General features: G+C 71.0%; 46 protein-coding genes, 3 tRNA genes and 1 pseudogene (2 of these 50 running past the window's edge). 20 read left to right on the top strand and 30 right to left on the bottom strand.

Features of this window, described 5'->3' with window-relative positions:
* The 11 genes and pseudogenes from H295_RS43275 to H295_RS0115945 form a co-directional block, all read right to left on the bottom strand.
* Window positions 1–248 carry the 5' portion of an aldehyde dehydrogenase family protein gene (locus H295_RS43275; RefSeq protein WP_020136340.1) on the bottom strand. Its footprint begins 1,165 nt before the window's first position, so the window shows 248 of its 1,413 coding nt (coding positions 1–248); its start codon is at window positions 246–248; its stop codon lies beyond the left edge, outside the window.
* Window positions 245–1,123: an SDR family NAD(P)-dependent oxidoreductase gene (locus tag H295_RS0115990; RefSeq protein WP_020136339.1), complete on the bottom strand. Its 879-nt coding sequence runs from the start codon at window positions 1,121–1,123 to the stop codon at window positions 245–247. Before H295_RS0115990 ends, H295_RS43275 begins: the two co-directional genes overlap by 4 nt.
* A complete protein-coding gene (locus tag H295_RS0115985; protein WP_020136338.1) occupies window positions 1,120–2,469 on the bottom strand; it encodes a flavin-containing monooxygenase in 1,350 nt (449 codons plus the stop codon). Before H295_RS0115985 ends, H295_RS0115990 begins: the two co-directional genes overlap by 4 nt.
* Window positions 2,470–2,885: 416 nt before the next feature.
* Window positions 2,886–3,293, bottom strand: coding sequence for a PIN domain nuclease (locus tag H295_RS0115980; protein WP_020136337.1), 408 nt, complete (start codon window positions 3,291–3,293; stop codon window positions 2,886–2,888).
* Entirely contained in the window at window positions 3,290–3,523 is a 234-nt protein-coding gene (locus H295_RS0115975; RefSeq protein ID WP_020136336.1) for a type II toxin-antitoxin system VapB family antitoxin, read from the bottom strand. The genes H295_RS0115980 and H295_RS0115975 overlap by 4 nt, the downstream gene beginning before the upstream one ends.
* 285 nt (window positions 3,524–3,808) lie before the next feature.
* A pseudogene (locus tag H295_RS0115970) lies at window positions 3,809–3,982 on the bottom strand (site-specific integrase); the annotation flags it as partial.
* Window positions 3,983–4,549: 567 nt separating this feature from the next.
* Complete coding sequence (locus H295_RS0115965; RefSeq protein ID WP_020136334.1) at window positions 4,550–4,948, bottom strand: PIN domain-containing protein; 399 nt, start codon at window positions 4,946–4,948, stop codon at window positions 4,550–4,552.
* Complete coding sequence (locus tag H295_RS0115960) at window positions 4,936–5,187, bottom strand: type II toxin-antitoxin system Phd/YefM family antitoxin (protein WP_028809409.1); 252 nt, start codon at window positions 5,185–5,187, stop codon at window positions 4,936–4,938. The genes H295_RS0115965 and H295_RS0115960 overlap by 13 nt, the downstream gene beginning before the upstream one ends.
* Window positions 5,188–5,736: 549 nt before the next feature.
* Window positions 5,737–5,810 (bottom strand) — tRNA-Ile (locus H295_RS0115955).
* Between the two features lie 188 nt (window positions 5,811–5,998).
* A tRNA-Asn gene (locus H295_RS0115950) sits at window positions 5,999–6,071 on the bottom strand.
* 6 nt (window positions 6,072–6,077) lie between these two features.
* A tRNA-Asn gene (locus H295_RS0115945) sits at window positions 6,078–6,150 on the bottom strand.
* 157 nt (window positions 6,151–6,307) lie between these two features.
* Between H295_RS0115945 and H295_RS0115940 the strand changes: the two genes are divergently transcribed.
* The 4 genes from H295_RS0115940 to H295_RS0115925 all read left to right on the top strand — a co-directional run bounded on the left by H295_RS0115940 (window position 6,308) and on the right by H295_RS0115925 (window position 12,095).
* The gene (locus H295_RS0115940; protein ID WP_020136332.1) at window positions 6,308–6,613 is read left to right on the top strand and encodes a hypothetical protein; all 306 of its coding nucleotides are present in this window, start codon (window positions 6,308–6,310) and stop codon (window positions 6,611–6,613) included.
* A 172-nt stretch (window positions 6,614–6,785) separates the two neighbouring features.
* Window positions 6,786–8,222, top strand: coding sequence for an FGGY family carbohydrate kinase (locus tag H295_RS0115935; protein WP_028809408.1), 1,437 nt, complete (start codon window positions 6,786–6,788; stop codon window positions 8,220–8,222).
* A gap of 211 nt (window positions 8,223–8,433) precedes the next feature.
* On the top strand, window positions 8,434–10,167 hold the full coding sequence (locus H295_RS0115930; RefSeq protein WP_020136330.1) for an ABC transporter ATP-binding protein: 1,734 nt from the start codon (window positions 8,434–8,436) through the stop codon (window positions 10,165–10,167).
* Entirely contained in the window at window positions 10,167–12,095 is a 1,929-nt protein-coding gene (locus H295_RS0115925) for an ABC transporter ATP-binding protein (protein WP_020136329.1), read from the top strand. The genes H295_RS0115930 and H295_RS0115925 overlap by 1 nt, the downstream gene beginning before the upstream one ends.
* A gap of 32 nt (window positions 12,096–12,127) precedes the next feature.
* Here H295_RS0115925 and H295_RS0115920 read toward each other — a convergent pair whose 3' ends face one another.
* The 5 genes from H295_RS0115920 to H295_RS0115900 all read right to left on the bottom strand — a co-directional run bounded on the left by H295_RS0115920 (window position 12,128) and on the right by H295_RS0115900 (window position 18,993).
* The gene (locus H295_RS0115920) at window positions 12,128–13,420 is read right to left on the bottom strand and encodes an RNA polymerase sigma factor (protein WP_028809407.1); all 1,293 of its coding nucleotides are present in this window, start codon (window positions 13,418–13,420) and stop codon (window positions 12,128–12,130) included.
* A gap of 100 nt (window positions 13,421–13,520) precedes the next feature.
* Complete coding sequence (dnaG, locus tag H295_RS0115915) at window positions 13,521–15,428, bottom strand: DNA primase (protein ID WP_020136327.1); 1,908 nt, start codon at window positions 15,426–15,428, stop codon at window positions 13,521–13,523.
* A gap of 29 nt (window positions 15,429–15,457) precedes the next feature.
* Window positions 15,458–16,723, bottom strand: coding sequence for an NAD(P)/FAD-dependent oxidoreductase (locus H295_RS0115910; protein ID WP_020136326.1), 1,266 nt, complete (start codon window positions 16,721–16,723; stop codon window positions 15,458–15,460).
* A gap of 135 nt (window positions 16,724–16,858) precedes the next feature.
* On the bottom strand, window positions 16,859–18,100 hold the full coding sequence (locus tag H295_RS0115905) for a deoxyguanosinetriphosphate triphosphohydrolase (protein WP_020136325.1): 1,242 nt from the start codon (window positions 18,098–18,100) through the stop codon (window positions 16,859–16,861).
* A gap of 56 nt (window positions 18,101–18,156) precedes the next feature.
* Complete coding sequence (locus tag H295_RS0115900; protein ID WP_020136324.1) at window positions 18,157–18,993, bottom strand: sirohydrochlorin chelatase; 837 nt, start codon at window positions 18,991–18,993, stop codon at window positions 18,157–18,159.
* A 210-nt stretch (window positions 18,994–19,203) separates the two neighbouring features.
* On the opposite strand from H295_RS0115900, the gene H295_RS0115895 reads away from it, so the two are divergent.
* Window positions 19,204–19,890 carry a SanA/YdcF family protein gene (locus H295_RS0115895; RefSeq protein WP_020136323.1) on the top strand — a complete coding sequence of 229 codons (687 nt, stop codon included), beginning with the start codon at window positions 19,204–19,206 and terminating at the stop codon, window positions 19,888–19,890.
* A 79-nt stretch (window positions 19,891–19,969) separates the two neighbouring features.
* On the opposite strand, the gene H295_RS0115890 is transcribed toward H295_RS0115895, so the two are convergent.
* Genes H295_RS0115890 through H295_RS43270 form a run of 3 tightly spaced genes read right to left on the bottom strand, consistent with a single transcriptional unit; the run spans window position 19,970 to window position 23,523 of the window.
* Window positions 19,970–20,737, bottom strand: coding sequence for an enoyl-CoA hydratase-related protein (locus H295_RS0115890; RefSeq protein ID WP_020136322.1), 768 nt, complete (start codon window positions 20,735–20,737; stop codon window positions 19,970–19,972).
* A 12-nt stretch (window positions 20,738–20,749) separates the two neighbouring features.
* On the bottom strand, window positions 20,750–21,997 hold the full coding sequence (locus H295_RS0115885; protein WP_020136321.1) for a membrane protein: 1,248 nt from the start codon (window positions 21,995–21,997) through the stop codon (window positions 20,750–20,752).
* Window positions 21,994–23,523, bottom strand: a complete 1,530-nt coding sequence (locus H295_RS43270; protein ID WP_020136320.1) for an amino acid adenylation domain-containing protein — start codon at window positions 23,521–23,523, stop codon at window positions 21,994–21,996. The genes H295_RS0115885 and H295_RS43270 overlap by 4 nt, the downstream gene beginning before the upstream one ends.
* A 302-nt stretch (window positions 23,524–23,825) precedes the next feature.
* Here H295_RS43270 and H295_RS0115875 point away from each other — a divergent pair, with 302 nt between their 5' ends.
* Complete coding sequence (locus H295_RS0115875) at window positions 23,826–26,027, top strand: molybdopterin oxidoreductase family protein (RefSeq protein ID WP_020136319.1); 2,202 nt, start codon at window positions 23,826–23,828, stop codon at window positions 26,025–26,027.
* Here H295_RS0115875 and H295_RS43265 read toward each other — a convergent pair.
* Entirely contained in the window at window positions 25,987–26,451 is a 465-nt protein-coding gene (locus H295_RS43265; RefSeq protein ID WP_020136318.1) for a gamma-glutamylcyclotransferase family protein, read from the bottom strand. The two genes, H295_RS0115875 and H295_RS43265, sit on opposite strands and share 41 nt — an antisense overlap.
* Before the next feature lie 130 nt (window positions 26,452–26,581).
* On the opposite strand from H295_RS43265, the gene H295_RS0115865 reads away from it, so the two are divergent.
* The 3 genes from H295_RS0115865 (at window position 26,582) to H295_RS0115855 (ending at window position 29,658) form a co-directional block, all read left to right on the top strand.
* On the top strand, window positions 26,582–28,237 hold the full coding sequence (locus H295_RS0115865) for a M4 family metallopeptidase (protein ID WP_020136317.1): 1,656 nt from the start codon (window positions 26,582–26,584) through the stop codon (window positions 28,235–28,237).
* A gap of 79 nt (window positions 28,238–28,316) precedes the next feature.
* A complete protein-coding gene (locus tag H295_RS0115860; RefSeq protein ID WP_020136316.1) occupies window positions 28,317–28,664 on the top strand; it encodes a hypothetical protein in 348 nt (115 codons plus the stop codon).
* A 94-nt stretch (window positions 28,665–28,758) separates the two neighbouring features.
* Window positions 28,759–29,658: an aminoglycoside phosphotransferase family protein gene (locus H295_RS0115855; RefSeq protein ID WP_020136315.1), complete on the top strand. Its 900-nt coding sequence runs from the start codon at window positions 28,759–28,761 to the stop codon at window positions 29,656–29,658.
* A gap of 27 nt (window positions 29,659–29,685) precedes the next feature.
* Here the strand turns inward: H295_RS0115855 and H295_RS0115850 are convergent, their stop codons facing one another.
* Window positions 29,686–30,300 carry an NADPH-dependent FMN reductase gene (locus H295_RS0115850; protein ID WP_020136314.1) on the bottom strand — a complete coding sequence of 205 codons (615 nt, stop codon included), beginning with the start codon at window positions 30,298–30,300 and terminating at the stop codon, window positions 29,686–29,688.
* Between the two features lie 279 nt (window positions 30,301–30,579).
* On the opposite strand from H295_RS0115850, the gene H295_RS0115845 reads away from it, so the two are divergent.
* Together H295_RS0115845 and H295_RS0115840 are read left to right on the top strand one after the other, a co-directional pair.
* Window positions 30,580–31,101 (top strand): hypothetical protein, encoded by a 522-nt coding sequence (locus H295_RS0115845; RefSeq protein WP_020136313.1) that lies wholly within the window; start codon window positions 30,580–30,582, stop codon window positions 31,099–31,101.
* Window positions 31,102–31,212: 111 nt separating this feature from the next.
* Window positions 31,213–31,845 (top strand): class F sortase, encoded by a 633-nt coding sequence (locus H295_RS0115840; RefSeq protein WP_020136312.1) that lies wholly within the window; start codon window positions 31,213–31,215, stop codon window positions 31,843–31,845.
* 42 nt (window positions 31,846–31,887) lie between these two features.
* Here the strand turns inward: H295_RS0115840 and cpt are convergent, their stop codons facing one another.
* Both cpt and H295_RS0115830 read right to left on the bottom strand, forming a co-directional pair.
* Complete coding sequence (gene cpt, locus H295_RS0115835; protein ID WP_020136311.1) at window positions 31,888–32,433, bottom strand: chloramphenicol phosphotransferase CPT; 546 nt, start codon at window positions 32,431–32,433, stop codon at window positions 31,888–31,890.
* A gap of 15 nt (window positions 32,434–32,448) precedes the next feature.
* Window positions 32,449–33,231, bottom strand: a complete 783-nt coding sequence (locus H295_RS0115830; protein ID WP_028809405.1) for a sulfite exporter TauE/SafE family protein — start codon at window positions 33,229–33,231, stop codon at window positions 32,449–32,451.
* 219 nt (window positions 33,232–33,450) lie between these two features.
* Here H295_RS0115830 and H295_RS0115825 point away from each other — a divergent pair, with 219 nt between their 5' ends.
* The 3 genes from H295_RS0115825 to nirD are packed head-to-tail and all read left to right on the top strand — an operon-like array spanning window position 33,451 to window position 37,612.
* Entirely contained in the window at window positions 33,451–34,662 is a 1,212-nt protein-coding gene (locus H295_RS0115825) for an NAD(P)/FAD-dependent oxidoreductase (protein WP_043217518.1), read from the top strand.
* Window positions 34,662–37,265, top strand: coding sequence for a nitrite reductase large subunit NirB (gene nirB, locus H295_RS0115820; protein WP_020136308.1), 2,604 nt, complete (start codon window positions 34,662–34,664; stop codon window positions 37,263–37,265). The genes H295_RS0115825 and nirB overlap by 1 nt, the downstream gene beginning before the upstream one ends.
* Complete coding sequence (gene nirD, locus H295_RS0115815) at window positions 37,262–37,612, top strand: nitrite reductase small subunit NirD (RefSeq protein WP_020136307.1); 351 nt, start codon at window positions 37,262–37,264, stop codon at window positions 37,610–37,612. Before nirB ends, nirD begins: the two co-directional genes overlap by 4 nt.
* A gap of 85 nt (window positions 37,613–37,697) precedes the next feature.
* Here nirD and H295_RS0115810 read toward each other — a convergent pair whose 3' ends face one another.
* Complete coding sequence (locus tag H295_RS0115810; RefSeq protein WP_020136306.1) at window positions 37,698–38,624, bottom strand: oxidoreductase; 927 nt, start codon at window positions 38,622–38,624, stop codon at window positions 37,698–37,700.
* A gap of 276 nt (window positions 38,625–38,900) precedes the next feature.
* Between H295_RS0115810 and H295_RS0115805 the strand changes: the two genes are divergently transcribed.
* Window positions 38,901–39,293 carry an excalibur calcium-binding domain-containing protein gene (locus H295_RS0115805; RefSeq protein WP_020136305.1) on the top strand — a complete coding sequence of 131 codons (393 nt, stop codon included), beginning with the start codon at window positions 38,901–38,903 and terminating at the stop codon, window positions 39,291–39,293.
* 21 nt (window positions 39,294–39,314) lie between these two features.
* On the opposite strand, the gene H295_RS0115800 is transcribed toward H295_RS0115805, so the two are convergent.
* The 3 genes from H295_RS0115800 to H295_RS0115790 form a co-directional block, all read right to left on the bottom strand.
* On the bottom strand, window positions 39,315–39,713 hold the full coding sequence (locus H295_RS0115800; RefSeq protein WP_020136304.1) for a DUF4440 domain-containing protein: 399 nt from the start codon (window positions 39,711–39,713) through the stop codon (window positions 39,315–39,317).
* A gap of 178 nt (window positions 39,714–39,891) precedes the next feature.
* A complete protein-coding gene (gene ppdK, locus H295_RS0115795; protein WP_020136303.1) occupies window positions 39,892–42,612 on the bottom strand; it encodes a pyruvate, phosphate dikinase in 2,721 nt (906 codons plus the stop codon).
* Between the two features lie 407 nt (window positions 42,613–43,019).
* Window positions 43,020–44,222, bottom strand: coding sequence for an ROK family protein (locus H295_RS0115790; protein ID WP_020136302.1), 1,203 nt, complete (start codon window positions 44,220–44,222; stop codon window positions 43,020–43,022).
* Between the two features lie 120 nt (window positions 44,223–44,342).
* On the opposite strand from H295_RS0115790, the gene H295_RS0115785 reads away from it, so the two are divergent.
* The 3 genes from H295_RS0115785 to H295_RS0115775 all read left to right on the top strand — a co-directional run bounded on the left by H295_RS0115785 (window position 44,343) and on the right by H295_RS0115775 (window position 49,789).
* Window positions 44,343–45,959 carry an MGH1-like glycoside hydrolase domain-containing protein gene (locus tag H295_RS0115785; protein WP_020136301.1) on the top strand — a complete coding sequence of 539 codons (1,617 nt, stop codon included), beginning with the start codon at window positions 44,343–44,345 and terminating at the stop codon, window positions 45,957–45,959.
* Window positions 45,956–47,893, top strand: a complete 1,938-nt coding sequence (locus tag H295_RS0115780; protein WP_020136300.1) for a glycogen debranching N-terminal domain-containing protein — start codon at window positions 45,956–45,958, stop codon at window positions 47,891–47,893. The genes H295_RS0115785 and H295_RS0115780 overlap by 4 nt, the downstream gene beginning before the upstream one ends.
* Window positions 47,894–48,061: 168 nt before the next feature.
* The gene (locus H295_RS0115775) at window positions 48,062–49,789 is read left to right on the top strand and encodes a hypothetical protein (protein WP_020136299.1); all 1,728 of its coding nucleotides are present in this window, start codon (window positions 48,062–48,064) and stop codon (window positions 49,787–49,789) included.
* A 73-nt stretch (window positions 49,790–49,862) separates the two neighbouring features.
* Here the strand turns inward: H295_RS0115775 and H295_RS0115770 are convergent, their stop codons facing one another.
* Complete coding sequence (locus tag H295_RS0115770) at window positions 49,863–52,553, bottom strand: RICIN domain-containing protein (RefSeq protein ID WP_020136298.1); 2,691 nt, start codon at window positions 52,551–52,553, stop codon at window positions 49,863–49,865.
* 290 nt (window positions 52,554–52,843) lie between these two features.
* Window positions 52,844–53,983 carry a tRNA dihydrouridine synthase DusB gene (gene dusB, locus H295_RS0115765; protein ID WP_020136297.1) on the bottom strand — a complete coding sequence of 380 codons (1,140 nt, stop codon included), beginning with the start codon at window positions 53,981–53,983 and terminating at the stop codon, window positions 52,844–52,846.
* A gap of 96 nt (window positions 53,984–54,079) precedes the next feature.
* On the opposite strand from dusB, the gene H295_RS0115760 reads away from it, so the two are divergent.
* On the top strand, window positions 54,080–55,525 hold the full coding sequence (locus tag H295_RS0115760) for an MFS transporter (RefSeq protein ID WP_028809404.1): 1,446 nt from the start codon (window positions 54,080–54,082) through the stop codon (window positions 55,523–55,525).
* 145 nt (window positions 55,526–55,670) lie between these two features.
* Here the strand turns inward: H295_RS0115760 and H295_RS0115755 are convergent, their stop codons facing one another.
* Window positions 55,671–56,567, bottom strand: coding sequence for a helix-turn-helix domain-containing protein (locus H295_RS0115755; protein ID WP_020136295.1), 897 nt, complete (start codon window positions 56,565–56,567; stop codon window positions 55,671–55,673).
* Between the two features lie 101 nt (window positions 56,568–56,668).
* Here H295_RS0115755 and H295_RS0115750 point away from each other — a divergent pair, with 101 nt between their 5' ends.
* On the top strand, window positions 56,669–57,671 hold the 5' portion of the coding sequence (locus H295_RS0115750) for an MFS transporter (protein WP_028809403.1). Its footprint extends 425 nt past the window's final position; the window shows 1,003 of its 1,428 coding nt (coding positions 1–1,003); its start codon is at window positions 56,669–56,671; the stop codon falls past the right edge of the window.

The following is a 57,671-nucleotide window of genomic DNA, read 5'->3' as shown; positions in this document are numbered from 1 at the left end:
ATCGGCTTGCCCGCGTCCTCACTGTCCAGACGGGCGAGGATCTCGGCGTCGCGTTCCATCAGGCCGGCCAGCCGCACCAGCACGGCACTGCGTTCGCGGGCCGGCAGCCGCGCCCACACCCCCGCGTCCCGGACCTGCCGGGCCCGCTCGGCGGCCTTGGCGACGTCGTCGGCGCTCGCGGCGGGCAGGGTGGTGACCGGCTCCCCGGTGGCGGGGTTGACGACATGCAGCATCCCGTTCGTGGTCATGCCTCCTCCACCAGCTCCCAGCGGCCGTCGGTCCGGCGGGCCAGTCCGCGGCTGCGGAGTTCCTCCAGATAGCGGGCCATGCCGCGATCACCGCGCTTGCGGAACAGCGGGAAGACCTTGGGCAGCAGGTTCGGTGCGAGCATCGCGAACCGCACCAGACGGGACTCACCGGTCCGGGGATAGGCCTCCAGGCGGGGCTTGTCCAGCAGGCTCACCACGGCCGCCACGACGTCGGCGGGCTGCTGCGGGGGATCCTGGAACTGCATGGAGTTCCCGCCGTCCACGGCCTCCTGACGCAGCATCCGGGTGTCGGTCGCCGACGGCAGCACCGAGCCGGCCAGGATGCCCTTGCTGCTGAGGTCGAGCCCGATGGCGAGCATCGCGCCGCGCAGCCCGAACTTGGAAGCCGTGTAGATCGGAGTCTCGCCGAGGGGGAAGATCCCGCCCAGGGAGACGGTGGTGACCACCCGGGCGTCCGGCGAGGCCTGCAGCAGGGGGATCGCGATCCTGGTCGTGATCAGCGGGGAGGTCAGGTTGAGGGTGATCTCCCGCTCGATGCTCTCGACGCTGCGGACGTCGAAGCGTTCGGCGCTGGTCATACCGACGTTGTTGACGAGGACATCGAGGCACCCGTAGTCATCGGCGACCAGCTCGAACAGCCGCTCCACCTGGGCGCGGTCCATCAGGTCACAGCCGATCCCCCGGTGTCCGGCACCCGGAAGCCCGGCGGCGACCTTCTCGGCCCGGGTCTCGTCGATGTCGACGACGACGACCCGGGCGCCGCCGACGGCGAAGCGGCGGCACATTTCACTGCCGATACCACCCGCGCCGCCGGTGACCAGCATGACCTTGTCGGTGAAGTCGAACCCGCTCATGCCCTCGCCTCCGCGCGTCGCGGGGACCGTGTCGTCGACGGCGCCCGGCCCTCGGTGCGCCAGCCCATCTCCCCCGCGACCTTGGCCAGGTACTTCACGAAGGCCCCGCTCTCGACGTAGCCGGTGTGGCGGGGCGATGCGACGAACTTCAGCCCGCCGGACAGATCCGGGCGGTCGGCGCGGATCATGCGGGCGAACCGCTCCGCGTTCGGCGGCCGGTGCCGCACGTCGTGGAGGTATGCGGCGATCATCTGCGCCTGGGCGTCGAAGAGCTGGTACGCACCGGAGTTGGTCTCCACGAAGCCGACGCCGAACAGGCCCTGGTGCTCGCGCGAGAACGACGACAGGTAGAGGTCCGGGTGCTGCTCGTCGCCGAAGTACTGCTGCGCGACCGGCACTTTGTGGACGTACCCGGTGGCCAGCAGGACGAGATCGAAGTCGTCGCTCGTGCCGTCGGTGAAGTGCACGGTCCGGCCCTCGGTACGGGCGATCCCGGGCTTGGCCGTGATGTCCCCGTGCTGGAGGTGGTGGATCAGCATCGAGTTGATGGCCGGATGGGTCTCGAACAGCTTGTGGTCCGGCTTCTGCAGCCCCAGCCGCGTCGGATCGCCGTTGAGGACCCGCAGAAGGGCGCCGAAGACCCGCTGCGCCAGCCACATCGGCAGGTGCGGCCCGCTGTCGGCGATGGTGTCCACCGGCCGGCCGAACAGGTGCTTGGGGATGAACCAGTACCCGCGCCGCATGCTGATCACCGCGTGGTCCGCGGTCCGTGCCGCATCGCACGCGATGTCACATCCGGAGTTCCCCGCCCCCACGACCAGGACCCGCTTGCCCCTCAGCTCCTCCGCGCTGCGATAGCCGACGGTGTGCCGGACCTCCCCGCTGAACTCCCCCGGCAGCTCGGGGACGTTGGGGTGCCACTGCGAGCCCGTGCACACCACGACCTGCCCGTGCACGCTCTCCCGGCCGTCGGACCGGGTGACCGTCCAGGTGCCGTCCGCGTTCTTCTCGACGCGTCCGACCTCGACGCCGAACTCGATGCGGTCCGTCAGCCCGTAGGCATCGGCGAAGGACCGCAGGTACGAGAGGATCTGCCGGTGCGGCGGGTAGTCCGCGAAGTGGCCGGGCATCGGGAAGCCGCCGAATCCCGACAGGGTCCTGCTGGAGATGAAGTGGGCCGACTCGTACATCGGGCTTCCGGGATTGTCGATGTCCCAGATACCGCCGGGCCCGGTGTGCCGCTCGAGATGCGTGTACGGCAGCCCTCGCTCCGCCAGAGCCCGCGCGACCGCCAGCCCGGCAGGTCCCGCCCCGATCACACACGTGTCCAACTGGCTTTCCTTCACGGGCCCGCCTCCTCGTTCGTCCCGCTTCACGGTGCGGGTGCTGGAGGAAAACGTATGCAGCCACCGTTCGACGAACACTGACTCGGGCGGCCACGAACCGGACCTCAGCGGCCGCGCCACCAGGGCATCCGTGTGCACGAGGGCTGACCTGTACGGCGCCGGCCGCCAGATCCGACGTCGAGCCGACGACGGGACGTGCTCCTGCTGGAAGAGGGGGACGCCGCGGGTGACGAGGCCGTCCCGTTCCAGGCAGCGCACCGGACACCTCGCGCACGGCTTCCGGCTCGCATGGGCACAGCTCGCCGACGCCGATTCCGATCGTCAGAGCGTAGAGGTCGGCCCGGCGCACGCGGGGATCACTCGGAGAGAGCCCCGTGCGGTGTTCCACCAACCGCCGACCTCGGGCACGCAGGTGATCAGACTCGCGCGTCTCGCTGTTGAACTTCCTTGAGGACGCCGGCCACTGTCACGAAGTCATTGTCCACATGGAGAACAGTGTGCCCATGGTGCACAGCTGTCGCGCACACCAACAGGTCGATCGGTCCCGCCGCCCGATGCCGGCCTTGCTGAGTCAGCTTGTACTGGGCGGTGTCGACCCAACGCCAGGCATTCTTCGGAACGGGCGAGAGCGCGCACAGCGCGTCCAACTCTTCCGCGAGCTCGTCCCGGTGGGCAGGGCTGGTTGCCGAGTAGAGAAATTCGGCACGTGTCGGCTCGCAGAGGTGGAACACCCCGGCGGCAATGTGTCCCTCCCAGGGACACAGCGCACCTGGGGTGCGAAACAGGTGCCACAGAGCCGAGGTGTCCACCAGATACGTGATCACTCGAAGGCCTCGCGTCGCGCACGCTTCTCCGCGTCGTGCGCCGCCGCGGCCTGCTCGAACTCACCACGCGCACCCCGCGCGGCCAACTTCTCCGCAGCCTCCAGCCGCTTGATCCGCGCCACGTAGTCCCGAAGGGCCGCGTTGACGGTCTCCTTCTTCGTCGTGGCACCCATGAGCCGCATGGCTTCGGCCAGCGCCTCGTCGTCGAGATCAATCTGCGTGACGGACATCGGACACCTCCAACATCCACAATGTATGCACCCAAGATACATCACCAACATTGACGCGGCCATCGACCACAAACGGGCCACCCGAGGGAAGCGCCCCCGCGACGCGACGAGCCAGCGGGGCCCCGCCCGACCTCAGCATGAACTACCCCATAGGTGGCATGACCGAAGAGTCGCCAGACCCCTCACACCGTCGCCGTAACCAGCAATACTGCTGGTCAGAGGCTTTTCCCCGCGTAGCCAGTGGTGGGGCGGGTGGGACTCGAACCCACGGCCGACGGATCATGAGCCCTTTGAGGATCTTGGCGACCCTTGTCGATCATTGCCCGTATTGACCGCGGCGGTGCCCCACAGCAGTTCCAGGGCCTTGCCGATCTCGTCGTCCGCGACCGACGCCAGCGGCTGGGCCTCGCCGATCCGCTCGGCGGTCTTGCCGACGCCGGTCGCGTAGCTGCGGACCATGTGAGGCTTGCCGAGCAAGTCGAGGAAGGCGCCGGCATCGCTATCCCCTGCCGCGGGCAACAGGGCCGCTTCACGTACGACCCGGAGAACGTCACCGCAGGTGACGAACCAAGCTTCCGCAGGGCGCTATCCGTGGAACGACTTCAAACAGGTCCGGCAACCGACGGCCCGTCAGCCGCCTACCGGGCCCGACGGGCCCAGTGTCTGTTTACGCTCCGATGTTCCTCAACCCCCGGTTCCTGTCGGAGGACGATCGTCACAGCTGACCTCCCGCTCCAAAACCGCCTGCACGGGCGGTTCGACGACGGACGGTCCTGCCAGGCGTAGTACCGGGACTCGGCGACGTGCAGCACGCGGCGGGCCAGTTGCACCGGCAGGTGCTCACCGGCCATCACGCGGATGGCTGCGGCCTTCCTCCCCGATTCGACAAGATCGATAGCCCCGCGGCGGAACTCGGGCGGACAACTGCGGGGCAGCACGGCCTCCGAAGGCTGCTGGATCGTCAAGTGTCCGGCAACCCGACTCCATCAGAACCGGGGCAGACCACTCCATCAGACCCGGAGCGGTTCACAACTGACGTACCCGAACACCGGGAAGGTCGTCGAAGCGGGCCCGCTTGTCATGGGTGACCACCGTGCGCGCGGTGGCCAGCGCGGTGGCCGCGATGATCAGGTCATGGGCGCCTCGGGGCTGGCCGGCTCTGCGGACGTGGGCGAGCAGCCGCGCGTGCGCGCGGGCCACGTCCACGGTGTACTCCTCGACCGGGATGGTGGCGAGGACGGTGTCGACGAAGGACTGGCGGGCGACCCGGTTGGTGTCGTGCGCCAGTTCCACGCCCTGGAGCAGTTCCGCCGCCGTGATGGCGGCGATCGCCGGATCGTCGTCGTCGGCCAGCGCCTGGTTGGGGGAGACCTTCCGGCGCTCGATCGCGATCAGCACGCCGGTGTCCAGGATCAGTCGCTCCACGGATCGTCCAGCGTCACCAGGTCACGGGTGGCTGTCACGTCGTCCTCGAAGGCATCATCAAGCGTGCCGACATGACGCAGGAGAGCGTCCTTCACAGCCCGCCCCGTGGCCTTGGGCGCGGGAGCGAGCACGGCCAGACGCTTGCCTCCGCGGGTGATCACGATGGTTTCCCCGCGTTCCGCGCTGTCCAGCACGGAGGCGAAGTTCCGTGATGCTTCGGTAGCGGTCATCGTCCTCATGACCTTATCTTCTCAGAGAATCTGATACCCGACAAGACATGCTTCCGTCCCGGCTCGCCGCATCCTTAGTCACTACATCACCACAGGTCACAGCACTTGAGGCAACCCAGCTTCACGAGCCTTCAGAAGTGAAGAGAAGGGGTTTCTTCTCACGCAGGGAGTGGCGAGGCGGGCTGGAGGCAAGGGCACGCTGGGCCGTTGCCAGTACGGGCCGTCATCCGGGCACATACCCCGGCCACAGCCCCCTCTCGCGAACCGCCGCACCCACGCACCGTCCCCGACAGAGGCCCGACTCGAAGATCACCAGTCGGCACTTGCGATTCCTCGCGTCCAGCCGGCGTCCGGAATCGTGCGTCCAGTCCCTCGAATACGTCGGCTACCGAAGCGCGCCCAACACCCAAGCCATCACATCGGAGCAGGCCAGAGCGATTCGAACTAACGTCTACGACCACAGACTTGAAGTCACGAGCAGCGGATTCTGCCTCGTTGCACCAAAGCCCTGAATCCGCGCGCCCCATGAGACGATTCCGCAGCTCGGAGGCTGCACAGTGGGGCGGGTGGGACTCGAACCCACGGCCGACGGATTATGAGTCCGCTGCTCTAACCGGCTGAGCTACCGCCCCATAGCGGCGTGTCGCGTACATGTGTGCGCGCCGTCTGCCGCAGCATAGCCGCTCATACGATCTCCTGCTCCGCAGGGGCGACTTCGCATGCCCTTCAGGACTCCGCCGTGACCTGCACGGTTCCCCCGCACATGAAAAAGGACCCCGTCGGGGTCCTCCTTCGTCCTGCCTCAATTCCTGCTTCCCTGCTCTCCCGACTGGACTCGAACCAGTAACCTGCCGGTTAACAGCCGGCTGCTCTGCCAATTGAGCTACGGAAGATCGAAGCTCCCCCGACTGGACTCGAACCAGTAACCTGCCGGTTAACAGCCGGCTGCTCTGCCAATTGAGCTACGGAGGATCGCCTCGGTGCATCGAACGTACCTCCCTGGGTATTCGCCAGGGGGCGGGCGCTCGCTGCGACACATACATTAGCGCAAGCAGGGGGGTGCTCCGCCAATCGGTTCCCCCGGCACCGACGTCGCACCGGAGACCACGCGAGAGAGAGGGCGGCCACCATGCGCTACAAGCTCACGTTCGTTGTCGGACTGACACTGGGGTACGTGCTGGGTACCCGTGCCGGACGCGAGCGCTACGAACAGCTGAAGAAGTCCGCACGCCAGGTCGCCCAGAACCCCGCGGTCCGCAACACCGCCGAGACCGCAGCCCAGCAGGGCCGCCAGTTCGCCGGCAAGGCCTACCACGTGGTCAGCGACAAGGTGGGCGACCGGGTCCCGGAGTCGGTGACCCAGCGGGTGCGTTCCCTGCGGGACCGCAACCACAACGGCGCCCCGGAGGACGACTGGGGCACCAGCAACACCTGAACGACGGAGCACCGGAGCACGTGAACGGCGGACCACGGGGCACCGGCAGCACGTGAACGACAGGGTGACGAAAACAACCCCGGAGCGCGGCGTACGGCGCGACCTGCCAGGACGATTCCGCGGCCGCCGTCGCCGCGCACCGGCCGCGACGCTACGCCCATAGAATTCGGCCATGGGGATAGTCGCCGGGTTGGACAGCTCGCCCGAATTCACTCGCATCGTGGTCTGCGACGCGGACACGGGAGCCGTGCTCAAACAGGGGTACGCGCCGCACCCGGTCGAGGGCCGGCCGTCCGACGTCGACCCCCAGGCCTGGCTGCTCTCCCTCGGTGAGGCCGCCGGCGGGGGTCTCCTCGAAGGTGTCCAGGCCATCGGTGTGTCGGCCCAGCAGAACGCCGTGGTGCCCCTCGACGCCCAGGGCAACACCGTCCGCCCGGCCCTGGTCGGCGGCGACAAGCGCGCCCAGGTCGCCGCGGCCGACCTCGTCGACGCGCTCGGCGGGCGCGAGGCGTGGGCCCAGGCGGTGGGGTGTGTCCCGCAGGCCGCCCAGCCCGTCACCAAGCTGCGCTGGCTGAACAAGACCGAACCCGACGCCGCCCTGCGCACCGCCGTCCTGCTCCAGGCGCACGACTGGCTGGTCTGGCAGTTGCTCGGCAGGCCGGTCAGGAGAACCACCGACCGCGGGGGCGCCTCCGGCACCGGCTACTGGTCCGCCGCCACCGGCTCCTACCGTGCCGACCTGGTCGAGCTGGCTCTCGGCCACCAGGTGATGCTCCCCGAGGTGATCGGCCCGGCGGAGGCGGCCGGTACGACCCCGGAGGGGCTGCTGATCTCCGCCGGGACCGGCGAGACCATGGCCGCCGCCTTCGGGCTCGGGATCGGGCTCGGGGACGCCGTCGTCTCGCTGGGCGCTTCCGGGTCCGTGATGGCCGTGCACCCCGAGGCCCTCGTCGACAACACCGGGATGATCACCTCCCTGGCCGACGCGACCGGCATGCACCTGCCCGTCGTCACCACCCTGAACGCCGTACGGACCCTGCGCGGTGCCGTCGAGATGCTCGGGCTGAGCGACCTGGAGAGCCTGTCCGACCTGGCGATGAAGTCGACGCCCGGCTCCCACGGACTCGTCCTGCTGCCCTATCTGGAAGGTGAGCGGACGCCGAACCTGCCGCACACGGCGGGGACGCTGAGCGGCCTCCGGCGGGAGTCGATGAAGCCGGAGCACCTGGCGCGGGCCGCGTTCGAGGGCATGCTGTGCGGGCTCGCCGACGCGCTCGACGTGCTGCGCGGCCGGGGTGTCGAGGTGCGGCGGGTCTTCCTGCTGGGGGCCGCCGCCGAACTGTCCGCCGTACAGGCCGCCGCGCCCGCGCTGTTCGGGGCGCAGGTCGTGGTGCCGCAGCCGGCGGACTACGCGGCGACCGGTGCCGCCCGCCAGGCGGCCTGGGCCCTCGGCGTCTCCCAGGGCACCCTCGACCCGCGCACCCCGCCGATGTGGCAGGGGCCGGCCGCGCAGGTGCTGGAGCCGGGTGAGGAACTGGCGGTGGGGCAGGCGGTGCGGCAGCAGTTCGTGGCGGTACGGGAGCAGATGTATCCCGGGGCCTTCCGCTAGACCCCGGAGGCCCGCAGACGTGCCCGGGGGCGTTCCGCCAGGCAAGTCGCGGAAGGTAAGAGTCCGGTAGGAGTCCGGCGCGCGAGAGGACCCGTAAGGCCGCAAGAAGCACTGCTGTCGGCTTAATCGGTTGAGGTAACGCGGGTGGAGTGTCCGACGATAGGGGCCAGGGGCAACCAACCGCCCCGTCGCCGACTCCGAGAGACGTAGCGTGCTCATACGACTTCTACGGACCTATCTCAGGCCCTACAAGAAACCCATCAGCATCCTGGTGCTGCTCCAGTTCCTCCAGACCTGCGCCACCCTCTACCTGCCCACGCTCAACGCCGACATCATCGACAACGGCGTGGTGAACGGGGACACCGGCTACATCCTCGGCTACGGCGCCCTCATGATCGGCATCTCGCTGGCGCAGGTGGTGTGCAACATCGGGGCCGTGTTCTACGGCGCCCGGACCGCGGCCGCGCTCGGCCGGGACCTGCGGGCGTCGGTGTTCGACCGGGTGCAGTCGTTCTCGGCGCGCGAGGTGGGCCACTTCGGTGCGCCCACGCTGATCACCCGTACGACCAACGACGTGCAGCAGGTCCAGATGCTGGCCCTGATGACGTTCACCCTGCTGGTGTCGGCGCCCATCATGTGCGTGGGCGGCATCGTGCTGGCGCTCGGCCTGGACGTGCCGCTGTCCGCCGTGCTGGTGGCCGTGGTGCCGACGCTGGGCATCTGCGTGACGTTGATCGTACGGCGGCTGCGGCCGCTGTTCCGGTCCATGCAGGTGCGCCTCGACACCGTCAACCGGGTGCTGCGCGAGCAGATCACCGGCAACCGGGTCATCCGGGCCTTCGTGCGGGACACCTACGAGGAGGAGCGCTTCCGGAAGGCGAACACCGACCTGACGGAGATCTCCCTCAAGACCGGCAACCTGCTCGCGCTGATGTTCCCCGTGGTGATGACGACGGTGAACCTGTCATCGATCGCGGTGGTCTGGTTCGGTGCCCACCGGATCGACAGCGGCGGGATGCAGATCGGTGACCTGACCGCGTTCCTGGCCTATCTGATGCAGATCGTCATGTCCGTGATGATGGCCACCTTCATGTTCATGATGGTGCCGCGCGCCGAGGTGTGCGCCGAGCGCATCCAGGAGGTCCTGGACACCTCGTCGAGCGTGGTCCCGCCGACGGCGCCCGTCACCGAGCTGCGACGGCACGGGCATCTGGAGATCCGGGCGGCGGGCTTCCGCTATCCGGGTGCCGAGGAGCCGGTGCTCAGGGCGATCGACCTGGTGGCCCGGCCCGGCGAGGTGACCGCGGTGATCGGGTCGACGGGCAGCGGCAAGTCCACGCTGCTGGGCCTGGTCCCCCGGCTGTTCGACGCGACCGACGGCGAGGTCCTCGTCGACGGCACCGACGTGTCGACCATCGACCCGAAGCTGCTCGCCAGGACCGTCGGGCTCGTGCCGCAGAAGCCGTACCTCTTCGCGGGCACGGTCGCCACCAACCTGCGCTACGGCAATCCGGACGCCACCGACGAGGAGTTGTGGCACGCGCTGGAGGTGGCGCAGGCCAAGGACTTCGTCGAGCGGCTGGAGAACGGGCTCGACTCCCCCGTCGCGCAGGGCGGCACCAATGTCTCCGGCGGTCAGCGGCAGCGGCTCGCGATCGCGCGCACGCTGGTGCAGCGGCCGGAGATCTACCTCTTCGACGACTCCTTCTCCGCCCTCGACTACGCGACGGACGCGGCCCTCAGGGCGGCGCTCGCCGAGGAGACCTCGGAGGCGACCGTCGTGATCGTGGCCCAGCGGGTGGCGACCATCCGCGACGCCGACCGGATCGTCGTCCTCGACGAGGGGCGGGTCGTCGGCACCGGCACCCATCGCGAGCTGATGGCGGACAACGAGACCTACCGGGAGATCGTGCTCTCCCAGCTCACGGAAGCGGAGGCTGCCTGATGGCCGGGCCCATGGGGCGCATGATGGCCGGCGGCGGCCCCGAGAACCGCTCGCTGGACTTCAAGGTGTCCGGCAGGCGGCTGCTCGCCCAGTTCAAGCCGGAGCGGCTGACCCTCTACGCCATGCTGGCCTGCGTGGTGGTCAGCGTCGGCCTGAACGTGGTCGGGCCGAAGATCCTCGGCCAGGCCACCGACCTGGTCTTCGCGGGCATCATCGGACGGCAGATGCCGGCCGGGGCGAGCAAGGAGGAAGTCCTCGCGGGGATGCGGCAGCGCGGCGAGGGCCAGGTCGCCGACATGCTCCGCGGCACCGACTTCACCCCCGGCAAGGGCATCGACTTCACCGCCGTGGGGCACGTCCTGCTGCTCGCGGTCGGGGTGTTCCTGATCGCCGGGCTGCTGATGGCGGTGGCGACGCGGCTGGTCAACCGGACCGTCAACCGCACGATGTTCCGGATGCGCGAGGACGTCCAGACGAAGCTGTCGCGGCTGCCGCTGTCGTACTTCGACAAGCGCCAGCGCGGCGAGGTGCTGTCCCGGGCCACCAACGACATCGACAACATCGGGCAGACCCTCCAGCAGTCGATGGGCCAGCTCATCAACTCGCTGCTCACCATCATCGGTGTGCTCGCGATGATGTTCTGGGTGTCCTGGCTGCTGGCGCTGGTCGCGCTGGTCACCGTGCCGCTGTCGTTCGTCGTCGCCACGCGCGTGGGCAAGCGCTCGCAGCCGCACTTCGTGCAGCAGTGGCGCACCACCGGCAAGCTCAACGCCCACATCGAGGAGATGTACACCGGGCACACCCTGGTGAAGGTGTTCGGCCGCCAGGACGAGTCGGCGGCGCAGTTCGCCGAGCAGAACGAGGCGCTGTACGAGGCGGGGTTCAAGGCGCAGTTCAACAGCGGGGTCATGCAGCCGCTGATGATGTTCGTGTCGAACATCAACTACGTGCTGGTGGCGGTCGTGGGCGGGCTGCGGGTCGCCTCCGGTGCGCTGTCCATCGGTGACGTGCAGGCCTTCATCCAGTACTCCCGCCAGTTCTCGATGCCGCTGACGCAGGTCGCGTCGATGGCGAACCTCGTGCAGTCGGGCGTCGCCTCCGCCGAGCGGGTCTTCGAACTCCTGGACGCGGAGGAGCAGGAGGCGGATCCCGAGGCCGCCGAGAAGCCGGAGGAGCTGCGCGGGCGGGTCGCCCTGGAGCACGTCTCCTTCCGCTACGACCCCGAGAAGCCGCTCATCGAGGACCTCTCCCTGAAGGTCGAACCCGGGCACACCGTCGCGATCGTCGGCCCGACCGGCGCCGGCAAGACGACCCTGGTCAACCTGCTGATGCGGTTCTACGACGTCTCGGGCGGCCGGATCACCCTGGACGGCGTGGACATCGCGCGGATGACCCGCGACGAACTGCGCGCCGGGATCGGCATGGTGCTCCAGGACACCTGGCTGTTCGGCGGCACGATCGCGGAGAACATCGCGTACGGCGCCTCGCGCGAGGTGACCCGGGGCGAGATCGAGGAGGCGGCCAGGGCGGCGCACGCGGACCGGTTCATCCGCACGCTCCCCGACGGCTACGACACCGTGATCGACGACGAGGGCAGCGGGGTGAGCGCGGGCGAGAAGCAGCTCATCACCATCGCCCGCGCGTTCCTGTCGGACCCGGTGATCCTGGTCCTCGACGAGGCGACCAGCTCGGTCGACACCCGCACCGAGGTCCTGATCCAGAAGGCGATGGCCAAACTGGCCCACGGGCGCACGTCGTTCGTGATCGCCCACCGCCTCTCCACGATCCGGGACGCGGACACCATCCTGGTGATGGAGAACGGCTCGATCGTCGAACAGGGCACCCACACGGACCTGTTGGAGGCGGCGGGGGCGTACGCGCGCCTGTACAGGGCCCAGTTCGCGCAGGCGGTGGCAGAGGTCGACTAGCGGAAAGGGGTCGTTGCGAGACGACCCCTTTCTCAGTCCAGATAACCCCGAAGCTGATCCGCAAAAGCGTGGTCACGCAGCTTGTTGAGCGTCTTGGACTCGATCTGGCGGATCCGCTCCCGGGTCACCCCGAAGATCCGCCCGATCTCCTCCAGCGTGCGGGGACGGCCGTCGGCCAGCCCGTACCGCAGCTGCACGACCTTCCGCTCCCGCTCCCCGAGCGTCGACAGCACAGCCTCCAGGTGCTCCCTGAGCAGCAGGAACGCAGCCGACTCGACAGGGGAGGCCGCGTCCCCGTCCTCGATGAGGTCACCGAGGGCGACATCGTCCTCCTCGCCCACCGGAGCGTGCAGCGACACCGGTTCCTGGGCGAGCCGGAGGACCTCACTGACCCTTTCCGGGGCGAGATCCAGATGCGCGGCCACTTCCTCCGGCGTCGGCTCGTACCCGCGTTCCTGGAGCATCCGCCGCTGCACCCGGACGACCCGGTTGATCAGCTCGACGACATGGACCGGGACCCGGATCGTGCGGGCCTGGTCGGCGAGGGCCCGGGACATGGCCTGGCGGATCCACCAGGTGGCGTAGGTCGAGAACTTGTAGCCGCGGGCGTAGTCGAACTTCTCGACCGCGCGGATGAGGCCGAGGTTGCCCTCCTGGACCAGGTCGAGCATGGTCAGGCCGCGGCCGACGTACCGTTTGGCGACCGAGACGACCAGGCGCAGGTTGGCCTCGATGAGGCGGCGCTTGGCCATCCGGCCCATCACCACCAGCCGGTCCAGGTCGAGCGCCAACTGGCTGTCCAGGGAAGGGGTGTTGCTCAGCTTCTCCTCGGCGAACAGGCCGGCCTCGACCCGGCGGGCGAGTTCGACCTCCTCGGCCGCGGTGAGCAGCGGGATACGGCCGATCTCGCGCAGGTACTGGCGGAACAGGTCCGAGGAGGGGCCGCCGGTGTCGGTGGTGCGGCCGCGGGGTGGTTCGGGCGGCTCGACGGTTTCGGTCTCCACGGCGTCGAGCGCTTCGGCGGGCGGGGCGTCCGGCTCCGCCTCGGGGTGGTGCACGACACGGCTCTGCGGGGGCACCGCGACGAGCACCTCGGTCTCGGCGTCCGGTTCTGCCGTGTCGTCCGCACTGTTCTCGGTCTGTGTGAGGGTCTGGGTCTGCACGGGGGCGACCTCCAGGATGATCGCTGCCAAGGAGTACGGCAGCGGCGCTTCGGGGGCGGAGTCGGCGGCCTCGCCGCTGTCCGTCCCGTACGCGATGAGCGGAACCGCGGGGGTGTGGGACCCGTTGGGGACGGATCGGCCGCGCTCCGAGGACTCAGGCACCGGACCCAGTGTGGAGTACGACACATCGCCGCCACGAGGGGCGTGCGGTGACTTTTTGCAATCGGCCCGTGACCCCGTGGTTACCCCGCCGTAGGGTTTGTCAGAGGGCGGAGGCCCCGTGCTCGCGGAGTGCCTGGCCGTACTGCTGGAGGACCCACAGTTCGTTCTGCACGGCGGCCAGGTGGGCGGGGTCGCCGCCGGTGCCCAGGCGGATCAGGGTGCCCTGGACCTCCTGGATGCGGCGGTCGACGGCACGGCGGCGGACCCAGACCAGCTGTTCGCCGGCGTAGTTCTCGTCGACGATCCGCCGCATGATCGCCTCCACGGCCAGCTCGGTGACCATGGCGCGGACCGCGTCGTCGGGGGCGGCCTCGCGGACCCGGACCAGGTAGTCCTGGGAGTCCTGGACGCCGTACTCGGCGCCGCCCGCGTCCATGATGGCCTGGCGTACGGCGGCGTAGGGCGGGGCGGTGAACTCGTCGACGCCGTACGCGTCGAAGGCCGGGGAGACCAGCTCGGGGCGCTGGAGGGCGAGCTTGAGCAGCTCGCGCTCGGTGGCGTAGACGGGGTTGCGCAGGGTGAGGGCGGGGCCGGAGACGGCGGGACGGTGGGCTCCGTCGTACGACGGTTGTTGCGGGCCGCGTCCCTGCGGGGCCGGGCCCTTGCCGCCGCGGTCGCGGGCCCAACGGGCCAGCTGGGCCACCCGCTTGACGACGAACTGGGTGTCGAGGATGCCGAGCATGCCGGCGAGCTGGACGGCGACCTCGTGCTGGGCGCCGCTGTTCTTGATGCGGGCCACGATGGGGGCCGCTTCGTCGAGGGCGGCGGCCCGGCCCGCCGGGGTGTCGAGGTCGTAGCGGACGACGATCTGGCGCAGCGCGAACTCGAAGAGCGGGGTGCGGGGTTCGACGAGGTCGGCGACCGCGTCGTCGCCCTTGGCGAGGCGCAGGTCGCAGGGGTCCATGCCGTCGGGGGCGATGGCGATGTACGTCTCGGCGGCGAACTTCTGGTCGTCCTCGAAGGCGCGCAGGGCCGCCTTCTGGCCGGCCGCGTCGCCGTCGAAGGTGAAGATCACACGGGCCGAGCCGTTGTCCATCAGCAGGCGGCGGAGGATCTTGATGTGGTCGCCGCCGAAGGCGGTGCCGCAGGTCGCGATGGCGGTCGTCACACCGGCGAGGTGGCAGGCCATGACGTCGGTGTAGCCCTCGACGACGACCGCGCGGGACGCCTTGGCGATGTCCTTCTTGGCGAGGTCGATGCCGTAGAGGACCTGGGACTTCTTGTAGATCGCGGTGTCGGGCGTGTTGAGGTACTTCGGGCCGTTGTCCGCCTCGTAGAGCTTGCGCGCGCCGAAGCCGACGACGTCTCCGCCGATGTCGCGGATGGGCCACATCAGGCGGCCCCGGAAGCGGTCGATGGGACCGCGGCGGCCCTCCTGGGCGAGACCGGAGAGCAGGATCTCCTTGTCGCTGAAGCCCTTGCCGCGCAGGAAGCGGGTGAGGTGGTCCCAGCCCTGCGGGCTGTAGCCGACGGAGAAGTGCGCGGCGGCGGCCTGGTCGAAGCCGCGCTCGGCGAGGAACTGGCGGCCGGTGTCGGCCTCCGGACTGGTGGCGAGCTGCTCCATGTACCAGTCGGCGGCGATCTTGTGGGCCTCGACCAGGCGGATGCGCTCGCCGCGCTGGTGGGCGGGGTTGTAGCCGCCCTCCTCGTAGCGCAGGGTGATGCCGGCCTGGGCGGCGAGGCGCTCGACCGACTCCGAGAAGGTGAGGTGGTCGACCTTCATCACGAACGTGATGGTGTCGCCGCCCTCCTGGCAGCCGAAGCAGTGGAAGAGTCCCTTGCTCGGACTGACCTGGAAGGACGGCGACTTCTCGTCATGGAAGGGGCACAGCCCCTTGAGGTTGCCGCCACCCGCGTTGCGCAGCTGGAGGTACTCGGACACCACGGCGTCGATCGGGACCGCGTCCCGTACCGCCTTCACGTCCTCGTCGTTGATCCGTCCTGCCACGCGTGAAGTCTACGGGGACGGACTGACACCTACGGGACGAGGCTTTCGAGCGGAACGTGCGGGTCCGCCAGCGCCTCGGTGTCCACCCGGGTCCCGGACCGGATCAGTCCCTGGATCGGCTCCGTGACGTCCCACACGTTGACGTTCATCCCGGCCAGCACACGGCCCTGCTTCACCCAGAACGCGATGAACTCGCGCTTGCCGGCGTCTCCCCGGATCACCACTTCGTCGTAGGAGCCCGGGGGTGCCCAGCCGCTGTACTCCATGCCCAGGTCGTACTGGTCGGAGAAGAAATAGGGCACCCGGTCGTACGTCACCTGGCGGCCCAGCATCGCGCGGGCCGCCGCCGGGCCGCCGTTGAGGGCGTTGGCCCAGTGCTCGACCCGCAGCCGGGTGTCGAAGAGGGCGTGGTGGAAGGAGGCCACGTCACCGGCCGCGTAGATGTCCGGGTCGGAGGTGCGCAGTTGTTCGTCCACCGCGATGCCGCCGCCGTGCGCCCGGTCCACCAGCTCGAGACCCGCCTGCTCCGCGAGGGCGACCCGCGGGGCCGCGCCGACCGCCGCGAGGACGTCGTGCGCCGGGTGCTCCTCGCCGTCGTCGGTGCGGGCGGCGAGGACCATGCCGTCCTGTCCGACGATCTCGGTCAGTCTCGCCCCGAAGTGGAAGCGGACGCCGTGCTCGCGGTGCAGCTCCGCGAAGACGTTGCCGAGCTCGGGGCCGAGCACCGAGTACAGCGGGGTGGACGAGGAGGCGACGACGGTGACCTCGGCGCCGTACTCCCGGGCCGCCGCCGCGACCTCCAGGCCGATCCAGCCGGCACCGGCGATCACGAGGTGGCCGTTGTCCCGGCCGAGCGCCGCCAGGACGCCCTTGAGGCGCTCGGCGTGGGCGAGGCGCCGCAGGTGGTGGACGCCGGCCAGGTCGGTGCCGGGAATGTCCAGCCGGCGGGGTTCGGCGCCGGTGGCCAGAAGCAGCTTGTCGTAGTGGACGACGGTGCCGTCCTCGCCGAAGCGGACCGTCTTCGCCGTACGGTCGATGGCGTCGACGGTCTCGCCCAGGTGCAGCTCGATGTCGTTGCGCGCGTACCAGGCGGGTTCGTGGACGAAGACGCTGTCGCGCTCCTCCTTGCCGAGGAGGTAGCCCTTGGAGAGCGGCGGGCGCTCGTAGGGGTGGTCGCGTTCGTCGCAGATCAGTATCACGCGGCCGGTGAAGCCCTCCGTGCGGAGCGTCTCGGCCGCCTTCGCCCCGGCGAGACCTCCTCCCACGATGACAAAAGTCTGATCCGCGTCGACCACTTGATGCCTCCTCGTAAGGGTGCCGCCACCTTGGAGCCTCCCGCACGGAGCGTGAGGGGGGAAGAGGGAGTGGCCCGATCAGGCCACGGAGGGTCACCTTCGGGCTCGTTTCCCGTCACTCCTGTCGCGTGCTTTCTACACGTGCCCCATGAGACGCGCATGAAGCGAGCGCGCCGACGCGTCGGTGAGGGACGCGATCTGGTCGACGATCACCCGCTTGCGGGCACGGTCGTCGGACGCCTGGTCGAACAGTGCCCGGAACTGCGGGTCGAGCCCGTCCGGGGCGCGGACGGTGAGCGCCTCGGCGAGTTCCGCGACCACGATGCGCTGGTCGGCCCGCAGCCGCTCCTGCTCGGCGCGCTGCATGACGTACCGGTCGGCGACGGCCTTGAGGACCGCACACTCAAGCCGGGTCTCGTGCGGTACGACGAGCTCGGCGCCGTATCTGGTGAGCCGCCCGGTGCCGTACCGCTCGCGGGTGGCGGCCTCGGCGGACAGGCAGAAGCGGCCGATGAGCTGGCTGGTGGCGTCCTTGAGGCGGGCCTGGGCGACGGCGGAGCCGTCGTAGCCGTGCGGCCACCACTCCTGGTCCTGGAGCCGGTCGAGGGCCGCCGCGAGCTCCGCCGGGTCGGTGTCGGCGGGGACGTACCGGCCGAGGGCCACCTCGAAGACGGCCGCGCGTTCCGGTTCGGCGTGCAGGCTGCCGGGGTCGATGTGGCCGGCGTGCAGCCCGTCCTCGACGTCGTGCACGGAGTACGCCACGTCGTCGGACCAGTCCATGACCTGGGCCTCGAAGGTGGTGCGGGTGTCGGGGGCGTCCTTGCGGATCCAGTCGAAGACGGGACGGTCGTCCTCGTACACGCCGAACTTCCGGGTGCCGTGCGCGCCGCGCGCCCAGGGGTACTTGGTGGCCGCGTCGAGGGTGGCCCGCGTGAGGTTCAGGCCCACCGAGCCCTCCTCGGTGAAGCGTTTGGGCTCGATGCGGGTGAGGAGCCGCAGGGACTGGGCGTTGCCCTCGAAGCCGCCGCAGTCGTCGGCGAACTCGTTCAGCGCCTGTTCGCCGTTGTGACCGAACGGGGGGTGGCCGAGGTCGTGGGCGAGACAGGCGGCCTCCACGAGGTCCGGGTCGCAGCCGAGGGCCGCGCCGAGCTCACGGCCGACCTGGGCGCATTCCAGGGAGTGGGTGAGGCGGGTGCGGGGGCTGGCGTCCCAGACCTGGCTGAGGGAGCCCGGTGTGACGACCTGCGTCTTGCCGGCGAGCCTTCTGAGTGCGGCGGAGTGGAGGATGCGGGCGCGGTCGCGTTGGAAGGCGGTGCGGCCGGGGCGCTTGTCGGGTTCGGGGGCCCAGCGTTCGGTGGACTGCGGGTCGTACGGCATGTCTTGACAGTACGGGCAGGTACCGACAATTCGCCGGTGCGGCTGCCGGGTTCCGGTTATATGGCGAGTGCGGGCAGTTTGTGGCTGGTCGCGCCCCGCGGCGGAGCCGCAAGTTGACACAGCCCCGTGCCCCTCAGGTCGGTGACCTGGTCGTAGCGGTGCAGGATCAGGTCCGTCATTGCGGGGTGCGTGCCCAGGGGCGCTGATGCGATCCACGGGGCCTTCTCCGCGCACTGCCTCGCGAACAGGCCCGGAGCTGTGAAGTACGAGGCGACCGCGACCCTGTGGCGGCCCCTTGCCGTCAGCGCCCTGATCGCCGTCTCGACCGTCGGGGTCGCCGCCGAGGCGTACGCCGGGACCACCGGGACGCCCAGGCGGTCGGACAGGAGCTGGGCCGTGCGGCGGGTGTCCGCGGCCGACTCCGGGTCCCGGGAACCTGCCGACGCCAGGACGACCGCGCTCTCGCGTCGGGTCTCCTCGTCCGTCCCGGTGTGCCAGCCCGCTTCCACCAGACGGGCGTGCAGGGTGTCCACCAGAAGGGGATGCGGGCCCAGTGGAGCGGCCACGCGCGTGCGTGCCCGGGAGGCGGCCGCCATCTCGGGGATGTCGCGCTTCACGTGGTAGCCGCGGGAGAGGAGCAGCGGGACCAGGACCGCCTCCGCCGTACCCAGGGAGGCCAGCGTGTCCGGCAGGAGGGGTTCGTTGAGCTCGATGTGGCCCAGGTGGACCGGCAGGCCGGGGCGCCGGTCGCGGACCTGGTCGAGGAGGTCGTGAACCGTGGCGAGGGTGCGCGGGTCGCGGCTGCCGTGGGCCACCAGGACGAGGGCGGGCGGCTCGGGGCGGCGCCTGTCGTCGAGGGAGACGAGGCCGGGCTGGCTGCTGATCCGGTTCATGCAGTGATGGTGGCGGTTGGAGGTTGCCTCCCCGTTTCACGGCAATAACGTGGCCTTTCAGGGGCTTCACGGTCCGCGGGGGCGCCGTGTGAGGTCGTGTGACCTGCGTTTTCGCGGTGGTGAGTGAGTCTGGTCACGTCGGGGTGGGCGAACCGGACCGTCCGGCGGGACGTCCTGGTTGTCGGAAAGACGACCGGGAGGGACCGTCCGATGCGACTGCCGAAGGTGCGCCGCCCGCGTCTGCCCCGCACGCGTGCCGGGCGGCGCAGGCTGGTGCAGGCCGTGATGGCGGGGTGTGTGCTCGCGTTGCTGCCGTCGACGTGGCTGTACGTCTCGACGCAGGGCCGGCTGGGGACGGCGGCCGACGCGCCCCGTACCGACGTGGCCGTCGTGTTCGGGGCCGGGCTGTGGGACGGCGAGCCGTCGCCGTACCTCGCCCACCGGCTCGACGCGGCGGCGACGCTGTACCGGGACGGGCGGATCAGGGCCGTCCTCGTCACCGGGGACAACAGCCGCGAGGACTACGACGAGCCCGACGCCATGCGCGCCTACCTGACCCGGCACGGCGTCCCGGACACCCGGATCGTCAGCGACTACGCGGGCTTCGACACCTGGGACTCGTGCGTCCGGGCCCGGAAGATCTTCGGCGTGGACAGGGCGGTGCTGATCAGTCAGGGCTTCCACATCCGGCGCGCGGTCGCGCTCTGCGAGGCGGCGGGGATCTCCTCGTACGGCGTCAGCGTGTCCGCCAAGCACGACGTCACCTGGTACTACGGCGGCACCCGGGAGATCTTCGCGGCGGGCAAGGCGGCTCTGGACGCGGTGTTCCGTCCGGACCCACGGTTCCTCGGCCCGAAGGAGCCGGGCGTGACGAACGCGCTGGCCTCCGCGCGCTGAGCGTCGGAGGTGCACCTCGTGCCACAGGGCGGACGGGACCCGGGTGCGGGCGTGACACGTCCCGCACCCGGGTCCGCCGTCACCGGCCGGTGAAGCGTGGGGCGCGTTTCTCCAGGAACGCGGTCATGCCCTCCTTCTGGTCCGCGGTCGCGAACAGGGCGTGGAAGACCCGGCGTTCGAAGCGGATGCCGTCCCGCAGGCCCGTCTCCAGGGACTGGTTCACGCACTCACGGGCCGCCCGGACCGCCGTGCGCCCGTACGAGGCGATGGTGGCCGCCGCCTCCAGGGCCTCCGGCAGGACCCGGTCGTCCGGTACGACCCGGGAGACGAGGCCGCAGCGCCCCGCCTCCCGCGCGTCCATCGTGCGCCCGGTGAGGACCAGGTCCATCGCCGTGGCCCTGCCGACCAGCCGGGTCAGGCGCTGGGTGCCGCCGATGCCGGGGATCACGCCCAGCTTGATCTCGGGTTGCCCGAAGACCGCGGACTCCCCCGCAATGACGAGGTCGCACATCATCGCCAGTTCGCAACCGCCGCCCAGCGCGGGGCCGTTGACGGCGGCGATCTTCGGGGTGCGCAGGTCGGCGAACTCCTCCCAGTCGGCGAAGTAATCCTCCTCCGCCATCTCCACGGCCGACTTCCCGGCCATCTCCCTGATGTCGGCGCCCGCCGCGAAGACCCGCTCCGAGCCGGTGACGACGAAGCAGCCCACCTCCGGATCGGTGTCCAACGGGCGCAGGGTGTCAAGGAGTTCGGCCAGCAGCGCGGAACTGAGCGCGTTGCGCACATGCGGACGGTGCAGGCGTACGGTCACGACCGCGCCGTGCCGTTCGAGCTTCAGGTGGTTCATCGTCGTCCCTCTCTACGAGTCCCAGATCGCGCCGTACGCCGGGATGCCCCGCCGTTCCAGGCCGTGCACCACCTGCCAGGTGAGCTTCTTGTTGGAGATGCAGATGACGGCCTCGGCCCCGAAGTCCCGGTAGGCCTCGTAGGCGAGGCGCACCATGTCGGGTTTGCCGTGCCGGGAGGTGTCCCAGACCAGGGCGTGCGGCTGGACGGCGAGGATCTCGTCGACCAGGGCGTCGCCGTAGGTGGTGCGGGGGTCGCGGGTGGCCCAGACCAGGCGGGAGGGCACCTCGGCGGCGAGGAGGTGGGGCAGACAGGGGCCGATGCCGCTGCCGGTCGCCACGTACACCACCTTCGTGAACAGGGTCTCGATGTTGGCGACCCCGGCGGTGGTGATGCCCTTGACCCAGACTTTCGGCGGCAGGTCGTCGATGAAGGCGCCGGTCCAGTCGCCGGCCCGGGAGATGGTGAGCCGGAAGCCGGGCTCGCCGGGGGCGGGGACGTTGGCGAAGGAGTGCCACTCCCTCAGTGGACTGCGGCTGATCGCGGTGGAGGAGCCGGCGAAGGGGGTCTCGCCGTGGTCGAAGCGGGCCAGCACCACGTGCGGGGACGGTCGTTCGAGGCGTATGGCGACCTTGCGCAGCCGCAGCCAGGGCAGGGCCACGCTGAAGGTGACGACCGCGAGGACGGTCACCTCGAAGGGGCCGTGGGCGGCGAGGAGCGTGTGCGTCCAGAAGAGGACCAGGGCGGTCCAGCCGCCGAAGCGGTGGATCTTCTCGAAGTGGTCGTGGTGACGGGAGCGGAAAGGCGGCAGGGCGGTGGCGACGACGAGCGCCAGGAGGGCGATCAGTGTCCAACCGACCGTCATGAGGGGGCCGTCGGGGGTGGCGATCGTCAGGGCAAGGAACCAGGCCGTGCCTGCCAGTGCTCCGCCCACGTGCAGTCCGCCGAAGTGGTACACCTTCCCGAGCGTCCAGCGGATCCGCAGCGGCCAGCTCGTCGGGGGCCGAGTGGCCAGCCTGAAGAAGAGGTTGACGACGTACTGCTGGCGGACGAGCACGGCCAGGGCCAGGTTGACGAGGGCCGCGCGGCCCATGGTCGCCGGAGTGGGCGCCCAACCGGCGTACAGGAAGCCGAGGTTCGCGGCGACCACCAGGGCGGCCAGCCGGTTGTAGTGCATCAGGCGCGGGTGCTTGAGCAGTCGCCGGACGCCGGGGAGCAGCGGGGGGAGGTCGACCGTGTCCCGGTCGAGGGACGTGGTCATCGGACCGCCCCCTGAAGGGACTCGCCGTGCAGGGCCAGCCGCAGCAGGGCCGCCTTGTCGATCTTGCCGCGGTCCGTCTCCGGCAGGAATGGCAGGGGCATGACATTTTCGGGGACGCAGTAGTACGGCAGCGCGTCCGCGACCGCCCGCCGGGCCCGGTCGGGGTCGACGTCCGCCGGGCAGACGAAGGAGACCAGGGTGCGGGCGTCCTGCCTGAGGGTGACCGCTCGGGCGCAGCCCTCGACGGACTCCAGGACAGAGGAGACGGAGTCGAGTTCGATACGGAAGCCGCGGACCTTGACCTGGTCGTCGGTGCGGCCGAGGTGTTCGAGCTGCCCGTCGGCGGTCCAGCGGCCGAGGTCCCGGGTGCGGAACATGCGGTGATCGCCGCCGAGGAAGGGATCGGGGGCGTAGCGCTCGGCGTTCAGCGCCGGGTTGTCCAGATAGCCCGCCGAGACGCAGGCGCCACCCGCCCACATCTCGCCGACCGCCCCGATGGGCAGCGGACGCCGGTCGGCGTCGAGGACGTAGACCGTGTTGTTGGGGGTCGGGCGGCCGATGGTCAGCAGCGGAGCCTTCGGGTCGTGGCGGCTCATGGTGTTGACGATGGTCGTCTCGGTGGGGCCGCAGCAGTTGTGGAAGGCGGCCCGCGCGGCCCAGCGGTCGGCGAGCGGGCGCGGGCAGGGCTCCCCGGCGACGGCGACCGTGCGGACGCGCGGGCAGGCGGCCGGGTCGATCCCGGACAGCACGGTCGGGGTGGCGATCAGGACGTCGGCGGTCCTGGCCGTGGCCGTGAGGTCCCGGCCGCGGATGACGAGGGTGCCGCCGTGGGTGAGGCAGCCGAGGATCTCCCAGGCCGCCATGTCGAAGGCCACGTTCAGGAGCTGGGCCACCCGGTCGCCGGGGCGGATGCCGAGGCCGCCCGGTTCGGTGAGGAGGAGGTTGGCCACGTTGCGGTGGGTCACCATCACGCCGTTGGGGCGGCCGGTGGTGCCCGAGGTGAACAGGACGTAGCAGCCGTCGTCCGGGCGGACGGCCCGTGCGGGTGCGCCGGCCGGCTCGTACGGCAGCGGTTCGTCGAGGGTGATCACGTGCGGGCCCCGGGGGACGCGGGCCGCGTGCTCGGCGACGGTGAGGACGATCCGGGTGCCGGCCGCGCCGATCACATGGGCGAGCTGGGGCGCGGGGGTGAGGCCGATGTCCTGGGGGACGTAGGCGGCGCCCGCCTTCAGGATGCCGAGCAGGCCGACGAGCATCGGGACGGAACGGCGTACGAAGAGTCCGACGTGGTCGCCGGGCCGTACGCCCTCACGGATCAGGCGGGCGGCGAGCGCGTCGGCGTACCGGTCGAGCTCGCCGTAGGTGATCGTCGCTCCCGCGTGTTCCGCCGCCACGGCGTGCGGGGCCGCTGCGGCCCGGCGTTCGACGGCGCGGTGGACGAGCGGGTCGGGTACAGGGACGGCGGGACCGTGGCCGTAGGCCCGGAAGAGGTGGTGGTCGCGGGGGGTCAGCGGGCGCAGAGACATGCCGGGGGAACCTCCTGGCTGGCTTCTCGCATGACGGGGTGCCTGGCGCCAAGCTGGATCCGCGCTCGACTGTAGTAGCGGTTTTTCAACTCTCAACAAGGCGTGACCGGCCAACTACGCGAGAAAACGCGCCACATGTGGTGTCTTTCACATCGCAGGCACCTTCCGTACCGTCCGGCGGCGACCACCGGGCGGACGAGTCCGTGCCTCACGGCTTCCCGGCGCCGGAGAGGAGGTCGCCGTCTTGGGTGCGTAACACGGGGCCGTCCCCGGCGTAACACGGCCGAAGCACGCTGAGAGACATGCCGAACTCCCCGACGCCCACGCACTGCCCGTACTGCGCCCTCCAGTGCGGGATGAACCTGACCCCCGCCCCGGACGGGACCGTCGAGGTCGGTGAGCGCGCGGACTTCCCGGTGAACCGGGGCGCACTGTGCGGCAAGGGCCGTACGGCGCCCGCGGTGCTGTCCTCCCGGGTGCGCCTGACCTCCCCGTTGGTGCGCTCCGGCGGCACACTCGTGCCCGCGACCTGGGACGAGGCACTGGACCGGATCGCCGGGGGGCTGGCCCGCACGCGCTCGGAACATGGCCCGGACGCGTGCGGGGTCTTCGGCGGGGGCGGCCTCACCAACGAGAAGGCGTACACGCTCGGCAAGTTCGCCCGGGTCGTCCTCGGCACCTCGCAGATCGACTACAACGGCCGCTTCTGCATGTCGTCCGCGGCGGCCGGCGGCATGAAGGCCTTCGGCCTGGACCGCGGGCTGCCCTTCCCGTTGGAGGACATCCCGAAGTCCGGCTGTGTGATCCTCGTCGGCTCCAACCTCGCCGAGACCATGCCGCCCGCCCTGCGGTTCTTCACCGAGCTGAAGGAGAGCGGCGGCACCCTGATCGTCATCGACCCGCGCCGGACCAGGACCGCCGAGCAGGCCGACCTGCATCTGATGCCGCGGCCCGGCACCGACCTCGCCCTCGCGCTGGGTCTGCTGCACCTGGTGGTGGCGGAGGGCCGGGTCGACGAGGAGTACGTCCGTGAGCGCACGGTCGGCTGGGAGGACGCGCGGGCTGCCGCGATGGCCCACTGGCCGGAGTACGTCGAACGGATCACCGGTGTGCCGGTTCCCCAACTCCGTGAGACGGTACGGCTGTTCTGCGAGCCGGAGGCCGCGATGGTGCTCACCGCGCGCGGGCCTGAGCAGCAGTCCAAGGGCACCGACACCGTGAGCGCCTGGATCAACCTGTGCCTGGCGACCGGGCGCGCGGGACGGCCGTCCAGCGGATACGGCTGTCTGACCGGGCAGGGCAACGGACAGGGCGGGCGTGAACACGGCCAGAAGGCCGACCAGTTGCCCGGCTACCGCAAGCTGGACGACCCGGCGGCGCGGGCCCATGTCGCCGAGGTGTGGGGCGTGGACCCCGACTCGCTGCCCGGACCGGGGCGCAGCGCCTACGAGTTGCTCGACGCGCTCGGCACGGACATCAGGTCACTGCTGCTGATGGGGTCCAACCCGGTGGTGTCGGCGCCGCGTGCCGCGCACATCGAGGAGCGCATCAAGTCCCTTGATTTCCTTGCCGTCTGTGACGTGGTGCTGTCGGAGACGGCCGCCCTCGCGGACGTGGTGCTGCCCGTGACGCAGTGGGCCGAGGAGACGGGCACGACGACCAACCTGGAGGGGCGGGTGCTGCTGCGCCGCAAGGCGATCACGCCCCCGGACGGCATCCGCAGCGACCTGGAGGTCCTGCACGAACTCGCCGACCGGCTCGGGGTGGAGAAGGGCTTCCCGACCGACCCCGAGGAGGTCTTCGAGGAGCTGCGGCGGGCGAGCGCGGGCGGTCCGGCGGACTACTCCGGGATCACGTACCGGCGGCTCGCCGAGGAGAACGGGGTGTTCTGGCCCTGCCCGACGGAGGACACTGCGACGGGGGCCGGCCCGAGCGAAGACACGGCGGCGGGGCCCGGCCCGACCAGGAACACCACAGCGGAGCCCTCCCCGACCGGGAACACCACAGCAGGGCCCTCCCCGGCGGAGGGCACCGCTGCGCACCCCGGCACCCCGCGGCTCTTCCTGGACCGTTTCGCCCACCCCGACGGCCGGGCCCGCTTCGTCCCGGTCTCGCACCGGGCGGCCGCGGAGGAGCCCGACGCGGAGTACCCGGTGCTGCTGACGACCGGGAGGGTCGTGGCGCAGTACCAGTCCGGCGCGCAGACCCGGCGGGTGGACGAGCTGAACGCCGCCGCGCCGGGGCCGTTCGTGGAGCTGCACCCGCGGCTCGCGGAGCGGCTCGGGGCCGGCGAGGGCGATCCGGTGGCCGTGGTCTCGCGGCGCGGGCGGGCCGTGGCCCCGGCCCGCATCACGCCCGGCATCCGCCCCGACACCGTCTTCATGCCCTTCCACTGGTACGGCGAGGGCCGCGCCAACACCCTCACCAACCCGGCGCTGGACCCGACGTCACGGATGCCGGAGTTCAAGGCGTGCGCGGTGCGGTTGGAGGCGGTGCGAGGGTAGGGCGCCGGGTGAGCCAGTCGCCGCTCCCGATCAGACTTCCCCGCGCCCGCAGGCGTACGGCGACGGCGGGCGCGGCCACGTACACCCACGCGCGCACGGGCGTCCCGTCGGCGACGCGCACGACCTCGCGTGCGACCCGTTCGTAGAGGTTGCGCGGGTCTCCCGGGCGGTACTCCTCCAACTCGTCGAGAGCGGTGAGCAGTTCGTCGTACTCCCCGGGGTCCGCGGTGACGAGCTCCCCGCACACCGGTCCGCCCTGCGGCTCCTCGACGACGTACGGGTACCCGGGGCCGTCGTAGAGCAGGGCTCCGGGCAGCCGGCCCGGTTCCTCGGAGCGGACGCGGCCGCGCAGGAAGAGGTCGTGGTTGACCTCGCCGGGGCGAAGGGTGCCGTAGACGAAGAACGGGAGTCGTGCAGGGGTCACAGAAACGATTCTCTCCCCTCACACACCTGCACGTGACGCGGTATGGACACGGCTTGTCATGGCCTCTTAAATCTTCGTCAACGTCCGCGCCACCCCCACGCGCCCCACTGGCGCCGTTCTGAGGAGACCGATGAGTCGGATACGGCCGTACGTCCGAGGTGCCCGTTCCCGCCGGCTCGCCACCGCCGGAGTGGCCGCCACCGCAGCCACCCTGCTGGCCGCCGCCCTCTCCCCCGCCGCAGGAGCCGCCGAGCGGCCCACCAGGGCCACCGCGCTCGACAACGCGGCGTCCGTCCTGGCCGACCAGGCCTCGGCACTGGGCCTCACCTCCGCACAGCGCACCAAGGTCCGTGACGTGATCGTCGACCCCGACGGCACCCAGCACGTCCGCTACGACCGCACCTACCGTCAACTGCCCGTTCTGGGCGGTGACTTCGTCGTCCACCTGGCACCCGACGGGGCGTACAGGAGCTCCTCCCGCGCCACGAGATCCGCCATCTCCCTGTCGAGCGTCACCCCCGCCCTGTCCGCCCCCAAGGCCGCCGACCTCGCGGCGAACGCGCTCAAGGCGGCCAACCTCGGCGAGACGCTGAAGAAGCTCACCGCCAAGCCGCAGCTGGTCGTCGACGCCCTGCACGGGGCGCCGAAGCTGGCCTGGCGGACGAACGCGGCCGCCCAGGACTCGCTCGGCAACCCGGTCGCCCGGACCGTCCTCACCGACGCCCGCACGGGGGCCCAGATCGACGCCTGGGACAGCATCGAACAGGCCGCCGGAGACGGGAAGTCGCTGTACAGCGGCACGGTCGCGCTGAACACGACCCAGTCCGGATCGACGTACCAGCTCAAGGACGCGACGCGCGGGAACACCTACACCGGGGACGCCGCCAACAAGACGGACCTGTGCTTCCTGAACATCTGCTTCAGCCGGGCCCCCGCGACCCTGTTCACCGACGCCGACAACCACTGGGGCACGGGGGCGACTTCGGACCGGGCCACGGCGGCGGTGGACGCGCAGTACGGGACCGACGTCACCTGGGACTACTACAAGAACGTCCACGGGCGGAACGGCATCGGCGGCGACGGCAAGGGCTCCTACAACCGCGTCCACTACGGCAACGCCTACAACAACGCCTTCTGGGACGACAGTTGCTTCTGCATGACGTACGGCGACGGTGACGGGACGCAGCTCGGCCCGCTCGTGTCGCTGGACGTGGCGGGGCACGAGATGTCGCACGGCGTGACGTCGAAGACGGCGGCGCTGACGTACTCCGGCGAGTCCGGCGGGCTCAACGAGGCGACCTCCGACATCTTCGGCAGCCTGGTGGAGTTCTACGCGGGCAACTCCTCGGACGCCGGTGACTACCTGATCGGCGAGAAGATCGTCCGCTCCGGGTTCGGCCGGGACGCCCTGCGCTACATGGACAAGCCCTCCAAGGACGGCAACTCCGAGGACGCGTGGAGCAGTTCGGTGGGCAACCTCGACGTCCACTACTCCTCCGGGGTCGCCAACCACTTCGCGTACCTGCTCGCGGAGGGCAGCGGCCCCAAGACCATCAACGGCGTCAGCTACAACTCCCCCACCTCCAACGGCTCCACGGTCACCGGCATCGGCCGGGACAAGCTGGGCGCGATCTGGTACCGGGCGCTGACGGTCTACATGACGTCCTCGACGAACTACGCGGGGGCGCGCACGGCCACCCTGAACGCGGCGAAGGACCTGTACGGCACGGGCAGCGCCGAGTACAACGCGGTGGCGGCGGCCTGGAGCGCGGTGAACGTGAACTGACGTTCCGTCGTCCCACGACGTGTGACGCGGCCGCCCCGGAGTCCGGGGCGGCCGTCCCCGTGACGGAAGGAGGCGGAAGGTGGGCGTGGACGATCCGCACATCCATGTCGAGGCGAAGGTGGTGCGCGGCGAGGCGGCCGTCCGCACCATGCTCGCGGCCACGTTCGGGATCGCCGGGGACCTGCCGAGCGTCGTCGGCACCGGGTGCGGGCTGAAGGTGCCGTACGCCATGACCTCGCCGCGGCCGGACCGGGTGACGTGTCTGGCCTGCCGGGAGCACGCCCGCGCCGAGCACGTGCGCTTCGCCGACGAGATCGAGCGCATCGGCACCCTGCCGGGGTCTGCGGTCACGTCCGCCGAGGCCAGGCAGGCGGCGGCGCGACACCGGGCCCTCGCGGAGCGGTTCTCGTCCGGCGGCGCGGGCTGAACCACGTGCCGGGGCCGGGAAAAAGCGATGGCCGCGGGTTCCGCCCCGTGGATACGCTCCACCGCCGATGCCCGCCCCCTCCCCCCGGAGCCCCATGTCGTCCCCCACGAAGATGCACGCCGACGAGCTCGACATCGACACGGAGCTGGTGCGCGGGCTGATCGCCGACCAGTTTCCGCGCTGGGGCCAACTCCCCGTCTCCCGCGTCGAGTCGGCCGGGACGGACAACGCGATGTTCCGGCTCGGGGACGACATGGTCGTACGGCTGCCGCGGTTGCCCGGCGGCGGGCACCAGGTGGAGTTCGAGCACCGGTGGCTGCCCCTGCTGGCACCCCGGCTTCCGCTCGCGGTGCCGGAGCCGCTGGCCAAGGGGGAGCCCGGCCGGGGGTACGCACTGCCCTGGGGCGTGTACCGGTGGCTGGACGGGGACAACGCCCACGACTCACCTCTCACCGAACTCACCGACGCCGCGGTGGAGTTGGGGCGGTTCGTCACCGCCTTGCGGACGGTCGACGCGACCGGCGGGCCGGCCTCCTACCGCCCCGGGCCCCTGCACCTCTTCGACGACGGCACCCGGCAGGCGATCCAGGACCTCGGCGCCGCCGGCCTTCTGGACGTGGACCGTGCGACCGCCCTCGCGGACGAGGCCGGCCGGCTGCCCGGGTGGGACGGCGCGCCGGTCTGGCTGCACGCCGACCTGCTCCCCGGCAACCTGCTCACCGTGGACGGCCGTCTCACCGCCGTCATCGACTTCGGCTGCCTCGGCATCGGGGAGCCCACCGCGGACACCCTGCCGGCCTGGACCGTGTTCACCGGCGAGAGCCGCCGGCTGTTCCGGGAGGCGGCGGAGTTCGACGACGCCACCTGGGAACGGGGACGCGCGTGGGCCCTGTGCTGGGGCGTGGGCGCGGTGCACTACTACCGGGGCGGGAAGAACCCGGTCCTGGCGGAGACGGGACAGCGGGCGATCGACGAGGCGCTCGCCGGTCACTGACCGACGTCGAGGGCGTCCGGCCGGGCCTCACCGGGCGTAGGGCGTCGCCGCCCTCCCCTCCCTCAGCACCCTGCCCCACCACACCAGCTGGTCCAGCATCGTCTTCGCCGCCGCGTCCGGTCCCGAGGGGTCCTTCGGGCGGCCGTCCTCGAACGACGAACCGGCGTTGTGGAAGCTCACCGTGTCCCGCACCGTCACCGCGTGCAGCTCGGCGAAGACCTGGCGCAGGTGTTCCACGGCCCGGAGCCCGCCCGAGACGCCGCCGTAGGAGACGAGGGCCACCGGCTTGGCCTGCCACTCGGTGACGTGCCAGTCGACGAGGTTCTTCAGGCCCGCCGGGAAGGAGTGGTTGTACTCGGGGGTGAGGACCACGAACGCGTCGGCCGACGCGAGTTTCGGGGTGACGGCGGAGGGCGCCGGAGGGGAGGCGAACGACATGGGCAGGTCGGCCTCGGCCACGTCCACGACCTCGGCGACCAGGTCGTCACGGTCGCGCAGGTGGCCGAGAAGCCAGTCGGCGACGACCGGGCCGAAGCGGCCGTGCCGGTTGCTGCCGATGACGAGGGCGACGCGAAGCGGAGCGGTGCCTGTGTGAGCGGTGTCCGTGTGAGCGGTGTCCGTGTGAGCGGTGTCTGTCTGCATGGAGGACAGCCTGATACCTCGACCAAAGTTGAGGTCAAGCGAGCGCGGCGCCGGGAGCGTCACCCGTTCACACGCGCGTGCCGCACCCTTCCGGTTCTCGACCGCGACCCCTCCGCCGTACGGCGGTGACCTGCTGAAACTCCGGCCACCCCACCGAGCCGCGCGCGGATCTGACACCCGTTCACCGTATTTCTGACGTCCCCTCAGGAAGCGGTCCGGGCTCACTGCCACTTACCTCGAAGGCACAGGGATCCCCACCCGAGAGCTCGAGGGAGCACCATGCGCACCACCGTCCGCCTGCTCACCGGCAGCGCGCTCGCCGTCGCCGCTGCGGGACTCGTCTGCGCGCCGGCCCACGCCGAGGACGCGGGGGGACTGGGGGTCCTCCCGTCCTCGGTGGTGCCGGGCGGGCAGGTCACCGTGACCACGGCGGCGTGCGGCGACGACGGTGCGGCGGCCGGTGACGCCAGCGCGGTGGGCGCGGGCCCGTTCACGCTGGCGCCCAGCACGCACGGCGGCGACACGACCGGAGGGTTCCGGGTGCCGCCGAGCGCGCAGCCGGGAACGTACGAGATCGTCGCGACCTGCGCGCAGAGCGGGCGGCGGGTGACCGGTGACCTGGTGGTGACGCTGACCTCGCAGCGGCAGCCGGTGCATCCCCGGGGAAGTGTGAAGACGGGGGTCGGTGGCGCGCTCGGCCCCGACCCCGTGCAGACCGCGGGCGGCGTGGCGGCTCTCGCCGTCGCCGCCGCGGGCGGTACCTGGCTCCTGCATCGCCGGGCGAGAGGCGACGGGATGTGACGGACACCCTCCGCTGTCCGTCCGCCGGTACCGCATGTCCCCTCCCCCTCCGGGTCCGACGCCCCTCGCGGCCCGGAGGGGGACGGGCAGGCCGGCCGTAGAGGAGGTCCTGTGCGCAACCGAGGACTCGGGAACACCGCGATAGCCGGGGTGACCGTGATGGCCCTGTGCAGCGGCGCGTGGCTGCTGCACAGCGGCAACGAGACGCACGCCCCGCCGCAGCCGTCGGCCGCCCAGGCGCGGTCCGCCCGGGGCGGTGGCGCCGGGCGGGACGCGGCGCCCGCGCTGCCGCCGTCCCCGCCGGACCGCATCCGCGTCCCCTCGATCCGGGTGGACGCGCCCCTGATGGGCCTCGCCCTCACCCGCACCGGCAGTCTCGACGTCCCGCCGGCCGCGAAGAAGAACCTGGCCGGCTGGTACGAGGCCGGCACCACTCCCGGCGAGAAGGGCACCGCGATCGTCGCCGGGCACGTGGACAACGCCGAGGGGCCCGCCGTCTTCTACGACCTCGGCGCCCTCCGCAAGGGCAGTGCGATCGAGGTGGACCGGCGCGACGGCAGCGTGGCGGTGTTCACGGTGGACGCGGTCGAGGTGTACGACGCCAAGGGCTTCCCCGACGAGAAGGTGTACGGGGCGGCGGCCCGGCCCGAACTGCGGGTGATCACCTGCGGCGGCGGCTACTCACGCGCGACCGGCTACCGGGGGAACGTGGTGGTGTTCGCGCATCTGACGGGGAGCCGCTGACGGACGCTCGCGCGGTGCCGCTCACGGCTCAGGGTGCCCCGCTCACGGGGTGCCGCCCGCGACCGCCTCCGCGATGGTTCGCGCACACACCAGGGCCTCGGTGCGGGTGGTGTCCACCTCCAGGTCGTAGCTCACGCCCTGGTGGACGAGCTCCGCCTGCTTCTCGGCCATCCCCCGCGCCCGGTCGCCCCGCACGATCTCCCGGCCCGCGGCGACCTCGGCGTCGCAGCGCACGCCGACCCACAGCACGTCCAGGCCGTCGAGGCTCTTGCGCCACCGCTCCTGGGAGTGCGCACCGCCCAGGAACACGTCGTCGACGATCACCCGGGCACCCGCCCATGCCGTGGCGGCGACCCCGGCCCGCCAGGCCGCCTCCAGCCGTGCGAACTCCTCGCCGACGCTCACCCCGCCGTCCGCCGTGACGTCGATGCCCTCGTCCGAGGACTGGAGCGCGGCCGGCATCGAGTCCACGAACCCGTCGATCCCGAAGGCCAGCCAGGGCTCGGGCAGGACCGCCTGGAGACAGCGGGCGATGCCCGACTTGCCGGAGCTGGAGCCGCCGTTGAGCACGATCACCTGAGTCGTCACGGCGTCACCGTAACGTCAGGCGAGCCACTGTTCGTACGCAATATTCGCGACCAGCGCGAAGACGACGGCGAGCAGCACGACCCGGACGAACCCGCTGCCCTTCTTCAGCGCGGTGTGCGCGCCGAGGGTGCCGCCGGCGAGGTTGAACACGGCCATGAGCGCGGCGAGCTGCCACAGGACGGCCCCCTGCCAGGCGAACATCGCGAGTGCTCCCGCGTTGGTGCAGCAGTTGACGATCTTCGCGGTGGCGGAGGCGGTGACGAGGTCCAGGTGGAGGACCGCGGTGAGGGTGAGGACGAGGAAGGTGCCGGTGCCGGGGCCGATCAGACCGTCGTAGAACCCGATGCCGAGGCCGGCCAGGCCGATCGCGGCGAGGACCTGGCGGCGGTTGGCCGGGCCGGTCGCGGGGGCGGTGCCGAAGGCGGGGCGCAGGATCACGAAGGCGGCGACGCCCAGCAGCACGACCAAGATCAGCGGCTTGAGCACCTCCGTGCTCATCCCGGCCGCGAAGAACGCGCCCGCCGATGAGCCGGCGAGGGCCGCGATCCCGATGCGGACGGCGAGCCGTACGTCGACCCGTGTCCGGCGGGCGTACGTCACCGCGGCCCCCGAGGTGCCGACGATGGCGACCGCCTTGTTGGTGCCGAGCGCGTGCGCGGCCGGGGTGTGCGCGGGCAGACCGAGCAGCAGGACCGGCAGCAGCAGGAGGCCCCCGCCGCCGACCACGGCGTCGATCCAGCCCGCCGCGAGAGCCGCGAGGCACAGGAGAACGACCGTGGTCAGCGATATGTCCGGCATGATCGTGACCCTACGGGACGCCATTCGTGGGTCCTGCACCTACCTGGGCTCGGGGACCCCTCACCGCCGCATCCACCTGCGCGCGGGCGTCCTCACAGCGCTCCCCCGGCGTCCCTGCCGAACCCTCACAGCCGGCGCCGACCGCAGCTGAGGGCAGCGTTCCTCACGGGAAACAGATGCGATGCGGTCGGGTAACACCCGCACCGCAGGCTCGACATCATGACCTCGAATACGCGTGTGGTGGTGATCGGCGCCGGGCTCGCGGGCGTCCGGCTCGCCCGGCGGCTCGGAGAGCTCGGCACGCCCGTGACGCTCGTCGGCGAGGAGGAGCACCGCCCGTACAACCGGGTGCTCCTGGCCGAGGTGCTGGCCGGGCGGTACACCCCCGACGTGATCGCGCTTCCGGCGCCGGCCGCGCTGACCCGTGCCCGGGTCACCGGCATCGACCGCGGGGCCCGGACCGTCGCCTGCGCCGACGGTTCGAAGATCGCATACGACACGCTGGTCCTGGCCACCGGCTCCAACCCGGTGCTGCCGCCGCTGCGCGGTCTGTTCACCGCGGACCACGAACTGCCCAAGGGCGTGCACGCGTTCCGCACCATGGACGACTGCCTGGGGCTTTCCGAAGCGGTCCGGCCGGGGGTGAAGGCCGTCGTGATCGGCGGCGGGCTCCTCGGCGTCTCCGCGGCCCGCGCGCTCGCCCAGCGCGGGGCCCAGGTGATCCTGGCCCAGCAGTCCGAGCGGCTGATGGAGCGCCAGCTCGACCCGAGCGCGTCCCGGCTGGTCCGGCGCCACCTCGGGGATCTCGGAGTCGAGGTCCACACCGACCTGCGGGTGCGGGACGTGCGCTGTGTCGGGGGCGCGGTCCGCTCGGTCGAGATGGCCGACGGATACGCCCTGGACGCCGAGATCGTGGTCCTGGCCTGCGGGGTCCACCCCCGTGTCGGCCTCGCGCAGACCGCCGGTCTGGACGTGCGCAAGGGCATCGTCGTGGACGACGAACTGCGCACCTCCGACCCGCACATCCACGCCATCGGGGACTGCGCCCAGCACGACGGCACCGTCTACGGGCTCGCCACCCCGGCCCTCGAACAGGCTGATGCCCTCGCCGAGTTGCTGGCGGGACGCGCGAACGCACGCTACACCGGCACCCGTTCGCTGACCCGGCTCACGCTCACCGGACAGACCGCCTTCGACCTGGCCGCGTTCGGCGAGACCGAGGCACTCCCGGGCGACGACGTCGTCCAGCTCGCGGACGCCACCCGCGGCACCTACCGCAAGGTCGTCGTCCGCGACGACCGCCTGGTCGGCGGGGTCCTCGTCGGCGAACTCGGCACCGTCGGCGCGCTCGCCCGCGCCTGGGAGGGAGCCGAACCGCTCCCCGCAGGCGGCCCGCTGCTCCACCTGCTCACCAACGATGGAGGCTCCTGATGACCGCCACCCCGGAGGCCACGGAGGCCACCCCCACGATCGTCCTCGTCGGCCACGGCATGGTCGGCCAGCGCTTCCTCGAAGCCCTCGCCACGCGCGGCCTGACCGCGACCCACCGCGTGGTCGTGCTCTGCGAGGAGCCGCGCCCCGCGTACGACCGCGTCGCGCTCACCTCGTACTTCTCGGGCAGGACGCCCGAGGAACTCTCCATGACGGACATGGAGTTCATCGACACGCACGGCATCGAGCTGTACGTCGGCGACCCGGCCGTCATGGTGGACCGCTCCGCGAAGAAGGTCACGGCCAGGTCCGGGCAGGTCTTCGACTACGACGTCCTCGTCCTCGCCACCGGCTCGTACCCGTTCGTGCCGCCGGTCCCGAACAAGGACGCCCGGGGCTGTTTCGTCTACCGCACGATCGAGGACCTGCTCGCCATCGAGGAGTACGCGAAGACCCGCACCACCGGTGCCGTGGTCGGCGGCGGCCTGCTCGGCCTGGAGGCGGCCGGTGCGCTCAAGGGTCTCGGACTCACCTCCCACATCGTGGAGTTCGCGCCGCGGCTGATGCCGGTGCAGGTCGACGAGGGCGGTGGCGCGGCGCTGCTGCGCACCATCGAGGGGATGGGCCTGACCGTCCACACCGGGGTCGGCACGCAGGAGATCGTGGTCGACGAGGACGGCGCCGTCACCGGCATGAAACTGTCCGACGGCTCCGAACTCGCCACCGACCTGGTGGTGTTCAGCGCCGGTGTCCGCCCCCGCGACCAGCTGGCCCGCGACTGCGGTCTGACCGTCGGCGAGCGCGGCGGCATCACCGTCGACGAGCAGTGCCGTACGGTCGCCGACCCGCACGTGTTCGCGATCGGCGAGTGCGCGCTGGCCGCCGACGGCCGGGTGTACGGCCTGGTGGCCCCCGGTTACGAGCAGGCCGAGACCGCGGCGGCGACCATCGCCTCCGACGAGGCCGCCTTCCTGGGCGCCGACCTGTCGACCAAGCTGAAGCTGCTCGGCGTGGACGTGGCCTCCTTCGGCGACGCGCACGGCGCGACCGCGGACTGCCTGGACGTCGTGTACTCCGACTCCCGCGCCGGCCTGTACAAGAAGCTGGTCATCGGCCGGGACGGCACGCTGCTCGGCGGCATCCTGGTCGGCGACGCGGAGGCGTACGGCACGCTGAAGGCGTTCACCGGTTCGGTCCCGCCGGTCAAGCCCGAGTCGCTGGTGCTGCCGGCCGGTGCCGGGGAGTCGGTGCAGCTCGGCCCGACCGCGCTGCCCGACGACGCGATCATCTGCTCCTGCAACAACGTCCGCAAGGGCACGATCCGCGGGGCGGTCACCGAGCACAACTGCACGACTGTGCCCGAGGTGAAGAAGTGCACCAAGGCCGGTACCACGTGCGGCAGTTGCGTCAAGGTGCTCGGCCAGCTGGTCACCGCCGAGCTGGAGGCGTCCGGCGTCGAGGTCGACAAGGGCCTGTGCGGCTGCTTCGCGCAGACCCGCGAGGAGCTCTACGAGATCGTCCTCGCCCTGCGCATCAACACCTACCAGGACCTCCTGGACCGTTACGGCCGCGACGGCGCCCGGGGCGGTGACGGCTGCGAGATCTGCAAGCCGGCCGTCGGCTCGATCATCGCCTCCCTCGCCCCGACCATCGGTGCGAGCGGCTACGTCCTGGACGGCGAGCAGGCGGCGCTCCAGGACTCCAACGACCACTTCCTCGCCAACATCCAGAAGAACGGCTCCTACTCGGTCGTACCGCGCATCCCCGGCGGTGAGATCACCCCCGAGGGGCTCATCACGATCGGCGAGATCGCCCGCGACTTCGGCCTCTACACGAAGATCACGGGCGGCCAGCGGATCGACATGTTCGGCGCGCGGGTGGAGCAACTCCCGCTGATCTGGACGCGGTTGGTGGACGCCGGCTTCGAGTCGGGCCACGCCTACGGCAAGTCCCTCCGTACCGTGAAGTCCTGCGTGGGCCAGACCTGGTGCCGCTACGGCGTCCAGGACTCGGTCCGCATGGCGATCGACCTGGAGCTGCGCTACCGGGGGCTCAGGTCGCCCCACAAGCTCAAGTCGGCCGTCTCCGGCTGCGCCCGCGAGTGCGCCGAGGCCCAGTCGAAGGACTTCGGCGTGATCGCCACCTCCAGCGGCTGGAACCTCTACGTCGGCGGCAACGGCGGCGCGACCCCGCGCCACGCGGACCTGCTGGCCCAGGACCTCACCGACGCCGAACTGGTCAGGCTGATCGACCGGTTCCTGATGTTCTACATCCGCACCGCGGACCGTCTGGAGCGCACCTCGACCTGGCTGGAGCGCATCCCCGGCGGCCTGGACCACGTCCGTGACGTGGTCGTGGAGGACTCCCTCGGCATCTGCGAGGAACTGGAGTCCCTGATGACGGCCCACGTGGCGCACTACGCCGACGAGTGGGCGACCACCATCAACGACCCCGAGAAGCTCGCCCGGTTCGTGTCCTTCGTGAACGCCCCTGACACCCCCGACCCGGTCGTCGGCTTCGTCCCCGAGCGCGAGCAGATCAAGCCCGACCTGCCGCTGCTGACCATCGGCCACCGTCCCCTGGAAGGAAGCGCCCAGCGATGACCCTGGCACCCGAGACCACCGACCTGAAGGTCCAACTCCAGCTGGACGGAGACTGGTTCGCGGTCTGCGACCTGACCCGGCTGCTGCCCGGCCGCGGCGTGGCGGCCCTGCTGCCCGACGGCCGCCAGGCGGCCCTGTTCCGCGACCGCGCGGGCCGGCTGTACGCCGTCGACAACCGCGACCCCTTCGGCGGCGCGGCGGTCCTCTCCCGCGGCCTGACCGGCACCCACCAGGGCCGCCCGTTCGTGGCCTCACCCCTGCTCAAGCAGCGCTTCGACCTGGAGACCGGGCAGTGCCTGGACGACGAGTCGGTACGGATCGCCACGTACGAGGTGCGGGCGGCGTAGAAGCGCACGGGCAGCGCAGAACTGCGCGGGCGGGGGCGGCCACGATCCGGTGACCGCCCCTGCCGCGTACCCTGCGGCGACCCGGTCAGCCCTTCAGGGCGTCGTACGTCACCCCTGTCAGCTGCTCCGAGGCGGACCAAAGGCGTTGGGCGGCCTCGTCGTTGCGGGTCCAGGAGGCCCGCCAGGAGGGGGCCGGGGCGCCGCGCCAGCCGGCGAGGGAAGGGCCGGTGAAGGAGTCCGGGGAGACGTCGGGGGCCGTGGCCGCGTAGAGGGTGGGCAGGGCACCGGCCTCGGCGGACTGGGCGAAGAAGCGGTTGCCGATCCGCATGAACCGTTCCGCCGCCGTGCGGCCCGCCATCTGCGCCCCCGCGGTCTGGAGGTTGGTGGCCGCGTACCCGGGGTGCGCCGCCGCGGCGATCACGTCCGAGCCGTGCGCCGCCAGCCGGCGGGCCAGCTCGTGGACGAAGAGCAGGTTGGCGGTCTTGGAGCGGGCGTAGGCGATCCAACGGCGGTAGCGGCGCTCGCTGTTGAGGTCGTGGATGTCGATGTTGGCCACCGCGTGCATCCCGCTGGAGACCGTCACGACCCGTGCGCCGGGTGTCGCGAGGATCGAGGGCAGCAGCAGGCCGGTCAGGGCGAAGTGGCCCAGGTGGTTGGTGCCGAACTGGGTCTCGAAGCCGTCCGCGGTCGTGCCGTACGGCAGCGCCATCACGCCCGCGTTGTTGATCAGCAGGTCGAGGCGGTCGTACCGGAACGAGGTCGCGAACTCCCGCACGGAGGCCAGGTCCCCGAGGTCCAGTCGGGCCAACTCCGCCTCCGCGTCCGGCACTTCGCCCAGCAGCCGGTCCCGGGCCTCGCCGCCCCGCCGCTCACTGCGGCAGGCGAGCACCACCCGGGCACCCTTGCGCGCCAGTTCCCGCGCGGCGGCGTACCCGATCCCGCTGTTGGCCCCGGTGACCACGGCCACGCGTCCGCTCTGATCGGGGACGGCCTTCTCGTTCCATCCGGTCATGACGGGGTCCCTCCCTCGACGACTGCGGCCCAGCCTAGGAGGGACGGGCGCGGTGAGCAGTCCGCGGGGGGCGGGGAGGGGCCCGTTCCGCAGGGGACCACCATGACCAACCCGTACGCCACGCAGCTGCAGCCGCAGCCGCAGTGAGTCGACGGCGCGCTCGCGGAGAGCTACCTTCCGGTCACGTCACGTTCGCATCACGGGTTTCTCATGTCGCCGACACGGCACCCGCGTCTCACTAGGTTCGTCCCTCTCACGAACCCGGAAGGACCTGTTGTGAAACTGCTCCGCAAGCCCGGCGCCATCGTCGTCGCCGCGCTGGCCCTGGCCGTGCTGCCGGGTGCCGCCTCGGCCCATGACGGCGACCACCCGTTCGCGAACTGCGGCGAGGCCTACGCCGCCGGGTACGCGAACCTCCCCAGGGGCGACGAGCACTACGGCAGCCATCTCGACCGGGACGGCGACGGCATCGGCTGCGACCAGCCGCCCGCGGACTTCCGGGCCCACGACGACACGGTGAGCGCCGAGGACCCCGGCAGCCGGCACCGGGACCTGGCGGAGACCGGTGGCGGCGACACCGCGGTGTACCTGGCCGCCGTCGGCTCGACGGTCCTGCTCACCGGCGGCGCCCTGGTGGCGTCGGCCCGCAGGCGCCGGGCGATGCGCTGACACCGTCCACGTCGACGCCGGTCAGGCGTGGTCGTACCAGGCCAGTGCCGCGATGCGCCAGCCCTGCGGGGTGCGGACGAACTGGAGCGTCTTGGTCCCGCCGCCGTCGAACGGCTCCCCGTCCAGGATCCCGGACTTGCGGTACGTACCGATCCGCGAGGCGATGTCCCCCGCGATGTCGGTGCGTTCGGAGGTCTCCCACTCGGAGAACTCGACCAGCCGGCCCTCGGTCAGCAGCCGCAGACGGGGCTCGATGAACTGCTCCACGGTGTGGACGGTGTACTCGGGACCGGTCTTGACGATCACGCCCTCGGGGAGGACCAGCCGCCGCACGCGTCCGACATCGGCGGTCCTGCCGCCCCGGTTGTCGAAGGCCCCGAAGAACTCGGCGGTCACCGCGTCGATCTCGCTCTTGGACATCGCGTGACGGTAGCAGCGCCCGCACGGGAGCGCACGAGAAGGGCGTACGAGCGGGACGTACGAGAGGGCGGCACCCCCGCACAAGGGTGCCGCCCTCTCTCGTGATCCGGAACCGCCGCCCATCGGTTGAGGGTCGGGGACGGGCGTCGGCTCCGGGGATCAGTGGCCCGGTGAGGGCCTACCGGTGGTCGCTGCCGTTCGCCGTGATCGCCGCGCGCCCGGCCTCCAGGCGGGCCACCGGGATGCGGAACGGGGAGCAGGAGACGTAGTCCAGGCCGACCTGGTGGAAGAAGTGGACCGACTCCGGGTCACCGCCGTGCTCACCGCAGACGCCGAGCTTGAGGTCGGGGCGGGTACGCCGGCCGGCCTCCGCGGCCAGCTGCACCAGGGAGCCGACGCCGTCCTTGTCGATCGTCTCGAAGGGGGAGACTCCGAAGATGCCCTTCTCCAGGTACGCCGTGAAGAAGCTCGCCTCCACGTCGTCCCGGCTGAAGCCCCACACCGTCTGCGTGAGGTCGTTCGTGCCGAAGGAGAAGAACTCCGCCGCCTCCGCGATCTGACCCGCGGTCAGCGCGGCACGCGGCAGCTCGATCATCGTGCCGATCGACAGCTTCAGCTCCACACCGGTGGCCGCCTCGACCTCCGCGACGACCTGGTCGGCCTCCTCGCGGACGATCTCCAGCTCCTGGACGGTGCCGACGAGCGGGATCATGATCTCGGCGCGCGGGTCGCCCTTGGCGTTCTTGCGCTCGGCCGCGGCCTCGGCGATCGCGCGGACCTGCATGGTGAACAGGCCCGGGATGACCAGACCGAGGCGCACGCCGCGCAGGCCCAGCATCGGGTTCTGCTCGTGCAGCCGGTGCACGGCCTGGAGGAGCCGGAGTTCGTTCTCGTGCGGCTCCTGGCGGGACTCCGCGAGGGCCACGCGGACCGACAGCTCGGTGATGTCGGGGAGGAACTCGTGCAGCGGCGGGTCGAGGAGCCGGATCGTCACCGGCAGCCCGTCCATCGCCGAGAACAGCTCGACGAAGTCCTGCTTCTGAAGCGGGAGCAGCGCCTTCAGCGACTCCTCGCGCTCGGTCTCCGTGTCGGCCAGGATCAGCCGTTCGACCAGCTCACGCCGGTCGCCGAGGAACATGTGCTCGGTACGGCACAGTCCGATGCCCTGCGCGCCGAAGCGACGGGCGCGCAGCGCGTCCTCGGCGTTGTCGGCGTTGGCCCGGACCCGCAGCCGGCGCTTGCGGTCCGCGAACGCCATGATCCGGTGCACCGCCTCGACCAGCTCGTCGGCGTCGTTGGCGCCCGCGTGCATCCGGCCCTCGAAGTACTCCACGACGGGAGACGGGACGACCGGGACCTCGCCCAGGTAGACCTTGCCGGACGATCCGTCGATGGAGATCAGGTCGCCCTCCTCCACCACGTGCCCGCCCGGAACGGTCATCCGGCGCCGCTTGGTGTCGACCTCCAGCTCCTCGGCGCCGCAGACACAGGTCTTGCCCATGCCGCGCGCGACGACGGCCGCGTGGGAGGTCTTGCCGCCGCGGGAGGTCAGGATGCCCTCGGCCGCGATCATGCCGTCGAGGTCGTCGGGGTTGGTCTCCCGCCGTACGAGAATGACCTTCTCGCCCGAACGGGACCACTTCACCGCGGTGTACGAGTCGAAGACCGCCTTGCCGACGGCCGCGCCCGGCGAGGCCGCGATGCCCCGGCCGACCTGCGCGACCTTGGCGTCCTCGTCGAAGCGGGGGAACATCAGCTGGGCCAGCTGGGCGCCGGTGACGCGCTGGAGCGCCTCGGCCTCGTCGATGAGTCCCTGGTCGACCAGCTGGGTGGCGATCCGGAAGGCCGCGCCCGCCGTGCGCTTGCCGACCCGGGTCTGGAGCATCCACAGCTGACCGCGCTCGATGGTGAACTCGATGTCGCAGAGGTCCTTGTAGTGGTTCTCCAGCGTCTCCATGATCTGCATCAGCTGGTCGTACGACTTCTTGTCGATCTGCTCCAGCTCCGCGAGCGGCACGGTGTTGCGGATGCCCGCGACGACGTCCTCGCCCTGGGCGTTCTGGAGGTAGTCGCCGTAGACGCCCTGGTGGCCGGAGGCGGGGTCGCGGGTGAAGGCGACACCGGTGCCGGAGTCGGGGCCGAGGTTGCCGAAGACCATCGAGCAGACGTTGACCGCGGTGCCGAGGTCGCCGGGGATGCGCTCCTGGCGGCGGTAGAGCTTGGCGCGGTCGGTGTTCCAGGAGTCGAAGACCGCGTGGATGGCGAGGTCCATCTGCTCGCGCGGGTCCTGCGGGAAGTCCCGGCCGGCCTCCTTCTTGACGATCTTCTTGAAGGCGGTGACCAGCTTCTTGAGGTCGGCGGCCTCCAGGTCGGTGTCGACGGTGACCTTCTTGGCCTCCTTGGCCTTGTCGAGGGCCTCCTCGAAGAGCTCGCCGTCGACGCCGAGGACGGTCTTGCCGAACATCTGGATGAGGCGTCGGTAGGAGTCCCAGGCGAAGCGGTCGTCGCCGGCCTGCTTGGCGAGACCCTGGACCGACTTGTCGGAGAGGCCGATGTTCAGGACCGTGTCCATCATTCCGGGCATGGAGAACTTGGCGCCGGAGCGGACGGAGACGAGCAGCGGGTCGTCGGCCTGGCCGAGCTTCTTGCCCATGCGCTGCTCCAGCGCGTCGAGGTGCGCACTCACCTCGTCACGCAGTGCCGCGGGTTCCTCACCGCTGTCCAGGTAGACCTTGCAGGCGTCCGTCGTGATGGTGAAGCCGGGGGGAACGGGGAGTCCCAGGTTGGTCATCTCGGCGAGGTTCGCGCCCTTGCCACCCAGGAGGTCCTTGAGGTCCTTGTTTCCCTCGGTGAAGTCGTAGACGAACTTGGCTACGTGGGGTTCTTTGTTTTCCGACACGGGTCTCGACTCCCTCGAGGACGCGGTGGCTGCCCTGACGGCGAGGAACATACCCAGATCGAAGGCTTCTGGGTACGTCTGCTCGAGCGTCATACGCCCGTAACCAGGTGTCTGCCAGCGGATCGAAAGTCAAAGCTTGGCAAGCGACAGCCGTCGAATGTTTTCACTTCTTGAACGCCGAAGCGCTCCCCTGCCGTCATTTTCGCTCAGATGAGCACCCCTCAGCCACATCTGATTTCGATCGATGAACGATCAAGGGGTGGCACTGAGTGCCACCCCTTCCAGAAGTGCAGTCGCCCAAGATCCGCTCATTCGAGCGCGACCCCTATCAGGCGTGGCGAGAATCACGCTGCCACAGCGCGTCGGATTTCACCATGCGGACGGGTATCCGGACCGCAACACGGACGTCATACGCCCATCGCCAGCAACCGCTCCTCGACCCGTTCGGGCGCGTACAGGTGCTCCACCACCAGGGCACCCGCCCCGACCAGCCCGGCCCGCTCCCCGAGCCGTGAGGTCACGACCTCCAGCCGGGCGGTGGAGCGGGGCAGCGCCCGCTGGTACAGCAGCTCCCGGACGCCGGTCAGGAAGGGAGTTCCGGCCAGATCTCCGGCGATCATCAGGACCCCGGGGTTCAGCAGCGTCACGACCGTCGCCAGGACGTCCCCGACCTGCCGCCCGGCCTCCCGCGCGAGCGCCGCCGCCTCCGGGTGCCCGGACGCCAGCAGGTCCCGCACATCCGAGCCGGAGGCCGCCGGCACCCCGGTCGCGGCCAGCCGCCGGGCCACGGCACCGCCGCTCGCGACGGCGGCGAGACAGCCGTAGGAACCGCACCGGCACAGCGCCTCCGCACCGGCCGGCACCCGGATGTGCCCCAGGTCGCCCGCACCCCCGTCGATGCCCCGGTAGACCGAGCCGTCGACCACGACTCCGGCGCCGATACCGGTCGACACCTTGACCAGGACGAAGGCCGAGCAGTCGGGGTGGCCGGTGCGCTGTTCGCCGTACGCCATGAGGTTGGCGTCGTTGTCGACGAGCACGGGGACCGGGCCGGACCCGCTGTGCTCGGTGAAGGCCCGGGCGAGGCGGCCCCGTATGTCGTAGCCGTCCCAGCCGGGCATGATCGGCGGCTGGACCACCCGGCCGCTCTCCAGGTCGACCGGGCCCGGGACGGCCAGCCCGATGCCGCAGACCTCCTCGGCCCGCTGACCCGCCTTCTCCAGCAGCTCGGCGAACCAGCGGCCCAGCTCGCCGAGGACGGCGTCCGGGCCGTCCTCGATCACCAGGGTGCCGCTGTGCTCGGCGAGGATCTCGCCGGTCAGGGAGAGCACGCACGCGCGCGCGTGCCGGGTGTCGAGATCGGCGGCCAGGACGACGGCATGGGCGTCGTCGAACTCCAGGGTGATGGAGGGACGGCCGCCCAGCGGGGAGTCCACCGGGCCGCCGGCGCCCTCGCGCAGCCAGCCCGCGCGGAAGAGCCGGTCGAGGCGCTGGCCGACGGTCGCCCGGGACAGTCCGGTGGCCTGCTGGAGCGCTCCGCGCGTCACGGCGCGCCCGCTGCGGACCAGTTCGAGCAGATCTCCGGCGCCGGTCTGACTCCGTCCAGCCATGCGCACCCCCTTGTGTTTCTCAACTGTGCATTACATATTGGGTTTTGCGTGTTAAATAGACGTAACCCTACGGTAGCCCTGACCGAACCGGTCAGCCACACGTCTTTCGGGGAGCCCCGAGTGGATCGCACTGCCCAGCTCGTCACCTCTTCCACCGAGCGCTCGATCGCATACGATCCGCCGGGTTCGCCGCCTTCCCTGCACGCCAGGGCCGCGCGGGTGCTGGAGGCCAACTGGACCGGCGCCTCCACGGTCCCCTCGCGCGGCCTGTACCCGCACCAGTGGTCCTGGGACTCCGCCTTCATCGCGATCGGCCTGCGCCACCTCTCGCCGCTGCGGGCGCAGACCGAGCTGGAGACCCTCCTGACGGCCCAGTGGGGCGACGGGCGGATCCCGCACATCGTGTTCAACCCCTCCGTACCGCTCGACGCGTACTTCCCGAGCCCCGACTTCTGGCGCTCCTCGACCGCGGGGCGCACCGCGGGCGCCCCGCGCACCGTACAGACGTCCGGGATCGTCCAGCCACCGGTGCACGCGCTGGCCGCGTGGCTGGTGCACCGCTCCGACCCCGGGCTCTCCCGGTCCCGCGGCTTCCTCGCCCGCGTGTACCCGCGTCTGGCGGCCTGGCACCGCTACCTCCTGCACCGCCGCGACCTCGGCGGCGGCGGCCTCGCCTCCGTCGTGCACCCCTGGGAACAGGGTATGGACAACAGCCCCGCCTGGGACCTCCCCCTGTCCCGTGTCACCCCGGCCCCGGCCCGCTCCTTCCGCCGCGCCGACCTCGACCACGGCGCGGCCGAGGACCGGCCGACGGATCTGGACTACGGGCGGTACGTGCGCCTCGCGGCCGACTACCGGGACGCCGGCTATGCCGACGGTACGGGTGAGTTCGCCGTCGAGGACCCCGCCTTCAACGCCCTGCTGATCGCCTCCGAGCACGCACTGGCCAGGATCGCCGACGAACTGGGCGCGACCGGCACGGCCCGGCACGCGCGCGCGGAGCGCCTGACGCAGGCGTTGGTGGAGCGGCTGTGGGACCCGGCGAGCGGCATGTTCCTCTGCCGGGACCTGCGGGGGCCCGCCGCAGTCGGCGACCGCGGGCCGGCGTTCCCCGCGCACCGGCCGGACGCCCGGCCGACCGCCGGGCACGAGGCCCCCGCCCCGCACCCGGCCCCGGACCCCGGCCTGATCCCCGAGCGCGGTGTCTCCGGCCTGGTCCCCCTGCTCCTGCCCGGTCTCCCCCGGGACATCGTCACGGCGCTGCTGCGCACCGCCACCGGCCCGCACTTCGGCCTCGGCTCCACCACCCGCCTCCTGCCCAGCTACGACCTCCTCGGCGAGGCCTTCGACGCCCACCGCTACTGGCGCGGCCCGGCCTGGTTCAACACGGCGTGGCTCGTGGAGCGGGGCCTGCGCATCCACGGCGAGCGCCGGCACGCCGACGCGCTGCGGGAGTCGGCCCTCGAACTCGCCGCGGCCACCGACTTCGCGGAGTACGTCGACCCGTACACCGGCGAGGGATGCGGGGCGACCGGCTTCAGCTGGACGGCCGCGCTCGCGCTCGACCTGCTGCACGGCGAGACCGCGCTCCCGGGCGAGGCCGCGCTCAGCGGCGACACCACGCTCACCGGCGACGCCCCGCTCACCGGCGGGATGGCAGCGACGCACGGCACCACGCTCACGAACAGCACCACAGTCACGGCGGACATGGGATTCAAGGGAGGGAACCGGCGATGACGGACCGGCATCATCTGCTCGTGCACGGCGGGACGTTCGCTGCCGTGGGTGACGGCGGGGACATCAGCGGGGTCCGGGGCGGCAGCTTCCCGGACGGGCTGTTCGTACGGGACGCCCGGCACCTGAGCCGCTGGCAGCTCACGGTCGACGGCGCGGTCCCCGAGACCCTGTCGCCGGTCGCCGACGGCGACACCGCCCGCTGTGTCCTGGTCCCGCGCGGCGGCCGCCAGGAGCCCCCGGCCCACACCCTCTTCCGCGAACAGGCGGTCGGGGACGGCTCGTTCGTCGAATCCCTGCGGGTGACCAGCAACCGCCCGGTGCCGACGACGGTCCGGCTCGCGGTCACCACGGACGCCGACTTCACCGACCAGTTCGAACTCCGCTCCGACTACCGCACCTACACCAAGCCCGGCGCCACCCGCAGCCGCGAAGTCCTCGACGACGGAGTGGAGTTCGGCTACCAGCGCCGCGAATGGCGTTCGTGCACGACGGTGACGGCGGAGCCCGCCCCGGACGGCGTCGAGGAGACCGGCACCGGAGCCCGGCGCCTGGTGTGGACGCTGGACCTGGAACCGCACGGCTCGGCCGAGCTGACCCTGCGCGTGCTGGCCCGCCCGCACGGCGACAAGCGGGCCCGCCGGGTGCCGAGCTCGCCTGCCGCCCTGAACCGGCAACTCCTCGCGCTGGAGGGCGAGTTCGTGGAGGGCGTGGCCTTCCCGACCGGCTGGCCGGAGCTGGCGGCCGCCTGCGCCCGCGGTCTCGCCGACCTGGCCTCGCTCCAGGTCCCGGCCACCGGCCCGGACGGCGAGGAGCTGCGTGTCCCGGCCGCCGGGGCCCCCTGGTTCCTGACCCTCCTGGGCCGGGACGCCCTCCTCACCTCCCTCTTCGCGCTCCCCTACCGCCCCCAGCTGGCCGCAGCGACCCTGCCCGCGCTCGCCGCGACCCAGGCCACGGAGACCGACGCGGCCTCCGTGGCCCAGCCCGGCAAGATCGTGCACGAGGTACGGCAGGGAGAGCTGGCGCACTTCGGGCAGGTGCCGTACGGCCGCTACTACGGCTCGGTCGACGCCACCCCGCTGTTCCTGGTCCTCCTCGGCGCCTATGTGGAGCAGACCGGGGACGTCTCGCTCGCCCGGCGCCTGGAGTCCCACGCCCGTGCCGCGATCGGCTGGATGCTCGACCACGGCGGCCTGACCTCCCGCGGCTACCTCGTCTACCGCGCCGACCAGGGCGGCCTGGCCAACCAGAACTGGAAGGACTCCCCCGGCGCGATCTGCGGCGCCGACGGCAGCCGGGCCGGCGGACCGGTGATGGCGGCGGGCGCCCAGGGCTACGCCTACGACGCGCTGCGCCGCACCGCGTGGCTCGCCCGCACGGCGTGGAAGGACGAGACCTACGGAGCCCTGCTGGAACAGGCCGCGGCCGATCTCCGGGACCGCTTCCAGCGGGACTTCTGGATGCCGGACCGCGCGTTCCCCGCCCTGGCGCTGGACGGGGAAGGCCGCCATGTCGACGCGCTGGCCTCCGACGCCGGCCATCTGCTGTGGTCGGGGCTGCTCGACAAGGAGTACGGGGAACAGGTGGGACGTCGGCTGCTGGAGCCGGACTTCTTCTCCGGATGGGGCGTGCGCACGGTGGCGTCCGGCCAACCGGCCTACCACCCGCTGTCGTACCACCGGGGTTCGGTGTGGCCGCACGACAACGCGCTGATCACGCTGGGCCTGGCGCGGTACGGCCTGCACGACGAGGCCCGGGCGGTGGCGCACGGGCTGGTGGACGCGGCGACGGCGACCGGGCACCGGCTGCCGGAGGTCCTGGCCGGCTACGGACGGGAGTCGCACGGGGAGCCGGTGCCGTATCCGCACGCGTGTCTGCGGGAGGCCCGGTCGGCGGCGGCGCCGCTTGCTCTGCTGACGGCGGTGGGTGGCGCCTAGCACTCCGGACTCCCCGCGCCTCCGCACCTCACCGTTGACCAAGCGTTGGTGCGGTGTTTGCCCTGGGACGTGAACTGTGGCCCGAGACAGGCCGTACGGGAATGTGGCGGATTCGAGACCCCCTGTCGGGTCCGCCTCCTACCAGGACCCGTACGGAAGGACCCTCGGGTGTCCGAGACCCTTGCAGAGATCACGTCACCCGAGGCCGAGGTGACCGAGCCGGAGAAGGCGTCACGGTTCAGCCGCTGGCGGGACGCCCACCCCACCGCCGTACGGAACACCCGCTGGACCCTGAACACCCTCGCCGCACTGCTCGTCCTCGGGGCCCTGCTGCTGCCGAACAAGATCACCAATCTGCATGCCGGGGAGTTCCTGCGGCTTCCGGCGGAGGCGATCCTCGGGGCCGCCCTGACGCTGGCGCTGCCGCGTCGCCCACGGCTGGCGGTGGCCGTGGCGGCCGGGGTCGGGCTCGGGGTGATGACGATCCTGAACCTGCTCGACATGGGGTTCAACGACTACCTGGGGCGCGCCTTCAACCCGGTCCTCGACTGGGAACTGCTCAACGACGCGCAGTCGTACGTGGCGGACTCGATGGGCCGGGGCGTGGCGATAGCCGCCATGGTCGCCGCGATCGTCCTCGCGCTCCTGGTGCCGGCCGTCATGACGCTGGCGACGGTCCGGCTCAGCGGCCTGCTGGCCCGGCACCGGCAACGGGCCGTCCGGGGCACCCTCGTCGCGGCCACCGTCTGGATCACCTGCTCCGCCCTCGGCCTCCAGATCCTCGGCCCGCCGCTCGCCTCCGAGCACACCGCCGCGCTCACCAAGATCCAGGCCCAGCGGGTCGTGTCCACCCTGCGGGACGAGTCGGCGTTCCAGAAGGTGGCGAAGGTCGACGCGTTCGGGAACACGCCGGGCTCCCAGCTGGTGCCCGACCTGCGCGGCAAGGACATGATCTTCACCTTCATCGAGAGCTACGGCCGCAGCGCCATCGAGGACCCGCTCATCGCGCCCGGCGTCGACAAGACCCTCGACACCAGCACCGCGGCCCTCGCGAAGGCCGGCTTCCACGCGAAGAGCGGCTGGCTGACCTCGGCGACGTACGGCGGCAGCAGCTGGCTGGGCCACTCCACGACCCTCTCCGGACTCTGGATCGACAACCAGCAGCGCTACCGCACGGTCATGGCCAGCAACCACCTCAGCCTCACCAAGGCCTTCAAGAAGACCGGCGACTGGGACACGGTCGGGGTGATGCCGGGCGTCCAGAAGGGCTGGCCCGAGCAGCAGTACTACGGCCTCGACAAGGTCTACAACGCCTTCCAACTCGGCTACCAAGGACCCAAGTTCAGCTGGTCGACCATGCCGGACCAGTACGCCCTGGAGGCCTACCAGAAGCAGGTCCACAGCAAGAAGCGCGACAAGCCCCTGATGTCCGAGATCATCCTGACCTCCAGCCACCAGCCCTGGGCCCCCATCCCGAAGATGGTCGACTGGGACGACCTCGGCGACGGTTCGGAATTCAAGGCCATCCAGAAGGCCGGCAACAAAGCCTCCGACATCATCGCCGACCCCACCCGCTCCAAGCAGGAGTACGGCAAGTCCATCTCCTACTCGGTCACGTCACTGACCCAGTGGCTGGAGCGCTACGGCAGCGACGACACGGTCCTCGTCTTCCTCGGCGACCACCAGCCGATCGCCCGGGTCAGCGGCGAGCACGCAAGCCGTGACGTACCGATCTCGATCGTCGCCAAGGACCCCAAGGTCCTCGACAAGATCACGTCCTGGAACTGGACGGACGGCCTCAAGCCCGCCCACGACGCCCCGGTCTGGAAGATGAGCGCCTTCAGGGACCGCTTCCTGACTGCCTACGGTTCGACACCCCACCCCTCGAAGGGCTGAACCGGACGAGCGGTGGGGCAGGAAGGCCGTTGCCTTCCTGCCCCACCGCTCGGCTCTGTGTCGGGTCAGACTGTCACTGGATCGTCCAGGCCTGGTTGGGCTGGTTCAGCGGCATGAACTGGTCGATGGTGGCCCCGTTCGCCGTCGAGCTGCTGCTCACCTCCAGGACCTGCTTGCTCTCGAAGTTGCGGATCAGGTATCCACCGGAGGTCTGCTCGAAGTACCACAGCTGGTTGTTGCTGCCGTTGTAGGTGCTCTGCTGCAGCGCGGTGCCCCTCCAGTGGCTGGCCCAGCCGAAGTCGAGGACCTTGCCGCTGTTCCTGTTCACGATCTTGTTGAGCTGTCCGCTGACCGGAACGATGGTCCACTGCTGGTTCGCGTTGCCCGAGTTCGGCCACTGGATGACGCTCGCGCCGTCGGCGGTGGAGGCGCCGTTGACGTCCATCACCAGGCCGCTGTTGACGTTCTTGATCGAGTAGAAGGTCGACGGGTTGGTGTTGGGCGTGCCGGTCTGGTCCTCCAGGGCCCCGCCCGTCCGCTGCACGGAGAAGTCCGTGATGTAGAAGTAGGCCCCGTCGGTCTTGGCGACGCGGATGTAGCGGAAGGCCTGGCGGACGTTGATGTCACCGGTGAGGGTGGCCGCGAGCGGCAGGGTGCTGGTCTGGCGTCCCACGACGGTGTACGTGGCGAAGGACGGGTCGTTGGACGCCCGGACCTCGAAGTTGCCCCGGGTCGAGGACTGGTCCAGGTCCTGGCGCGTGGTCAGGGAGAACTGTCCGAGCTGGTAGGCCTGCCCCAGGTCGACCTGCCACCAGGCCGAGGTGTCGTTGCCGGTCGGCGACCAGCCGGTCGTCCCGTTGTTGTCGACGGCGTTGGAGGGCGGGGTGTTCGAAGCGAAGACCGAGGACGCGGACGTCGGCCTGTTGTAGGCGAGGTTGAGCTTCGCCGCCAGCCCCTGGTAGGCGGACTCGAGACCGGAGGCCTTGATGACCGTGTCGCCGGACGTCGTGTTGTTGGTGAGGGTGACGTTGGAGCCGTTGGCGTTCTGGTTGACGAGACCGTCCGTCTGCGACATCACGTTGTTCGAGAGGGTCATGTTGTTCGACCCCTCGTCCGTGTAGAGGCCGGCCACGGCATTGCCGCAGGCGGTCGGCGTCCGCAGCACGTCGTGGATGTAGTTGCCGTTGATGACCGTGCCGGGGTCGTTGGAGAGGTGGTAGATGGCGGCCGAGTCGCACAGCCGGTTCATCACGTTGCCGATCCTGTTGTAGCTGATGCTGTTGTTGCCTTCGGCGTTGGCCGCCGACTGCCAGCCCCAGCCCAGCGAGATCCCGGCCCACGGAGTGTCGGAGATGTCGTTGTGGTCGATGGTGGTGCTGTTGACGAAGCCCGCGTCGATGCCCGCGGTTCCGGGGTAGTCCTCACCGATCTGGTTGATCAGGTTGTTCTTCACCGTGACGTTCTTGACCACCTCCCGGGCGTCCTCACCGGCCGGTGAGGTGGGCGGGTTGTAGACGGTGTGCATCTCCACGGTCGGGTCGGAGAACTTGCCGACCATGATCCCGTTGCCGGCGATGTCGTAGATGAGGTTCCCGGTCACGGTGCTGTCGTGCACGCCGTGGGACAGGTCGAGGGCCGTGGCCCCCATCTGCGTGAAGGTGTTCCCGGTGAAGGAGACACGGTCGGCGTCCGCCGCCTGCACCCCGGCCGGCGGGCGGCCCACGTACTGGTGGTTGGAGGTGTCGGCGGAGATGTTGTAGTTGCCGCCCTGGCCGTTGAGGTAGCCGTTGTCGGTCGCTTCCATCCAGGTGGTCCCGGAGAAGGTGATCCCGGAGAAGCGCAGGTCATGGACGGGACTGTCGAGGCTGGTGCCCTTGATGTCGAAGAGGGTCTTGATCGTGGGCGCCTGCACGGAGGCCGTGGACATGTCCTCGCCGGGGCGGGGCTTGTAGTAGACGGTCTGCGCGGCCGTGTCGACGTAGAACTCGCCCGGTTCGTTGAGGAACTCGTGGGCGTTCTCGAAGTGCAGGGGGGAGCCGTCGGAGAGCTGGGGCCAGGGACGCGGGAAGAGGATGCCCGCCTCGTGGTCCTGGATCGACACGTTGGCGATGCCGCCCGCCGAGGTGAACGACTTCAGCCGCAGGTAGCTCTCGCCCCACTGCGTCTCCAGCATCATCTCGACCTGGTTGAAGTTGCCCCAGTTGGAGATCTGCGAGCTGAGCACCTTCAGCAGCTTGTTGGGCTTGTCGCTGCCCTGGAGCTGGAAGTCCGTGCCGAGGTCGGGGAAGCGGGCCCGGGTGGCGCGGACCCCGTTGACGTAGAGCTGCCGGAAGTTGAGGCTGCCCACGGACGCCTTGTACTCGCCGTTGGTCGCCGCGGTCCATCCGGTGATCGCCTTGCCACCGGTGATGACGGGCGTCTCCCCGTTGTAGGCCTGGTAGACGACCGTGTGGCCGTTCGTGCCCGAGTCACTGGTGCCGAAGCTGACGGGGGTGGTGAGGGGGTAGGTGCCGCCGCGCAGGTTCACCACGATGTCGTCGGACATGTTCGTGTTGACGGCCCGGACCGCGGCCTGGGCGGCCTGCACGGTCTTGAACGCGGTGGACGTGCTGGTTCCGGAGTTGCTGTCGCTGCCGTTGGCCGGGTCGACGTAGAAGTTCATCGTCGCCGCGAAGGCAGGCTGGGCGGGCAGTACGGCTGCGAAGACGACAGCCGCTGCGGCGAGTGCCGTCGCCGCCCCCGCGCCTCTGTGTAGGGGTCTCATCTGTGGTGTGTCCCTCCTCGGAACCCCCGCTGCTTATGAGTGGTATTTATCGGGGTCCGAGGGGGATCTGGTCAAGATGATAGGACTACTTATTTTTCCCCCGGCGTAACATCGACGACACGGAGATCATCCACTCTCCCCCGCCTTGGATAGATATGCGCAGGTGAGAGAGCTGTTATGGGCCACGAGCAGCCGTCGGCGCCGACCCGCTGGTAAAACCCAGCAGACGATCCAGATCCGAGGAAATGAGTAGTACTTATCTGGGATTCGGAGTCTTCGGCTCCGCCGCGTCAACCGCCGGAGGTGTCCAGCTCCGCGTCCTCGCCGACACCCGCACAGTCATAGGGATCCCGCAGCCACCCGTCCGGCAGCACGACCCTGTTGTTCCCCGACGTCCGCCCCCGAGGCCCGTCCGCCCCCGCCGGCCATGCCTGATCCAGATCCAACTCGTCCAGCCCGGACCGCAGTTCAGCCAACGACGACGTGATCGCGAGCCGCTTCCGCATCTCCGACCCGACCGCGAACCCCTTCAGGTACCAGGCCACATGCTTGCGGAAGTCGATGACGCCCCGCGTCTCGTCCCCGATCCACTCCCCGAGCAGGGTCGCGTGCCGCACCATCACCTCCGCGACCTCGCGCAGCGCGGGACGACGGAAATCGGTCCGCCCCTCGAACGCCGCCACGAGGTCGGAGAACAGCCAGGGCCGGCCCAGACATCCCCGCCCCACGACCACCCCGTCGCACCCGGTCGCCCGAACCATCCGCAACGCGTCCGACGCCGACCAGATGTCCCCGTTGCCGAGCACGGGAATCTCCGGCACATGCTCCTTGAGCCGCGCGATCGCGTCCCAGTCCGCGGTGCCGCCGTAGTGCTGCGCCGCCGTCCGACCGTGGAGCGCGATCGCCGTCACGCCCTCCTCGACCGCGATCCGCCCCGCGTCCAGGTACGTGATGTGGTCGTCGTCGATCCCCTTGCGCATCTTCATCGTGACGGGCAGGTCCCCCGCCCCGCTCACGGCCTCGCGCAGGATCGCCCGCAGCAGGGGGCGCTTGAACGGCAGCGCCGAACCCCCGCCCTTGCGGGTCACCTTCGGCACCGGACAGCCGAAGTTGAGGTCGATGTGATCGGCGAGGTCCTCCTCGACGATCATGCGGACGGCCTTGCCGACGGTCACGGGGTCGACGCCGTACAGCTGGATCGAGCGGGGCTTCTCGCTCTCCTCGAAGTGGATCAGCTGCATGGTCTTCTCGTTGCGCTCGACCAGCGCCCGGGTCGTGATCATCTCGCTCACGAACAGGCCCTTGCCACCGCTGAACTCTCTGCACAGCGTGCGGAAGGGCGCGTTGGTGATCCCGGCCATCGGGGCGAGGACGACGGGCGGCTGGACGGTGTGCGGGCCGATCTGGAGCGGCGGGACGGTCGTGGACATTCCCCCATTGTCACGCACGCCCCGGGGTACCCGTGCATCGATCATGTACCGACCATTAGTTAGACGCACTATTGAAATCGGCGTACGATGAACGCCATGCCCGAGCTCAGCCCTCGCCGACGCATGCTGGTGCTCGCGATCTGCTGTATGAGCCTCCTGATCGTGAGCCTCGACACCACGGCCCTCAACGTCGCCCTGCCCGCCCTCCAGCGCGGTCTGGGCGCGAGCACGGCGGGCCTGCAGTGGACGATCGACGCGTACACCCTGGTCCTCGCCTCCCTGCTGATGCTGGCCGGCTCCACCGCCGACCGGATCGGCCGCAAGCGGGTCTTCATGGCCGGTCTGGTCGTCTTCACGATCGGCTCCGCGCTGTGCTCCGCCGCCCCGAACCTGGACGCGCTGATCGCGTTCCGCATGGTGCAGGCGGTCGGCGGCTCGATGCTCAACCCGGTCGCGATGTCGATCATCACCAACACCTTCACGGACCCGCGCGAGCGGGCCCGGGCCATCGGGGTGTGGGGCGCGGTCGTCGGCATCTCCATGGCCGCGGGCCCGCTGGTCGGCGGCGTGCTCGTGGACGCGGTCGGCTGGCGCTCGATCTTCTGGGTCAACCTGCCCGTCGGAATCGCCGCGCTGCTGCTCACCCTGCGGTACGTCCCCGAGTCCCGGGCGCCCAGGGCCCGGCGGCCCGACCCGGTCGGACAGGTCCTCGTCATCGCCCTGTTCGGCTCGCTGACGTACGCGATCATCGAGGCCCCGACCTCCGCCCCCGCCTCGGTGCTGCCCTTCGCCGCGGTGGCCGCCGTCGCCCTGGCGGGACTCCTCTGGTACGAGCCCCGGCGCGACGAACCCCTCATCGACCTGCGGTTCTTCCGGTCCGCACCGTTCAGCGGGGCGACCGTGATCGCGATCAGCGCGTTCGCGGGTCTCGGCGGGTTCCTGTTCCTGTCGACGCTGTACCTCCAGAACGTCCGGGGCCTGGACGCGCTGCACGCGGGCCTGTGGATGCTGCCGATGGCGGTGCCGATGTTCCTGTGCGCGCCGCTGGCCGGCCGGCTGGTGGGGAGCCGGGGGCCGCGGCTGCCGTTGGTGGTGGCGGGCTTCGCCATGACGGCGAGCGGGGTGCTCTTCGCGGCCTTCGACGCGGAGACCTCCGACGTGACGCTGCTGCTCGGGTACGTGGTGTTCGGGATCGGGTTCGGGTTCGTCAACGCGCCGATCACGAACACGGCGGTGTCGGGGATGCCGCGGGCGCAGGCGGGGGTTGCGGCCGCTGTCGCGTCCACCAGCCGTCAGCTCGGGCAGACCCTCGGGGTCGCGGTGATCGGGGCGGTGCTGGCGTCCGGACTGAGCTCCTCGTCGTACAAGGAGAAGTTCGTCTCCGCCGCGGTGCCGGGGTGGTGGATTCTGGCGGGGTGCGGGTTCGCGGTGCTCGTGCTCGGCACGGTGACCACGGGGCCGTGGGCCCGGCGTACCGCTGAACGGACGGCTGAGCGGCTGGAGACAGCGGAGGTGCGTGAAGCGGCGGGGGTCGGCGCGTAGTTCTGCGAGTGCGGGCCGGCGGGGGCTGATCGCGCAGGTCCGCGCGCCCCTGAGTCGGACACCTCGACGCGGTCGGCTCCACACCGTTCGCCGGCCATGACTCGCCTCGCCACACGTTCTTGTGATCAGGCGTTCCGGAGCGCGCTCACGCCACCTGGTGCCCGGCCCGCTCCAGGGCGATCGCGTGCAGTTTCTCCAGCCGCAGCCGGGACTCCTCGTCGGCGGGGGCGTAGGTGACCAGCCGTGAGCCCGTCCCGGGAGCGAGCCACAGGTCGGTGTGGTCGACGACGATCCGGCCCACGTACCGGTTGAGGAACTCCTTGCGCCGCGGGCGCGAGGCCCCCACCTCGTGCCGGTCCCACACCTCGCGGAACTCCGCGGACTCGCACCGCAGCCGCTTCAGGAGCGTCTTCCAGGCGGGCTCGGTGAGATGGCCGGCCATACCGGCGCGGAAGCGGGCGGCCATGAGCCGCTGCACCTCCGCCAGGTGCACGATCGAGGAACGCCACTCCTCGTGGGTGTAGGAGAGCAGCATGGCGTTGCGGTCCTGCGGGGGCACCGCGTCCAGGTCGCACAGCAGCAGGCCGTAGGTGCGGTTGTGGGCGAGGATGTCGTACCGGCTGTTCTGGACGCAGGCCGGGACCGGCCCCAGCTGGTCCAGGACGAGCCGCAGCGCCGGTGTGATCGACGGGCAGACGGTGGCCGGGGCCGGGTCGACCGCGCCGGCGAGCTGGAAGAGGTGCGAGCGCTCGCTCGGGTCGAGCAGCAGGGCGCGGGCGAGGGCGTCCAGGACCTGTACGGACACCTGGATGTCCCTGGCCTGCTCCAGCCAGGTGTACCAGGTGACGCCGACCGCGGAGAGGTGGGCGACCTCCTCCCGGCGCAGTCCCGGGGTGCGCCGCCTGCGGCCGCGGGGCAGACCGACCTGCTCGGGTGTGATGTGCTCACGGCGGTGCCGCAGGAAGGCGGCGAGTTCATGGCGCCGGATCTCCGAGACCGACGGCGTCACGGGCGCGGCTGTCTCCTGGGCCATGGTCGTCATGCCTCCAGCCTGCCCGCACCGGGACCCTGTTGCCAGGTGGTTCTTCTACCAGGATAAGGACACTCTGGTACCCCTCTGTGAGCAGGCGCAGGCTCGAGGCCGTGACCACCGAAACCACGACTCCACGCCTCGCCCGCCCCGCCGCACCACCCGCGCTGGGCGGCCTCGGGCTGTTCACGGTGCTGCTCGCCGCGGCCCTGCCCCTCATCGACTTCTTCATCGTCAACGTGGCCCTGCCGACCATCGCCGCGGACCTGTCCGCGAGCGAGTCGGTCCTCGAACTCGTCGTCGCGGGCTACGGGTTGGCGTACGCCGTCCTCCTCGTCCTCGGCGGCCGGCTCGGCGACCTGTTCGGGCGGCGCCGGCTCTTCCTGGGCGGCATGGCCGCGTTCGGGCTGACCTCGCTGGCGTGCGGGCTGGCACCGAGCGCGTGGGCGCTGGTCGCGGCCCGGGTCGCGCAGGGTGCCGCGTCGGCGGCGATGCTGCCGCAGGTGCTCGCGACCATCCAGTCGGCGACCGCCGGACCCCGCCGGGCCCGGGCGATGGGCCTGTACGGGGCCACCGCGGGCCTTGCGATGGTGGCGGGCCAGATCCTCGGCGGTGTCCTGGTGGCGGCGGACATCGCGGGCACGAGCTGGCGTGCCGCGTTCCTGGTGAACGTCCCGGTCGTGCTCGTCGGCCTGCTGCTCGCGGCCCGTGCGGTCCCGGAGACCCGTTCCCCGCGCCCGGAGCCGGTGGACGTCCCCGGCACGGTCCTGCTCGCCGCGACCCTGCTGGCGCTGCTGGCCCCGCTGACCGAGGGCAGGGCGGCGGGCTGGCCGCCGTGGACGTGGCTGTCGCTGGCGGCGTTCCCGTTCCTCGCGGGGGCCTTCTTCGCGGTGGAGCGCAGGGCGGACCGCCGGGGCCGGACGCCGCTGGTGCCGCCCAGCCTCTTCGCGCTGGTGTCGCTGCGCCGGGGCCTGATCCTGATCCTGCCGTTCTCGATGGGCTTCGCGGGCTTCATGTTCGTGATCGCGGTGGCGCTCCAGGAGGGCGCGGGCCGCAGCCCCGTCCAGGCGGGCCTGGCCCTGGTCCCGCTGGCGGTGACGTTCCTGTTCACGTCGA

The sequence above is a fragment of the Streptomyces sp. 351MFTsu5.1 genome (genome assembly GCF_000383655.1).
Lineage (GTDB): Bacteria > Actinomycetota > Actinomycetes > Streptomycetales > Streptomycetaceae > Streptomyces > Streptomyces griseorubiginosus.
The sequence above is the reverse complement of the archived record's forward strand: the minus strand, read 5'-3'. Positions and strand labels throughout refer to the sequence as shown.

Bases quoted from the DNA above. Each gene is read 5' to 3' on its own strand.
- dusB (WP_020136297.1), bottom strand. From the start codon at position 53,983: ATGTCCACGACCGTCCCGCCGCTCCAGATCGGCCCGCACACCGTCCAG.
- H295_RS0115905 (WP_020136325.1), bottom strand. From the start codon at position 18,100: ATGCCGTACGACCCGCAGTCCACCGAACGCTGGGCCCCCGAACCCGAC.
- H295_RS0115790 (WP_020136302.1), bottom strand. From the start codon at position 44,222: ATGGCTGGACGGAGTCAGACCGGCGCCGGAGATCTGCTCGAACTGGTC.
- H295_RS0115940 (WP_020136332.1), top strand. From the start codon at position 6,308: ATGCGCTACAAGCTCACGTTCGTTGTCGGACTGACACTGGGGTACGTG.
- H295_RS0115890 (WP_020136322.1), bottom strand. From the start codon at position 20,737: ATGAACCACCTGAAGCTCGAACGGCACGGCGCGGTCGTGACCGTACGC.
- H295_RS0115845 (WP_020136313.1), top strand. From the start codon at position 30,580: ATGCGCACCACCGTCCGCCTGCTCACCGGCAGCGCGCTCGCCGTCGCC.
- H295_RS0115780 (WP_020136300.1), top strand. From the start codon at position 45,956: ATGACGGACCGGCATCATCTGCTCGTGCACGGCGGGACGTTCGCTGCC.
- H295_RS0115875 (WP_020136319.1), top strand. From the start codon at position 23,826: ATGCCGAACTCCCCGACGCCCACGCACTGCCCGTACTGCGCCCTCCAG.
- H295_RS0115760 (WP_028809404.1), top strand. From the start codon at position 54,080: ATGCCCGAGCTCAGCCCTCGCCGACGCATGCTGGTGCTCGCGATCTGC.
- H295_RS0115885 (WP_020136321.1), bottom strand. From the start codon at position 21,997: ATGACCACGTCCCTCGACCGGGACACGGTCGACCTCCCCCCGCTGCTC.
- H295_RS0115900 (WP_020136324.1), bottom strand. From the start codon at position 18,993: ATGAACCGGATCAGCAGCCAGCCCGGCCTCGTCTCCCTCGACGACAGG.
- H295_RS43270 (WP_020136320.1), bottom strand. From the start codon at position 23,523: ATGTCTCTGCGCCCGCTGACCCCCCGCGACCACCACCTCTTCCGGGCC.
- H295_RS0115975 (WP_020136336.1), bottom strand. From the start codon at position 3,523: ATGTCCGTCACGCAGATTGATCTCGACGACGAGGCGCTGGCCGAAGCC.
- H295_RS0115755 (WP_020136295.1), bottom strand. From the start codon at position 56,567: ATGACGACCATGGCCCAGGAGACAGCCGCGCCCGTGACGCCGTCGGTC.
- H295_RS0115895 (WP_020136323.1), top strand. From the start codon at position 19,204: ATGCGACTGCCGAAGGTGCGCCGCCCGCGTCTGCCCCGCACGCGTGCC.
- H295_RS0115925 (WP_020136329.1), top strand. From the start codon at position 10,167: ATGGCCGGGCCCATGGGGCGCATGATGGCCGGCGGCGGCCCCGAGAAC.
- H295_RS0115865 (WP_020136317.1), top strand. From the start codon at position 26,582: ATGAGTCGGATACGGCCGTACGTCCGAGGTGCCCGTTCCCGCCGGCTC.
- H295_RS0115810 (WP_020136306.1), bottom strand. From the start codon at position 38,624: ATGACCGGATGGAACGAGAAGGCCGTCCCCGATCAGAGCGGACGCGTG.
- H295_RS0115935 (WP_028809408.1), top strand. From the start codon at position 6,786: ATGGGGATAGTCGCCGGGTTGGACAGCTCGCCCGAATTCACTCGCATC.
- H295_RS0115960 (WP_028809409.1), bottom strand. From the start codon at position 5,187: ATGAGGACGATGACCGCTACCGAAGCATCACGGAACTTCGCCTCCGTG.
- H295_RS0115825 (WP_043217518.1), top strand. From the start codon at position 33,451: ATGACCTCGAATACGCGTGTGGTGGTGATCGGCGCCGGGCTCGCGGGC.
- H295_RS0115855 (WP_020136315.1), top strand. From the start codon at position 28,759: ATGTCGTCCCCCACGAAGATGCACGCCGACGAGCTCGACATCGACACG.
- H295_RS0115800 (WP_020136304.1), bottom strand. From the start codon at position 39,713: ATGTCCAAGAGCGAGATCGACGCGGTGACCGCCGAGTTCTTCGGGGCC.
- H295_RS0115850 (WP_020136314.1), bottom strand. From the start codon at position 30,300: ATGCAGACAGACACCGCTCACACGGACACCGCTCACACGGACACCGCT.
- nirB (WP_020136308.1), top strand. From the start codon at position 34,662: ATGACCGCCACCCCGGAGGCCACGGAGGCCACCCCCACGATCGTCCTC.
- H295_RS0115830 (WP_028809405.1), bottom strand. From the start codon at position 33,231: ATGCCGGACATATCGCTGACCACGGTCGTTCTCCTGTGCCTCGCGGCT.
- nirD (WP_020136307.1), top strand. From the start codon at position 37,262: ATGACCCTGGCACCCGAGACCACCGACCTGAAGGTCCAACTCCAGCTG.
- H295_RS0115770 (WP_020136298.1), bottom strand. From the start codon at position 52,553: ATGAGACCCCTACACAGAGGCGCGGGGGCGGCGACGGCACTCGCCGCA.
- H295_RS0115990 (WP_020136339.1), bottom strand. From the start codon at position 1,123: ATGAGCGGGTTCGACTTCACCGACAAGGTCATGCTGGTCACCGGCGGC.